The organism is Bradyrhizobium sp. 179 (genome assembly GCF_023073535.1).
Lineage (GTDB): Bacteria > Pseudomonadota > Alphaproteobacteria > Rhizobiales > Xanthobacteraceae > Bradyrhizobium.
The window spans coordinates 1-55,499 of record NZ_JADPJR010000020.1; the positions used below are offsets into that span (position 1 = coordinate 1).

The 55,499-nt window shown below is 64.1% G+C and carries 54 protein-coding genes and 2 pseudogenes (1 of these 56 running past the window's edge); 18 read left to right on the forward strand and 38 right to left on the reverse strand.

The window, feature by feature from the left end; genetic code table 11:
- Positions 1-171: 171 nt before the first annotated feature.
- The 8 genes from IVB12_RS03380 to IVB12_RS03415 form a co-directional block, all read right to left on the reverse strand.
- Positions 172-627 carry a MarR family transcriptional regulator gene (locus IVB12_RS03380; protein WP_247276851.1) on the reverse strand — a complete coding sequence of 152 codons (456 nt, stop codon included), beginning with the start codon at positions 625-627 and terminating at the stop codon, positions 172-174.
- 24 nt (positions 628-651) lie between these two features.
- A complete protein-coding gene (locus tag IVB12_RS03385; protein ID WP_247295638.1) occupies positions 652-1,356 on the reverse strand; it encodes an ABC transporter ATP-binding protein in 705 nt (234 codons plus the stop codon).
- Positions 1,353-2,144, reverse strand: coding sequence for an ABC transporter ATP-binding protein (locus IVB12_RS03390; protein ID WP_247295641.1), 792 nt, complete (start codon positions 2,142-2,144; stop codon positions 1,353-1,355). The genes IVB12_RS03385 and IVB12_RS03390 overlap by 4 nt, the downstream gene beginning before the upstream one ends.
- Positions 2,141-4,030 carry an ABC transporter permease gene (locus tag IVB12_RS03395; RefSeq protein WP_247295645.1) on the reverse strand — a complete coding sequence of 630 codons (1,890 nt, stop codon included), beginning with the start codon at positions 4,028-4,030 and terminating at the stop codon, positions 2,141-2,143. The genes IVB12_RS03390 and IVB12_RS03395 overlap by 4 nt, the downstream gene beginning before the upstream one ends.
- 68 nt (positions 4,031-4,098) lie before the next feature.
- The gene (locus IVB12_RS03400) at positions 4,099-5,301 is read right to left on the reverse strand and encodes an ABC transporter substrate-binding protein (protein WP_247295648.1); all 1,203 of its coding nucleotides are present in this window, start codon (positions 5,299-5,301) and stop codon (positions 4,099-4,101) included.
- Between the two features lie 78 nt (positions 5,302-5,379).
- Positions 5,380-5,964, reverse strand: coding sequence for an amino acid synthesis family protein (locus tag IVB12_RS03405; protein WP_247295650.1), 585 nt, complete (start codon positions 5,962-5,964; stop codon positions 5,380-5,382).
- A gap of 27 nt (positions 5,965-5,991) precedes the next feature.
- Positions 5,992-6,888 carry a UPF0280 family protein gene (locus IVB12_RS03410; protein WP_247295652.1) on the reverse strand — a complete coding sequence of 299 codons (897 nt, stop codon included), beginning with the start codon at positions 6,886-6,888 and terminating at the stop codon, positions 5,992-5,994.
- The gene (locus IVB12_RS03415; protein ID WP_247295809.1) at positions 6,885-8,342 is read right to left on the reverse strand and encodes a 6-hydroxynicotinate reductase; all 1,458 of its coding nucleotides are present in this window, start codon (positions 8,340-8,342) and stop codon (positions 6,885-6,887) included. Before IVB12_RS03415 ends, IVB12_RS03410 begins: the two co-directional genes overlap by 4 nt.
- A gap of 244 nt (positions 8,343-8,586) precedes the next feature.
- On the opposite strand from IVB12_RS03415, the gene IVB12_RS03420 reads away from it, so the two are divergent.
- Both IVB12_RS03420 and IVB12_RS03425 read left to right on the forward strand, forming a co-directional pair.
- Positions 8,587-9,069, forward strand: a complete 483-nt coding sequence (locus IVB12_RS03420) for a (2Fe-2S)-binding protein (protein ID WP_247276844.1) — start codon at positions 8,587-8,589, stop codon at positions 9,067-9,069.
- A complete protein-coding gene (locus IVB12_RS03425; RefSeq protein WP_247295811.1) occupies positions 9,069-12,599 on the forward strand; it encodes a molybdopterin cofactor-binding domain-containing protein in 3,531 nt (1,176 codons plus the stop codon). The genes IVB12_RS03420 and IVB12_RS03425 overlap by 1 nt, the downstream gene beginning before the upstream one ends.
- On the opposite strand, the gene IVB12_RS03430 is transcribed toward IVB12_RS03425, so the two are convergent.
- Positions 12,596-13,564, reverse strand: a complete 969-nt coding sequence (locus IVB12_RS03430) for a catechol 2,3-dioxygenase (protein WP_247276843.1) — start codon at positions 13,562-13,564, stop codon at positions 12,596-12,598. The two genes, IVB12_RS03425 and IVB12_RS03430, sit on opposite strands and share 4 nt — an antisense overlap.
- A gap of 427 nt (positions 13,565-13,991) precedes the next feature.
- On the opposite strand from IVB12_RS03430, the gene IVB12_RS03435 reads away from it, so the two are divergent.
- The 3 genes from IVB12_RS03435 (at position 13,992) to IVB12_RS03445 (ending at position 17,040) form a co-directional block, all read left to right on the forward strand.
- Positions 13,992-15,731 carry a DUF87 domain-containing protein gene (locus IVB12_RS03435; RefSeq protein WP_247295654.1) on the forward strand — a complete coding sequence of 580 codons (1,740 nt, stop codon included), beginning with the start codon at positions 13,992-13,994 and terminating at the stop codon, positions 15,729-15,731.
- Between the two features lie 222 nt (positions 15,732-15,953).
- The gene (locus tag IVB12_RS03440) at positions 15,954-16,532 is read left to right on the forward strand and encodes a peroxidase-related enzyme (RefSeq protein ID WP_247295656.1); all 579 of its coding nucleotides are present in this window, start codon (positions 15,954-15,956) and stop codon (positions 16,530-16,532) included.
- 10 nt (positions 16,533-16,542) lie between these two features.
- Complete coding sequence (locus IVB12_RS03445; protein ID WP_247295659.1) at positions 16,543-17,040, forward strand: MgtC/SapB family protein; 498 nt, start codon at positions 16,543-16,545, stop codon at positions 17,038-17,040.
- Between the two features lie 116 nt (positions 17,041-17,156).
- Here IVB12_RS03445 and IVB12_RS03450 read toward each other — a convergent pair whose 3' ends face one another.
- Positions 17,157-17,300, reverse strand: a complete 144-nt coding sequence (locus IVB12_RS03450) for a hypothetical protein (RefSeq protein ID WP_247295660.1) — start codon at positions 17,298-17,300, stop codon at positions 17,157-17,159.
- Positions 17,301-17,436: 136 nt separating this feature from the next.
- Positions 17,437-18,060 (reverse strand): ParB-like protein, encoded by a 624-nt coding sequence (locus tag IVB12_RS03455; protein ID WP_247295663.1) that lies wholly within the window; start codon positions 18,058-18,060, stop codon positions 17,437-17,439.
- Between the two features lie 320 nt (positions 18,061-18,380).
- Here IVB12_RS03455 and IVB12_RS03460 point away from each other — a divergent pair, with 320 nt between their 5' ends.
- The 6 genes from IVB12_RS03460 to IVB12_RS03485 all read left to right on the forward strand — a co-directional run bounded on the left by IVB12_RS03460 (position 18,381) and on the right by IVB12_RS03485 (position 23,150).
- Positions 18,381-18,722, forward strand: a complete 342-nt coding sequence (locus IVB12_RS03460) for a hypothetical protein (RefSeq protein ID WP_247295665.1) — start codon at positions 18,381-18,383, stop codon at positions 18,720-18,722.
- Between the two features lie 221 nt (positions 18,723-18,943).
- A complete protein-coding gene (locus tag IVB12_RS03465; RefSeq protein ID WP_094974763.1) occupies positions 18,944-19,231 on the forward strand; it encodes an acyl carrier protein in 288 nt (95 codons plus the stop codon).
- Between the two features lie 10 nt (positions 19,232-19,241).
- A complete protein-coding gene (locus tag IVB12_RS03470) occupies positions 19,242-19,712 on the forward strand; it encodes a 3-hydroxyacyl-ACP dehydratase FabZ family protein (RefSeq protein WP_247276836.1) in 471 nt (156 codons plus the stop codon).
- Positions 19,709-20,917, forward strand: a complete 1,209-nt coding sequence (locus IVB12_RS03475) for a beta-ketoacyl-ACP synthase (RefSeq protein WP_247295667.1) — start codon at positions 19,709-19,711, stop codon at positions 20,915-20,917. Before IVB12_RS03470 ends, IVB12_RS03475 begins: the two co-directional genes overlap by 4 nt.
- 14 nt (positions 20,918-20,931) lie before the next feature.
- Positions 20,932-22,209, forward strand: coding sequence for a beta-ketoacyl-ACP synthase (locus tag IVB12_RS03480; RefSeq protein WP_247295669.1), 1,278 nt, complete (start codon positions 20,932-20,934; stop codon positions 22,207-22,209).
- 8 nt (positions 22,210-22,217) lie between these two features.
- Positions 22,218-23,150 carry a lipid A biosynthesis lauroyl acyltransferase gene (locus IVB12_RS03485; RefSeq protein ID WP_247295671.1) on the forward strand — a complete coding sequence of 311 codons (933 nt, stop codon included), beginning with the start codon at positions 22,218-22,220 and terminating at the stop codon, positions 23,148-23,150.
- A 102-nt stretch (positions 23,151-23,252) separates the two neighbouring features.
- Here the strand turns inward: IVB12_RS03485 and IVB12_RS03490 are convergent, their stop codons facing one another.
- From IVB12_RS03490 to IVB12_RS03525, 8 genes are all read right to left on the reverse strand, one after another.
- Positions 23,253-24,365, reverse strand: coding sequence for a polyamine ABC transporter substrate-binding protein (locus tag IVB12_RS03490; protein WP_247295673.1), 1,113 nt, complete (start codon positions 24,363-24,365; stop codon positions 23,253-23,255).
- A gap of 5 nt (positions 24,366-24,370) precedes the next feature.
- Positions 24,371-25,552 carry an aminotransferase gene (locus tag IVB12_RS03495; protein ID WP_247295675.1) on the reverse strand — a complete coding sequence of 394 codons (1,182 nt, stop codon included), beginning with the start codon at positions 25,550-25,552 and terminating at the stop codon, positions 24,371-24,373.
- A 7-nt stretch (positions 25,553-25,559) separates the two neighbouring features.
- Positions 25,560-25,886, reverse strand: a complete 327-nt coding sequence (locus tag IVB12_RS03500; RefSeq protein WP_247295677.1) for a rhodanese-like domain-containing protein — start codon at positions 25,884-25,886, stop codon at positions 25,560-25,562.
- Positions 25,887-26,041: 155 nt separating this feature from the next.
- On the reverse strand, positions 26,042-27,964 hold the full coding sequence (locus IVB12_RS03505; RefSeq protein ID WP_247295679.1) for a potassium transporter Kup: 1,923 nt from the start codon (positions 27,962-27,964) through the stop codon (positions 26,042-26,044).
- 138 nt (positions 27,965-28,102) lie between these two features.
- Positions 28,103-30,001 carry a potassium transporter Kup gene (locus IVB12_RS03510; RefSeq protein WP_247295681.1) on the reverse strand — a complete coding sequence of 633 codons (1,899 nt, stop codon included), beginning with the start codon at positions 29,999-30,001 and terminating at the stop codon, positions 28,103-28,105.
- A gap of 172 nt (positions 30,002-30,173) precedes the next feature.
- Entirely contained in the window at positions 30,174-31,004 is an 831-nt protein-coding gene (locus tag IVB12_RS03515; RefSeq protein WP_247295683.1) for a flagellar motor protein MotB, read from the reverse strand.
- Positions 31,005-31,027: 23 nt separating this feature from the next.
- Entirely contained in the window at positions 31,028-31,801 is a 774-nt protein-coding gene (locus tag IVB12_RS03520) for a MotA/TolQ/ExbB proton channel family protein (RefSeq protein WP_247295686.1), read from the reverse strand.
- A 198-nt stretch (positions 31,802-31,999) separates the two neighbouring features.
- A complete protein-coding gene (locus IVB12_RS03525; RefSeq protein ID WP_247295688.1) occupies positions 32,000-32,824 on the reverse strand; it encodes an SDR family NAD(P)-dependent oxidoreductase in 825 nt (274 codons plus the stop codon).
- A gap of 100 nt (positions 32,825-32,924) precedes the next feature.
- On the opposite strand from IVB12_RS03525, the gene IVB12_RS03530 reads away from it, so the two are divergent.
- Positions 32,925-33,218: a hypothetical protein gene (locus tag IVB12_RS03530; RefSeq protein ID WP_247295690.1), complete on the forward strand. Its 294-nt coding sequence runs from the start codon at positions 32,925-32,927 to the stop codon at positions 33,216-33,218.
- A gap of 17 nt (positions 33,219-33,235) precedes the next feature.
- Here the strand turns inward: IVB12_RS03530 and IVB12_RS03535 are convergent, their stop codons facing one another.
- The 4 genes and pseudogenes from IVB12_RS03535 to IVB12_RS03550 all read right to left on the reverse strand — a co-directional run bounded on the left by IVB12_RS03535 (position 33,236) and on the right by IVB12_RS03550 (position 37,787).
- Entirely contained in the window at positions 33,236-33,955 is a 720-nt protein-coding gene (locus IVB12_RS03535; RefSeq protein ID WP_247295692.1) for an RraA family protein, read from the reverse strand.
- Positions 33,956-34,071: 116 nt separating this feature from the next.
- The gene (locus IVB12_RS03540) at positions 34,072-34,956 is read right to left on the reverse strand and encodes a phosphatidylcholine/phosphatidylserine synthase (protein WP_247295693.1); all 885 of its coding nucleotides are present in this window, start codon (positions 34,954-34,956) and stop codon (positions 34,072-34,074) included.
- Between the two features lie 86 nt (positions 34,957-35,042).
- A pseudogene (locus tag IVB12_RS03545) lies at positions 35,043-35,756 on the reverse strand (phosphatidylserine decarboxylase); the annotation flags it as partial.
- A 72-nt stretch (positions 35,757-35,828) separates the two neighbouring features.
- Complete coding sequence (locus IVB12_RS03550; RefSeq protein ID WP_247295698.1) at positions 35,829-37,787, reverse strand: ABC transporter ATP-binding protein/permease; 1,959 nt, start codon at positions 37,785-37,787, stop codon at positions 35,829-35,831.
- 201 nt (positions 37,788-37,988) lie between these two features.
- Here IVB12_RS03550 and IVB12_RS03555 point away from each other — a divergent pair, with 201 nt between their 5' ends.
- On the forward strand, positions 37,989-38,594 hold the full coding sequence (locus IVB12_RS03555; protein WP_247276820.1) for a TIGR00730 family Rossman fold protein: 606 nt from the start codon (positions 37,989-37,991) through the stop codon (positions 38,592-38,594).
- 3 nt (positions 38,595-38,597) lie between these two features.
- On the opposite strand, the gene IVB12_RS03560 is transcribed toward IVB12_RS03555, so the two are convergent.
- The 4 genes from IVB12_RS03560 to cysS form a co-directional block, all read right to left on the reverse strand.
- Positions 38,598-38,975, reverse strand: a complete 378-nt coding sequence (locus IVB12_RS03560) for a VOC family protein (RefSeq protein WP_247295701.1) — start codon at positions 38,973-38,975, stop codon at positions 38,598-38,600.
- Positions 38,976-39,104: 129 nt separating this feature from the next.
- Complete coding sequence (gene cimA, locus IVB12_RS03565; RefSeq protein ID WP_247295704.1) at positions 39,105-40,703, reverse strand: citramalate synthase; 1,599 nt, start codon at positions 40,701-40,703, stop codon at positions 39,105-39,107.
- The gene (locus IVB12_RS03570; RefSeq protein WP_247295707.1) at positions 40,700-41,191 is read right to left on the reverse strand and encodes a GNAT family N-acetyltransferase; all 492 of its coding nucleotides are present in this window, start codon (positions 41,189-41,191) and stop codon (positions 40,700-40,702) included. Before IVB12_RS03570 ends, cimA begins: the two co-directional genes overlap by 4 nt.
- Positions 41,192-41,306: 115 nt before the next feature.
- Positions 41,307-42,692, reverse strand: coding sequence for a cysteine--tRNA ligase (gene cysS / locus IVB12_RS03575; protein ID WP_247295709.1), 1,386 nt, complete (start codon positions 42,690-42,692; stop codon positions 41,307-41,309).
- A 289-nt stretch (positions 42,693-42,981) separates the two neighbouring features.
- Between cysS and IVB12_RS03580 the strand changes: the two are divergent.
- Both IVB12_RS03580 and IVB12_RS03585 read left to right on the forward strand, forming a co-directional pair.
- A pseudogene (locus IVB12_RS03580) lies at positions 42,982-43,244 on the forward strand (hypothetical protein).
- Between the two features lie 147 nt (positions 43,245-43,391).
- Positions 43,392-44,579, forward strand: coding sequence for a DUF2865 domain-containing protein (locus IVB12_RS03585; protein WP_247295711.1), 1,188 nt, complete (start codon positions 43,392-43,394; stop codon positions 44,577-44,579).
- A gap of 91 nt (positions 44,580-44,670) precedes the next feature.
- On the opposite strand, the gene IVB12_RS03590 is transcribed toward IVB12_RS03585, so the two are convergent.
- The 9 genes from IVB12_RS03590 to IVB12_RS03630 form a co-directional block, all read right to left on the reverse strand.
- Positions 44,671-46,428, reverse strand: a complete 1,758-nt coding sequence (locus IVB12_RS03590) for an NAD+ synthase (protein WP_247295712.1) — start codon at positions 46,426-46,428, stop codon at positions 44,671-44,673.
- A gap of 23 nt (positions 46,429-46,451) precedes the next feature.
- The gene (locus tag IVB12_RS03595) at positions 46,452-46,805 is read right to left on the reverse strand and encodes a diacylglycerol kinase (RefSeq protein WP_247276807.1); all 354 of its coding nucleotides are present in this window, start codon (positions 46,803-46,805) and stop codon (positions 46,452-46,454) included.
- A gap of 4 nt (positions 46,806-46,809) precedes the next feature.
- Positions 46,810-48,198 carry a 3-deoxy-7-phosphoheptulonate synthase class II gene (locus IVB12_RS03600; RefSeq protein WP_247276806.1) on the reverse strand — a complete coding sequence of 463 codons (1,389 nt, stop codon included), beginning with the start codon at positions 48,196-48,198 and terminating at the stop codon, positions 46,810-46,812.
- A gap of 273 nt (positions 48,199-48,471) precedes the next feature.
- Entirely contained in the window at positions 48,472-48,735 is a 264-nt protein-coding gene (locus tag IVB12_RS03605) for a hypothetical protein (RefSeq protein WP_247295715.1), read from the reverse strand.
- A gap of 204 nt (positions 48,736-48,939) precedes the next feature.
- Positions 48,940-49,524: a TIGR00645 family protein gene (locus IVB12_RS03610; protein WP_247295717.1), complete on the reverse strand. Its 585-nt coding sequence runs from the start codon at positions 49,522-49,524 to the stop codon at positions 48,940-48,942.
- Positions 49,525-49,556: 32 nt separating this feature from the next.
- The gene (locus IVB12_RS03615) at positions 49,557-50,192 is read right to left on the reverse strand and encodes a TerC family protein (RefSeq protein ID WP_247295719.1); all 636 of its coding nucleotides are present in this window, start codon (positions 50,190-50,192) and stop codon (positions 49,557-49,559) included.
- On the reverse strand, positions 50,189-50,551 hold the full coding sequence (locus IVB12_RS03620; RefSeq protein ID WP_247295721.1) for a hypothetical protein: 363 nt from the start codon (positions 50,549-50,551) through the stop codon (positions 50,189-50,191). The genes IVB12_RS03615 and IVB12_RS03620 overlap by 4 nt, the downstream gene beginning before the upstream one ends.
- Positions 50,552-50,553: 2 nt before the next feature.
- Positions 50,554-51,021 carry a TerB family tellurite resistance protein gene (locus IVB12_RS03625; protein WP_247295723.1) on the reverse strand — a complete coding sequence of 156 codons (468 nt, stop codon included), beginning with the start codon at positions 51,019-51,021 and terminating at the stop codon, positions 50,554-50,556.
- A 404-nt stretch (positions 51,022-51,425) separates the two neighbouring features.
- Positions 51,426-51,806, reverse strand: coding sequence for a nuclear transport factor 2 family protein (locus IVB12_RS03630; protein WP_247295813.1), 381 nt, complete (start codon positions 51,804-51,806; stop codon positions 51,426-51,428).
- A gap of 131 nt (positions 51,807-51,937) precedes the next feature.
- On the opposite strand from IVB12_RS03630, the gene IVB12_RS03635 reads away from it, so the two are divergent.
- The 3 genes from IVB12_RS03635 to IVB12_RS03645 all read left to right on the forward strand — a co-directional run bounded on the left by IVB12_RS03635 (position 51,938) and on the right by IVB12_RS03645 (position 54,259).
- Entirely contained in the window at positions 51,938-52,765 is an 828-nt protein-coding gene (locus tag IVB12_RS03635) for a class II glutamine amidotransferase (protein WP_247295725.1), read from the forward strand.
- Positions 52,766-52,785: 20 nt separating this feature from the next.
- Positions 52,786-54,012: a carboxylate-amine ligase gene (locus IVB12_RS03640; protein WP_247295728.1), complete on the forward strand. Its 1,227-nt coding sequence runs from the start codon at positions 52,786-52,788 to the stop codon at positions 54,010-54,012.
- A 61-nt stretch (positions 54,013-54,073) separates the two neighbouring features.
- Positions 54,074-54,259 carry a hypothetical protein gene (locus IVB12_RS03645; protein ID WP_247295729.1) on the forward strand — a complete coding sequence of 62 codons (186 nt, stop codon included), beginning with the start codon at positions 54,074-54,076 and terminating at the stop codon, positions 54,257-54,259.
- Here the strand turns inward: IVB12_RS03645 and IVB12_RS03650 are convergent.
- Positions 54,244-54,585 carry a hypothetical protein gene (locus tag IVB12_RS03650; protein WP_247295731.1) on the reverse strand — a complete coding sequence of 114 codons (342 nt, stop codon included), beginning with the start codon at positions 54,583-54,585 and terminating at the stop codon, positions 54,244-54,246. The genes IVB12_RS03645 and IVB12_RS03650 overlap by 16 nt on opposite strands.
- A gap of 86 nt (positions 54,586-54,671) precedes the next feature.
- Positions 54,672-55,499: the 3' portion of a glutathione-disulfide reductase gene (gene gor / locus IVB12_RS03655; RefSeq protein ID WP_247295733.1), read on the reverse strand. Its footprint extends 561 nt past the window's final position; the window shows 828 of its 1,389 coding nt (coding positions 562-1,389); the start codon falls outside the window, past its right edge; its stop codon occupies positions 54,672-54,674.

Below are 55,499 nucleotides of genomic sequence, written 5' to 3' on the forward strand. Positions count from 1 at the left end.
TCATGACGTCGCGCGCAGCGTCCGTCAAGGATGGCCGTCGCTCGCTCGAACCTCACGTGGTCTGTTGCCAGGCCACGCCTTGACGGACGCGAGCACGGCGTCATCATGGCAGGCGCAGACGATCCGGGCGGAGCAAAAAACTGCCGTCACTTAATGGTTGCTACGGCACCTTCACCTGAGCTTGTTCAATAGCGCCATCAGCGTTTCGCGCTCTTTTGCATCCAGCGGCGCGAGCGTCTCGCGGGTGATCGCGAGCGCGTTTGGCGCCAGCCTCTCCGCAAGCTGCTGACCCGCGCGCGTCAGGCTGACCAGCAAGCGCCGTCCGTCTTCCGGATCCTGGCTCGTCTCGGTCAAGCCGCGCGCCGTGAGGCGGTCGATCACGCCCTTGATGGTCGCGACGTCCATCGCCGTGAGACGTCCGAGCTGGTTCTGCGAGCACGGCCCGGTCTCGGCGAGCTTCGACAGCGCCGCCCATTGCGTCGGCGTCAAATTGGTGCCGATATCGCGCGAGAAGATTGAGCTGTGGCGTTGCCAGACCTGGCGCAGGATGAAGCCGACTTGCTCGTCGAGCACGTAAGGCGGTTTTGCCGGTTTGACGCTCTTCTTCGCCGTAACGCTTCTCGCCATCCGTTCGCAGCCCTTCCCCTTGCCTCACAACGACAGATGCGCGTCGCGGATGTCCGGACGCGCGTCGAGTTCGGCCATGCTGCCGCCGAAGCAGATGCGGCCGCGCTCGATGATGTAGGCGCGATCGGAAATCAGCCGCGCGAAATGCAGATTCTGCTCGGAGACGACGATGCTGACGCCCTCCTTCTTCATGGTCAGCATGGCATCGACCATCTGCTCCACGATCTTCGGCGACAGTCCCTCCGAAGGCTCGTCCAGCAGCACCAACGACGGATTGCCCATCAGCGTGCGCGCAATGGTGAGCATCTGCTGCTCGCCGCCGCTCATGCGCCCGCCGGGGCGATTCTTCATCTCGCCCAGGTTTGGAAACAGCGCGAACAGTTTTTCGCGCGTCCAGTGCGGCGCGTTCGGACGCTTGGGCTGGCGGCCGACCTCGAGATTTTCCTCAACGGTCAGATCTGTGAAGATGCGCCGCTCCTCCGGCACATAGCCGAGGCCCTCGCGGACGATCTCGTGCGTCGGACGCACCGAGACATCCTTGCCCTCGAACATGATGCGGCCGGTTCGCTGCGCGACGAGGCCGACGATGGAGCGGAACGTCGTCGACTTGCCCGCGCCGTTGCGCCCGAGCAGCGCAACGACCTCGCCCTCACCGACCTCGAAGCCGATGTCGAACAGGATATGCGCCGGGCCATAATGGCTGTTGAGCGCTTCGACCGTCAGCTTCATGTCGAGGCTCCCTCGCGATGGCGGGCATCATAGACGAGGCCTTCGCCGAGATAGACCGCCTGCACCTGCGGATTGCCGCGCACTTCGGCCGGCGAGCCTTCGGCGATCAGCGCGCCGCGGTTGAGCACGATGATGCGGTCGGCATGTTCGAATACGACATCCATGTCGTGCTCGGTGAAGAGCACGCCGATCGACTTTTCGCGCGCTATCTGCGCTGTGAGCCGCATCAGGTCGACGCGCTCGCGCGGCGCCATGCCCGCGGTCGGCTCGTCCATCAAGAGCAGCTTTGGCTGGTTGGCGAGCGCCACCGCAAGCTCGAGACGCTTGAGGTCGCCATAGGCGAGCTCGCCGCAGGGGCGATCGGCGTAGCCGCCCATGCCGACCAGCTCGAGCAGCCGACCGGCTTCGCCGCGGTCGAACTTCGGCGCCGAGCCGAACAGATTGAACAACTGCTTTCCGTGCGATATCAACGCGACCTGCACGTTCTCGCGCACGCTCATGGTGGCGAAGGTCGCGGTGATCTGGAACGTGCGCCCGACGCCGAGCCGCCAAACCTCGCGCGGCTTCCTGCCGGTGATCTCTTCACCTAGCAGGCGGACATGCCCGGAGTCCGGCTTGTTCTGGCCGTTGAGCATGTCGAAGCAGGTGCTCTTGCCGGCGCCGTTCGGGCCGATCAGCGCCAGAATCTCGCCTGCACGCAACGAGAACGACACGGCGCGCACGGCATGAATGCCGCCATAGGATTTGGTCAGGCCTTCGACCGCGAGAAGTGGGGGTGCGACGCTCATTCGGCGGACTCGATCGGCTTGGCAAGCAAGGGAGATCCCGGCGGCGATGCTTTCTTACGACGCTGCGCCAGCATCTCGAGCACGCCAACGATGCCCTTGGGGAAGACGACGACGATCAGCATGATGAAGCCGCCGAGCACAAGCTTCGACAAGTCGGTCTGGCTGATCAGCCAGATATTCAAAGCCTTGTAGACGATGGCGCCGATCACCGCGCCCGACACCGTCTCGACGCCGCCGAGCAGCACCATGACCAGCGCATCGACCGACAGCGAAATGCCGAGATTGTCGGGGAAGACGCTGCCCTTGAGGTAGGCGAACAGCGCGCCGCCGATGCCAGCGGTGGTCCCTGCGATGACGAAGGCCGTCCACCGGATGCGCTTCGCGTCGATGCCGATCGCTTCGCTGCGCAGCGCCGAGTCACGCGTTGCCCGGAGCGCATAGCCGAACGGTGAGAACACCATGGCTCGAAGCGCGATCGTGACGAGCGCCGCGACGCCGAGCGCGAGCCAGTAGAAATGCGGTGGGCTCGCGGCCCAGCTCGACGGCCAGAGGCCGAGAATGCCGTTGTCACCGCCTGTCACGTCCACCCACTGGAATGCGATCGACCACACGATCTGCGCGAAGGCGAGCGTCAGCATCGCGAAATAAACGCCGGAGAGCTGCACCGCGAAGAAGCCGAACACGGCCGCGCCCAGGCAGCCGAGCAGCGGGCCGAGCAACAGGCACACGATCATCGGCAGCCCCGCCATCTTGGCGAGGAAGGCAATGCCATAGGCGCCAAGCCCGAAATAGGCGGCATGGCCGAACGATGCGAGCCCGCCGACCGACATCAGGAAATGCAGGCTGACGGCAAAGATGACGAAGATCGCGATCTCCGAGCCGACCGTCAGCGCGTAATTGCCGGCGAACAGCGGCAGCGTCGCTGCGATGACGAGCGCGGCAAGCGCAGCCAGCCGCTCATTCGGCGTCAGCGGGCGCCAAGGACTGACGGTGAGGCCCGGCGTCTTGCGCGCAGCCGCCTCGGGCCTGCCGAACAGGCCCCAGGGCCGCACGATCAGCACCACTGCCATCACCAGGAAAACCAGGATGATGGAGATCTTCGGAAAGATCAGGATGCCGAAGGCGTTGAGCTCGGACACCAGCACCGCCGCCACGAACGCGCCGACGATACTGCCAAGGCCGCCGATCACAACCACGACGAAGACCTCGACGATGATCCGGAGATCCATGGCGTGATGCACGGCATCGCGCGGAATCTGAAGCGCGCCGCCGAGAGCGGCGAGGAAGACGCCGACCGCGAACACGGAGGTGAACAGCCACTTTTGATTGACGCCGAGCGCGGCGACCATGTCGCGGTCCTGCGTTGCGGCGCGCACCAGCACGCCCCAGCGCGTGCGCTGAAACAGCAGCCAGAGAATGCCGAGCACGACGGGTCCGAGCACGATCAGGAATAGGTCATAGCTCGGAACGTTCTGGCCGAAGAAATCGATGGCCCCCTTGAAGCCCGGCGCGCGGCGGCCGACGAGGTCGTCAGCTCCCCAGATCAGCACCACGAGGTCTTCGACCATCAAGGTCAGGCCAAAGGTCGCGAGCAGTTGGAACAATTCGGGCGCATGATAGATGCGCCGGAGCAGCACCATCTCGACAAGGACGCCGATCAGCGCCACCGCGAGCGCGGCCAGCACGATGCTGCCCCAGAAGCCGAAGGCGCCGGAGAGGCGCTCGGTCAAAGTGAAGGCGATATAGGCGCCGATCATGTAGAAGGCGCCATGCGCGAAATTCACGATCCGCGTCACGCCGAAGATGATCGACAGGCCCGAGGCCACAAGGAACAGCGACGCTGCGCTGGCAAGACCGGTCAGAAACTGTACGACGTAAAAGGCCATCGGCGGTCCGGGTTGAGGTTGAAGTCACCTCTCCCCACGAAGAGTGGGGAGAGGGAGGGGAAAGATAATCAATCCTTCGGCCGCAGCTTCTCGACCTCCGCATCGCTGGGCAGATAGTCCGCGCCCTTCTTGTAGGACGAATCCACCATCACACCCTTCCCATCCTTCAGCGCGGTCTTGCCGACATAGGCACCGAGCGTCGACTGATGGTCGATCTTGCGGAAGGTGATTTCGCCGAAAGGCGATGGCATCGACAGGCCTTCGGCCGCGGCGATCAGCTTCTCCGGATCGGTCGAGCCCGCCTTCGCCAGGATTGCCGCTGCCGACTTGATGGTCTGATAGCCGACGATCGAGCCGAGGCGCGGATAGTCGTTGTACTTGGCCTGGTAGGCCTTCAGGAAGGCGTCGTGCTCCGGCGTCTTGATCGAGTACCAGGGATAGCCGGTGACGATCCAACCCTCCGGGGTCTCGTCCTTGAGCGGATCGAGATATTCCGGTTCGCCGGTCAGGAAGGAGACGACCTCACGCCCCTTGAACAGGCCGCGGGTGTTGCCTTCGCGCACGAGCTTGACGAGGTCGGCGCCGAAGGTGACGTTGAGGATGGCTTCCGGGTTGGCGGCGGCAACCGCCTGCACCACCGGACCTGCGTCGATCTTGCCCTGCGGCGGCCACTGCTCGTCGACCCACTGGATGTCCGGGCGCTTCTCCGACATCAGCTTCTTGAACACCGCGACCGCCGATTGGCCGTATTCGTAGTTCGGCGCGATCGTCGCCCAGCGTTTCGCCGGCAGCTTGCTGGCTGCCTCCACTAGCATCGCCGCCTGCATGTAGTTGGAGGGACGCAGGCGGAAGGTGTATTTGTTACCCTTCGACCAGGTGATCGCGTCGGTCAGCGGCTCGGCCGCGAGGAAGAACACCTTCTTCTGGTTGGCGAAGTCGCTGACGGCGAGGCCGATGTTCGACAGGAACGTGCCCGCGAGCATCGCAACGCCCTCGCTGGAGACGAGCTCATTGGCAGCGGTCTGCGCATCCGCCGGCTTGCCGCCATCGTCCTTCGAGATGACGACGAGCTTCTTGCCGTTGATGCCACCGGCCGCGTTGATCTCCTCGGTGGCGAGCTGCCATCCCTTGCGATAGGGCTCGGTGAAGGCCGGCAACAGCGAATAGCTGTTGATCTCGCCGATCTTGATGTCCTGCGCCAGGGCCGAATGGGCCATGCCGTCGGCCAGAAGCGCGAAGGCCGCGCCGACAAAAACGTTTCTTGCTCGCATCCCAACCTCCAGTTTTGAACTTCTCTGTCTTTCGCAAACGATCTGATCGGAGAACCCGTGCCCGGTTCTCCGGACGCGCTATCTCAAACCGTCTTCGCCCTTGATCTCCGCAACCGTCAGCCCGCCGACGCGCGGCAGCGGACGGCCGCTGTCGGTGACGGCAACTGCGACCATGATTTCGTTGGCGCGCGGTGCATCGTTGATTTGTACCTCCATGCCGTCGAAATGGCTGCGTACGAAGGCCGCGTCCTTGTGCCCCAGAGGAATATCGAGCGTCGTGCCCGGGCCGCTGCGTTTCTTCGACGACGGGATCAGCGCCGCGCCCTTGCCCAGCACTTTTCGCACCGGCGCACCCATCTTCGGATGAAGGATAGCGGCGGCGTGCTCCAGCTCGCCGTTCTCGCCGACCGCGGCGGCCTTGCCGTAGCTCTGCACCTTTGCGCCATCGATCCCGAGCGCCGCCACCGCGCGCTTCGACAGCAGCTCGCCCAGCTCCTCGCCAATCGCGATGAGCGGCGAAAGGTCTTCAACATATTTCCCCGCAAAGGGATTCTCGATCACGGCGATCGCCGCGGCGCGCCGCGTCGGCGGCGACACCTGACGTCCCATCTCCATCTGGGTCTCTTCGAGGACGGTGACGATCTTGCGGATGATCGCGTTCATGATTGTTTCCTCAAATCGCTTCCCTGTTCAGGCATGAACCGCAGTCTCCAGCATAGGCGGGCGCGATCGTTGCCGTTCGATATCTTTTGGTCCGATGACAAGCATATCACCACAAAGCTGCAATACGGCACCCTCGATCAATTCGCGATCGAATAAATGCCGTGCACATTCCGCGCCAGATTCCAGCGCGGCCGCGATCTCATTGTGCGACAACTTGCCGACCTCGCGGGTGACAAGACGGGCCCCGAGATCGCTGTCAGGCTGAAGCTCGTTGGCGGGCTTGCGGATGATGGCCGGATGTCCCGGCAGATCCACCGCGTTGGCGATGATCGTGGCCGCCGCATCGGCCTGCGATGCCGTTGCAGCCAACACCGTCACCGCGTCGGCGATACCGAGCGAAAAACTACGACCGTGGCGTCCACTGGTCGCGATTCCGCGTACAGGGTCGGTCGAATCGACCCTCATGGTCCGCATTACGCCGGAGCCATCAGGCCGATCAATCAGACCGACAGAGAAATGCTCGCCTTCGCCCAGATGAAGCGCGAGGTCGCCGCCATTGTTGACGTAGGCTTGATTGAGTGTCGCGGCTCCGAGCATTGCGCCAAGGATCTCCTCCGCCCCGCTGCCAGCAACGGCGGCCATCGGCGTGATGAAGCAATCAGCCGCATAGGGCGAGACAGCGGCATGCATCCGCCGCGCGACCACGCCCTTCAGCGAAGTGCGCTCCTCAGCGGCCGTCCGCAGCTCCGGCAGTTCCGCGCAGAGCTCATCCAACAATCCGGTGAACCGCCGCGCTGCAGCCTCATAGGCCGCGCGCACCTCGTCCGCAGGCCCTCTCGCCTCCACGATCAAATCAATCGGTCCATCCTGCAAATGCAGCCGTCGGCCGTCAGACAGCAATGCGATTTGCGCGCGCCGTGTCATGCCCGCCGTCCCGGGATCGGGTTCTGCCAGGGCAATTGACGGACGTCGTCACCGCTCTGCACTTCGGAAAGCGGCTTCACATGATCCATGTGACCGCCGAGCGCGGCATAGTCCGACAGCCTCATGGTGAACTCGATTGGCGCGACCAGCGCCGGCGTCGGCACGTAGCCAAATGCGCCCGCGGGCATCTGCGTCACGTCGACCATATAGGTGATGCCTCCGCCGGGCCAGACATAGACCGGCGCGCCGCCGCTGGTGACGCGCGTCAGTGCGTCCTTAACCGAGCGCGTCAGCCGCACCGGATTGTCGGTGACGCCGGCGCGCAACGAGCCGCCGGCACCCGCCATGAACAGCACCGTGCAGAGCGCCGGCTCGCAATTCTCCTGGATGCGCTCGACCGAAAACTTCAGGTCATCAGGCATCTCGGTCTCGACCGGCTTCAAAGCCTCGTCGAGGACATAATAGGACGAATGCTCGCCCGTGGTGGAGACCATCAGCATGGTCAGACCGGGCTTGGCTTCCTTGGCATCAAAGGGCCCGAGAATCGAGAGCGGATCCGAGATGTTGGTGCCCCCCCAGCCGGTGCCGGGCTCGGCGACCTGGAAATAGCGGCCGGGCGTCGAACGCCGGCCCTTCATCTTGATGCCGGTATCGGCGATGTCGAGCAGCTTGCCGGCCTGATGTTCCGACAGCACGCCGGTGATGTGGTCATCGACCACGACGACCTCATCGACCTTGCCATGCCATTGCTTGGCGAACATGCCGATCGTCGCCGAGCCGCAGCCGACCCGCATGCGCTCTTCCTTCACGCCGTTGACGATCGGCGGCTGGCCGGCCTGCACCACCACGGTCGCGCCGCCGTCGATGGTGAGCTCGACCGCCTTGCAATTGGCGAGATCCATCAGCGTGTCGCAGGTGACGCGTCCCTCTTTCTTGGAGCCGCCAGTGAGATGATGCACGCCGCCGAGCGAGAGCATCTGCGAGCCGTATTCGCTGGTGGTGACGTGGCCCACCGCCTCGCCTTGCGCGCGAACGGTCGCGGTCTCCGGCCCGAGATAGCGATCGGTGTCGATCTTCACCTTGACGCCGCAATAGGAGAAGATGCCCTCGGTGACCACAGTCACCATGTCGACGCCATCGACCTCCGCGGAGACGATGAATGGCGCCGGCTTGTAGTCGGGATAGGTCGTGCCCGCGCCGATCGCCGTCACAAAAGTTGAAGGCTCGTGGACGATCTTGCCGTCCCAGTCTTCGGTCCGGCTGAACGGCACCAGCTTGCCGCCATGCGAGACGGTGCGCTCCAGGATCACGTGCGGATCGACGCGAACGAGCTTGCCGTCGTGGTTAGCGTAGCGGTCGCAAGCTCCCGCCGCACCCGGCTTGATGTAACACATCACCGGACAGGCATCGCAGCGTATCTTGTCGATGGCAGCGCTCGTCGTTTCCATCACCATGTCAGAGCCAGCAGACACCGCGGTTATCATTCGTATACGAACGATGTTGCGCGCGGTCCCGATGGCTGTCAAGCGGCGGTGCGGCGCAAAAGGTGCACCTGCCGCATAAAAGCTCATATGCCTATCCGCCCTGTCCACAAAGGAGGCATTCGCGCTGCAGTGCGGCATGACGGCTTGCACGTTTGTGTACAAACGGTATCGTCGCGACTTACAAATCGCGTGTTTACAGGGCTTGGGAACGAGGATGATGCAGACACCGATCCGCCTCACCGTGAACGGCAGGATCCACGAGGTCACTGCGGCTCGAGACACGCCGCTGCTCTACGTGCTGCGCAACGACCTCGCGCTCAATGGGCCGAAATATGGCTGCGGCCTCGGTGAATGCGGCACCTGTACTGTCCTGATCGACGGGGCCGCGGCACGCTCCTGCGTGATTCCCGTGAGTGGCTGCGATGGCCGCGACATCGTGACGCTCGAAGGCTTGGGCACGCGCGACAAGCCGGACATCGTGCAGCAGGCCTTCATCGACGAGCAGGCCGCGCAATGCGGCTACTGCCTCAACGGCATGATCATGACCACCAAGGCGCTGCTCGCGGTCAATCCGCGGCCGACCGAACAGCAAGCGCTGGCGGCACTGCGCTACAATCTCTGCCGCTGCGGCACGCATGTCGAAATCCTGCGCGCGGTGATGCGCGCCTCCGGCCAGCTCACCGAGGCCGCTGATTGATGGTCTCCTCCCATTCGAACGGAGCTGAGCGGCCATCCGGTTCGCTCGTCGTCTTGCGCACCGTGGACGAGGTCACAACCGAGACCTATGTCCGCATCACCGCGGACGGTTCGGTCACAGCCTATAACGGCCATGTCGATCTCGGCACCGGCATCCGCACGGCGCTCGGCCAGATCATCGCCGAAGAGTTGGACGTGTCCTTTGCGCGCGTCGTCATCGTGCTCGGCGATACCGCACTGGTGCCGAACCAGGGCGCGACGATCGCGAGCGAGACGATTCAGATCACGGCTGTGCCCTTGCGCAAGGCCGCGGCCCAGGCGCGGCACTTCTTGATCGCACGCGCAGCCGAGCGGCTCGAACTGCCGGCGGCCGAGCTTAAGATCGACGACGGTCTCGTTCGCGGGCCCGACAATCGCTGCGTCAGCTATGGCGAACTGATCGGCGGCGAGACGATCAGCCTGGAGCTTGCCGATGACGTCGTCGTGAAGGCGGTTGGCGATTATGCCATCGTCGGCCAGTCGGTACCGCGGGTCGACCTGCCGGCCAAGGCCACGGGCGAGCTAACTTTCGTGCACGACATCCGCGTGCCCGGCATGCTGCACGGCCGCGTGGTGCGTCCGCCCTATGCCGGCGTCGATGCCGGTCCGTTCGTCGGCACCAGCCTGATCGCCGTCGACGAGGCGTCGGTGCGCGACATTCCCGGATTGGTTGCCGTCGTGCGCATCGGCGATTTCGTCGGCGTGGTCGCCGAGCGCGAGGAGAATGCGATCCGAGCGGCAGAGCAGCTCAAGGTGACCTGGAAGCCGACACCCGCGCTGACCGATCTCGCTGATGTCGAGAGCGCGCTGCGCGCCAATCCATCGACGCCGCGCACGCTGATCGACAAGGGCGACGTCGACGCGGCGATATCGGGCGCGGCCAAGCCGATGCAGCGCACTTATGTCTGGCCCTATCAGATGCACGCCTCGATCGGCCCGTCCTGCGCGGTCGCCGACTTCCAGGACGGCAACATCCGCGTCTGGTCCGGCACGCAGAACCCGCACGTGCTGCGCAGCGATCTGGCGCTGCTGATCGAGCGTCCGGAGAGCGAGATCGAGGTGATCCGGCTGGAAGCCGCCGGCTGCTATGGCCGCAACTGCGCCGATGACGTCACGGCGGACGCCCTACTGCTGTCGCGCGCGGTCGGCCGGCCCGTGCGCGTGCAGTTGACGCGCGAGCAGGAGCACGCCTGGGAACCAAAGGGCACCGCGCAGCTCATCGACGTCAATGGCGGCCTCGACGCCGGCGGCGGCATCGCTGCCTACGACCTCGCCACGCGCTACCCCTCGAACGCAGCGCCGACGCTGGCGCTGCTGCTGACCGGGCGGATCTCGCCCGAGCCCGCCGTGCTCCAGATGGGCGACCGCACTGCTATTCCGCCTTACGATTACGACCACATGCGCGTCATCGCCCATGACATGCCGCCGATCGTGCGCGCGTCCTGGTTTCGCGGCGTCTCGGCGCTGCCGAACACCTTTGCTCATGAGTCCTATATCGATGAGGCCGCAACAGAGGTCGGCGTCGATCCGATCGAGTACCGGCTGCGCTACCTGAAGGATCGGCGCGCCGTTGACCTCGTCAATGCGGTCGCCGAGCGCGCAGGCTGGATGCCGCGACCGGTGCGCGAGGAGAAACACGGTGAGATCGTGCACGGGCGCGGCTTTGCTTATGCGCTCTATATCCACAGCAAGTTCCCCGGCTATGGCGCGGCGTGGTCGGCCTGGATCGCCGACGTCGCGGTGAACAAGACGACCGGCGATGTCAGCGTCACGCGCGTCGTCGCCGGACAGGATTCCGGGCTGATGATCAATCCGGACGGCGTGCGCCACCAGATCCACGGCAACGTCATCCAGTCCACCAGCCGCGCGCTGATGGAGGAGGTTTCATTCGAGCGCGGCGCGGTGGCGGCGCGCGAGTGGGGCGCCTATCCGATCATTCTCTTCCCCGAGGTGCCCAAGATCGACGTTTTGATGCTGCCGCGTCAGGACCAGCCGCCCCTCGGCGTCGGCGAGTCCGCTTCGGTACCGAGCGCGGCGGCGATCGCCAACGCGATTTTCGATGCCACCGGCGTGCGCTTTCGCGAGCCGCCATTCACGCCCGAACGCATTCTCAGGGGATTACACGGCGATGCGGCGGCCACGCCGCAGGCCCTGGCCGCTCCCGCCACCCCGCCGCCATCCCGCATCTGGGAGAATCCGTTCGCCAAACGCGCCGGTATCTTTGCGACGATCGCGGCCGTCTGCACCGCCGCAATCGGAGTCGGCGCAGCGCTACTCCCGGCGCGCGCGATCGCGCCCATCGCGCGGCCCGACGCGTCGGTCTATTCCGCAGCAACGATTGCCCGCGGCCAGCAGCTCGCGGCGCTCGGCAATTGCGCGGAGTGCCATACCACGGTTCGAGGCGCGCTCAATGCCGGCGGCCGAGCGCTGGAAACGCCGTTCGGCACGATCTACTCGACCAACATCACGCCCGATGTCGAGACCGGCATCGGCGCCTGGTCCTACCGCGCCTTCGAGCGCGCGATGCGCGACGGGGTGCATCGCGACGGACGGCAGCTCTATCCTGCCTTCCCCTACACGCATTTTTCGAAGACCAGCGAGGCCGACCTTCAGGCTCTCTATGCCTACCTGATGGCACAGCCCGCGGTACGCGCGACGCAGCCTGCGAACGCGCTCGCCTTCCCCTTCAATCTTCGGCCACTGCTTGCGGGATGGAACGCGCTGTTTCATCAGGCGGATGAATTCAAGCCCGATCGCGCAAAGTCGGAGCTTTGGAATCGCGGCGCCTATCTCGTCGAGAGTCTCGGCCATTGCAGCGCCTGCCATTCGCCGCGCAATGCACTCGGTGCCGAGCAGCGCCAGGCCTATCTCGCCGGAGGCTTTGCCGAGGGCTGGGAGGCGCCGGCCCTGACCTCGCTCTCCCGCGCACCTATTCCGTGGAGCGAGGACGAACTCTTCGCGTACTTGCGCACCGGTCATTCGCGCTATCATGGCGTCGCGGCCGGCCCGATGGCGCCGATCGTCCGGGACCTCAAGGTCCTGTCCGATCAGGACATCCGCGCAATGGCGGTCTATCTCAACTCGTTCAATGACACGGCGAGCGACGGACAAATGCAAGACGCGCTCGCAACGAAACTCGAGAACGCGACGCAAGTCACCGTCGCTGCGTCCAACGGCGCGCGGCTCTATCTCGGCGCCTGCGCGGTCTGCCACGAGATCGGCGGCCTGCCTCTGTTCGGCACTAGGCCCTCGCTCGCGCTCAACAGCAATCTGCACAGCGCGACCTCGGACAATCTCGTGCAGGTGATCCTGCACGGCATTGCCGAGCCGGTGTCGAGCGATCTCGGTTACATGCCCGCCTTCAAGGGCAGCATGAGCGACGCGCAGGTCGAGGAGCTCGTCACTTTCCTGCGCAAGCAGTTCGCACCGGACAAGCCGGCCTGGACCGGCGTGCGCGAGACGATCGCGCGCGCACGCGCATCCGCAAACTAAGCGTGCTTCTTGATCTCCACTGGCGGCGTGCCATGCGTGTGGAACGACTCGATCGTCTTCAGGCCCCAGGCCTGGCCCTTCTTGCGCTCCTCCTCGGTCCACACGATCGGCTTCCAGTCCGGCGCGAGGATGAGACGCGCGCCGGCGTTGGCGACCTCGACGCGGTTGCCGCCGGGCTCATAGACGTAGAGAAAGAAGGTCTGCTGGATCGCGTGCTTGTGCGGGCCGGTCTCGATGTGCACGCCGTTCTCCAGGAAAATGTCTGCAGCGCGCAAAATCTCCTCGCGGCTGTCGAGCGCGTAGGTGACGTGATGGAAGCGGCCGGGCGTGCCTGAATGGTCGAGCGAATAGGCGAAGTCGTAGCTCTTGTTCGACATCGTCAGCCACATCGCGGCTTCACGTCCGTCGTTCAGCACGATCTGCTCGGTGAGACGGCAGCCGAGATAGTTCTCGAAGAACTCGCGGTTGGCCTTGATGTCGACGGCGAGGCAGTTGAGATGGTCGAGCCGGCGCACGTTGACGCCGCGCGCCGGAAAGCGCTGGGCCTGGTTCTTCAGCGCGGGCTTCAGCTCCGGCGGCGCCTGATACCATTCGGTCTCGTAATAGAGTTCGACGATGTGTCCATCAGGGTCACGGCAGCGGAAGGTCGGCCCCTGCCCCATATCGCCGTCGATCCAGCCGATATCAAAGCCGGAGCCTTTCAGCGCGGCGACGCGGCGTTCCAAGGCCTGCTGACTGCGCGCGCGCAACGCCATGTGCTCCATGCCCGAGGTCTTCGAGGCCGTGAGCTTAAGCGAATAGCGCTCGTAATCGTCCCAGCCGCGTAAGTAGACCGACTCGCCGTTCTGCCCGCTCACGGTCATGCCCATGACATCGACGAAGAACTTCAGGCTTTCATCTGGCTTGGGCGTCAAGAGCTCCATGTGGCCGAGATGGGCGAGATCGAGGATCGGTTCGGGCTGCATGCTTTCCTCCAAACCTGGCGGTCAAGCGTTGGCTACGATCCGCAGGACCGAGTCCTGCAATCCGGCGTGAGACTGCGATGCGCCCACGCCACGGCCGAACACTGACGCCGCCAGTTCATTTGTACCAATGTACAAATCATTAGGTCTCGTCAACAAATCAAGCGCCCGAATGGAAGGGCGCCGCTCCCGGGAACAATTATTCCCGAACGACGGAACCTTGCCTGCCTCGAATGGTAAAATCTTCCTTAACTGGCTTCGGCTCTCCCTTTTTTCTGCCATTTCTGCTCTCAGTACGGATTAGGAACCACCTTCCGGCCAGATTGCCGCGGATTTAACGGAGCAGCCGCGCCTGCGGCTTAACCGTTTGTGCAGCGACGGCTGCGCATAGTCCGGACCAAACCCGTTGCTCTTGCCAGGTTCATTCATCGTGACATCCTTTGGACGCGTGATTTCGGTTCGCGGATCGCTCGCCCGGGTCGGGCTTTTGGCGGAAAGCCGGATGCCGGTCTCGGAGGTTCGGGCGACCGTCGGCCGCTTCGTCAGTATCCGCTGCGCAAACTCGGTTATCGTCGCAATGATTACCGAGGTCTCCTGCGAAAACCTGTCGGCTAGCGACAATTACATTGCGATTGCCTCGGTCGACCTGCTTGGTGAGATCCTCAACGCCACCGACAAGCCGAAATTCCAGCGAGGCGTGACCAATTATCCGACCATCGGCGATGCCGTCGACCTGATCACGAGCCAGGAGTTGCGCACGATCTACGCGCCGACCGGGTCGGACCAGATCAACGTCGGCTTCCTCCAGCAGGACCGCTCGGTCGTCGCCTATGTCGACGTCGAGGAAATGCTATCCAAGCACTTCGCGGTGCTGGGATCGACCGGCGTCGGCAAATCGACCGGCGTCTCGCTCCTGCTGAACGAGATCCTGAAGGCGCGTCCGAACCTGCGCATCTTCCTGCTCGACGTGCACAACGAATATGGCCGCTGCTTCGGCGATCGCGCGCTGGTGCTCAATCCGCGAAATCTAAAGCTGCCGTTCTGGCTGTTCAACTTCGAGGAAATCGTCGACGTGCTGTTCGGCGGCCGCGCGGGCGTGCCCGAGGAGCTCGACATTCTCGCTGAGGTGATCCCGATCGCCAAGGGCGTCTATACCCAGTACCAGAACGCCGACCGCATCGGTCTCAAACGCATCGATCCCAAGCAGGTCGGCTACACCGCGGACACGCCGGTGCCGTATCGCCTGGTCGACTTGATATCGCTGATCGACGAGCGCATGGGCAAGCTCGAGAACCGCTCGTCGCGCATCATCTATCACAAACTGATCTCGCGCATCGAGGCCGTCCGCAACGACCCGCGCTACGCCTTCATGTTCGACAACGCCAATGTCGGCGGCGACACCATGGCCGAGGTGATCAGCCATTTGTTCCGCCTGCCGGCCAACGGCAAACCGATGACGGTGATGCAACTCGCCGGCTTCCCGGCCGAGGTCATTGATTCCGTCGTCTCGGTGCTCTGCCGCATGGCTTTCGACTTCGGCCTGTGGAGCGACGGCGTCTCGCCGCTGCTGTTCGTGTGCGAGGAGGCGCATCGCTACGCCTCCGCCGACCGCAACATCGGCTTCGGGCCAACTCGCAAGGCGGTGTCGCGCATCGCCAAAGAGGGCCGCAAATACGGCGTCTATCTTGGCCTTATCACCCAGCGCCCGGCCGAGCTCGACGCCACCATCATCTCCCAGTGCAACACGCTGTTCACGATGCGTCTCGCCAACGAGCGCGACCAGGCGCTGCTCCGCGCCGCCGTGTCGGACGCGGCCGCCAACCTGTTGTCCTTCGTGCCCTCGCTCGGCACCCGCGAGGTGCTGGCGTTCGGGGAGGGCGTCGCCCTGCCGACGCGGCTGCGCTTCAAGGAGGTGCCGCCGCATCAATTGCCCCGCGGCGAAGCCACCATCAGCAGCGTGCCCTCGGTCACCTCCGGTCACGACATGCATTTCGTCAGCGCCGTGCTCGAACGCTGGCGCGGCGCCACCTCGCAGCGCGACGTGCCAAACGATCCACTGTTCTCGGCCCCTCCCGCCAAGACGATGTCCAGCCTCGAAGCGCCGATGCTGCAACCGTCGATGGGCCTCGATCCCGACCGCTTCTCGCTGCTGAAGAAGCCGTTGAGGTAAGGCCGCGCGTGTCCCGGACGCGCTACGGCGTGCAACGCTGCTGCGCAAGGCCGAGACCCACGCCACACGCACCGCACTCTCGGAAAGATGGGCCCCGGCTCTGCAGGACACCGCTGGACAAGCGCTGCGCTGCGTTAGGGCACGCCCTACGGAGTATGCAGCACGTTGAGACGGCCGCCCGCATCGACTATGTTTGCCGGCCCTGAGCCGGAGTCCATGCAAATGACAAAGCCCGCGCAACGCTTCCCCGCCCCCGCCTTCGACACGCTGCCGGACGACATCCGCACGCGGCTCCTCGCCGTGCAGGAGAAGAGCGGCTTCGTGCCGAACGTGTTCTTGACGCTGGCGTATCGTCCCGACGAGTTTCGCGCCTTCTTCGCCTATCATGATGCACTGATGGAGAAGGACGGCGGCCTCACCACGGCCGAGCGCGAGATGATCGTGGTCGCGACCTCGGCGGCCAACCAGTGCCAATATTGCGTGATCGCGCATGGCGCGATCCTGCGCATTCGGGCCAAGAATCCGCTCATCGCCGACCAGATCGCGATTAATTACCGCAAGGCCGATATCACGCCGCGGCAGAAGGCGATGCTCGACTTCGCGATGAAGGTCTCGGCCGAGGCGCAGCGGATTTCAGAGGACGATTTCGCAGCACTCGCGCCGCACGGCTTCAGCGACGACGACATCTGGGACATCGCCGCGATCTCCGCCTTCTTCGCACTTTCGAATCGGCTGGCGAATTTCACGGGCATGCGGCCAAACGAGGAGTTCTATCTGATGGGACGGCTGCCGAAGAAGTGATCGACAGGCAATGACCGAGCTCGACTGGCCCGAAATCGTGCTGCGTCTCGGCAGCGCCACGCTTGCAGGCGGAGCAATCGGCCTGAACCGCGATCTGCAAGGTAAGCCGATCGGACTGAAGACGCTCGGCATCGTCGGGCTCTCCACCGCGGCCGTCGTGCTGCTTGCGGTCGAGTTCGCCGAGCCCGGCAGAATCACCGATGCGGCGAGCCGGGTGATCCAGGGCATCCTGACCGGAATCGGTTTCCTCGGTGCCGGCGTCATTGTCCACGAGAGCAAAGGTTTTCGCGTGAGCGGTCTGACCAGCGCGGCCTGCACGTTCCTCGCCGCCTGTCTCGGCATCGTCTGCGGCACCGGACAATGGAAGATCGTCGCAGCCGCGCTGGCGTTCGCCTTCGTTCTGCTGACGGTCGGCCGCCGCGTCGAGCGCTGGCTGCACCGGATGCTCGGTGGCCAGGAGGAGCTGCATGAAACGGCCTCCGAGCAGAAGCCTGAACGCAGCGTTTAGGCGCTTTCGGCTCGCCTTGCGCTCGCCGCGCTCACCTCTTCCGCCGCAGGGTCCAGCGGTTCCGTGCGAGCAGGGTCGCGGTCATGCATTGCGTGCGGCTACGAAGCGCTATGCCGCTAGCGCTTTGTCATCAACTCGAGTGCCGGAGCAAAGCGCTCGGCAAACGTCAATGTCTTGGCATGGTGAACCGCCGCAAACGAGGCCGAAACCCCTGCTGACGCAAGGGCAAGCAGGGCAACAGCGAAAACCAGACGGCGCATTCTTGCCTCCCGTGTGAGCCCGATTGCCCCAAAGGATGGGACGGCTCTGTTTCAGGGCCGCTTCATGCGGGGCGGAAAATGATTTCGCTCAAGAGGCTGTGATGAGGTCGGATTGCGGTGCCGTATCCATGCGCCCCTAATCATCGTCCGCCGGCCCGCACCAGCCGGGCAGATAGATCGCATCCTTACTTCTAGCCGAGGACATCGCCTTCTCGAGCGCCATGTCGAAATCGGCATCGACCAGCTTGCGCGAGAGTTTTCGGCGCAGATAGTCGGCCCACAGGAATTCGGAGAATGGCGTCGTATCCTTGGCGAAGCCGCCGATGCGGCGGAGCTCGCCGGCGAGGCTGCGGAACGGGTCGTCCTTGAGGTCGGCCACCGATTTCGGCAGGTCCCGGAACGGCCGCCTTTCGCCCTTGGCGTCGTAGGGATAGACCCAGCGCTTGTTGTCCAGGACGCCCCAGAAGGCCTCGCGCTCGACCATTCTGAGGTCGCCGACGATGGTGACCAGCACCTCCTTGATGCCCTCGTCGTGCAATGCGCGGCCGAGATGATGATGATCGATCACGTAATAGCGCTGGTCCGGGCCGTAGACGACGGGAATCATGTGCTTGCCGAGTAGGTCGGCCTGCTTCTTCTTGTCGTGCTCGCGCCAGCGCTTGCGCTTCTCCTTGACCTCGCGCATGCCGACCGTCATCTGCGTCGGCCGCAGCGACAGGATGGGAACCGGGTGCACTCTCGGCTCACGCGTATTCGTCATTTCGAACGGTCCCTCATTGGTTGCAATTGGCGGAAACAAGTTCCCTGGACTATGCCATGACCCCAGTGACGGCAAAATGCGTCGGGCTGCACGCGCAGATGACAAGCCCATGTGGACGGAACGCAGGCGTGAGTTCCCCGCCAATATGGCAACGCAACCGCATATTCCTGACCGCGTCGCAGCCGGTTGGTGACGATTGACGGCACGCGATGCAAAATAGTGCGAATAGGAAATGCAGCTCCGAGTTGAGAAGATTTTCTGCAACGCGGTCATCACGTATGCTATCTAAAAATCGCTGCTTCGGAGTGATCCCCTGCCCTATGAAAAGCCAGCGGCCCATAAGCTCTGATGACGAGCACCGGGTGCTCCAATTCAGGCCGCGCACCTCGCCTTCCGCCATGGTTCGCCGGGGCAACGGCACCGTGCAATCATTGCGCGCGGCGCCGGAGCCGCTCGACCTGTCGCGCTACGAGCAGCCCCGCACCGGACCGGACGATTTCCGCCACCGCATGCTCGCCAATATCGCGGCGCTCGCCTTCACCATCGCGCTGACCGCGATCGGGATTTGGCTCGCCGTGAGTATTGCCGACCTGCGCCGGACTCAGGATTGCGTCCTGATGGGTCGCCGCGACTGCGTCAAGATCACGACGCCGCACATCTAGGCTCGCCCTGCCGGCGGTCCCTCGCTGGACGACCCGTGGCGGGCATCCCCAGCCCTGTCTCCGCGCCTGGCAGGCTCCATTGAACTCAGGGCGGCGCTCCGATATACGGGCTTTCGACCCGGCCAGAGGGGGGTTTGAGGGCGTCATCAGGGGCGCGATGCCCGCCCACCGTGCCACTCTGGAAATCTGACAAATACCTGCAATATATCAAAGGCTTAGTGATGTCTTCCACATTCGATCAGGTCGCCACGATCATCGCTGAAACCTGCGACATCCCGCGCGACACGATCACGCCGGATAGCCATGCCATCGATGATCTCGGCATCGACAGCCTCGATTTTCTTGATATCGCGTTCGCGATCGACAAGCAGTTCGGCATCAAGCTGCCACTTGAAAAGTGGACCCAGGAGGTCAACGACGGCAAGGCGACCACGGAGCAGTATTTCGTGCTGAAGAACCTGTGCGCGCGCATCGACGAGCTCGTCGCGGCCAAGGGCGCGGGCGCCTAAGCGCGCGGCCATGCAACTCGAATACTTCCACATGATCGATCGGATCGTCGACCTGAACGTCGACGAGAAGACGATTGTCGTCGAGGCCCAGGTTCCGAACGCAAGCACCATTTTCGAGGGACACTTCCCGGGCTATCCGCTGATGCCCGGCGTGCTCCTGATCGAATCGATGGCGCAGGCTTCGGGCTGGCTTCAGCTCGGTGTGCTGAAGTTCGAGCGCATGCCGATCCTCGCTGCCGTGAAGGAGGCCAAGGTCCGCGGCTCGGTCTACCCCGGTGACGTCATGAGCATCGAGGCGACCCTGTCCCATCAGGGCTCGGGTTACGCGGTCACCGAAGCCAAGATCCGGGTCGGCGGCAAGCTGCGCGCGAATTCGACGCTCACCTTCACGCAGATTCCCTTTCCCAATGCGGATATGCGCGGACACATGGACGCAATCGCCAAACGCGTCGGCTTTCCGCAACAGGCCGTTTCGCCATGATCGACACTTTCGCGACGAAGCCCGCCCAGACGGAAGTCTGGATCACCGGCATTGGACTTGCCACCTCGCTCGGCGAGGGGCTCGACGCCAACTGGGCCGCGCTCCAGGAGAAGCGCATCAATGTCGACGAGAAGGGCTTTGCGCCCTACATCGTGCATCCCTTGATGCCGGTCTCTTTCGACAGCCAGATTCCGAAGAAGGGCGACCAGCGCCAGATGGAAGCCTGGCAGCGTATTGGCACCTATGCCGCGGGCCTGGCGCTCGATTCCGCCGGGATCAAGGGCAACAAGGACATCCTGTCGAAGATTGACATGGTGGTGGCCGCAGGCGGCGGCGAGCGCGATCTCAACGTCGACACCGGCGTGCTCACGGCCGAGGCCAAGGGTGCCAACGCCCCCGGCTTCCTCAACGAACGGCTGATGAGCGACCTGCGGCCGACGTTGTTCCTGGCCCAGCTCTCCAACCTGCTCGCCGGCAACATCGCCATCGTCCATGGTCTCGGCGGCACCTCGCGCACCTTCATGGGCGAAGAGGTCGCGGGCGCGGACGCGGCCCGCATTGCGCTCGCGCGCATCGCCTCGGGTGAGAGCGACATTGCGCTGGTCGGTGGCTCGCACAATGGCGAACGCAAGGACCTGATGGTCCTCTACGAATTCGGTGACTTCAACCTGAAGGACAAGTTCGCTCCGGTGTGGGCGCGCAAGGACCATCCCGGCTTCGCGCTCGGTTCGGCGGGCGCCTTCCTGGTGCTGGAGTCGAAGGCGCATGCAGAGGCGCGCGGCGCAAAGCCGTTCGCCAAGCTCACCAGCGTCGTCGCCGACCTTGCCCGCCGCAAGCAGCCTGGCGACATGGCCTCGACGCTGGAGAAGCTTTGGGAAAAGCTGCCCAAGCGCGAGGGCAAGGCCGCGATCATATCAGGCGCGACCGGCGCCGAGCCCGCGACCTCGGAAGAGCGCAGCTTCCTGAGGAGCCACGCGGATCTGCCGGTGCGCTCGACCGGCACCATGTTCGGCCACACCATGGAAACGCAATTCCCGCTCGGAATTGCCCTCGCCGCACTGTCGATCTCGCGCGGTGCATTGTTCCCGCCGAATGATTCCACGGGGACTGAGATTGAAATGCAGGGCGCGCCCACCCAGATCGTGGTGGTAGGGGCTGGGCACTGGCGCGGCGAAGGCATGGCGCTGGTCGAGGCAGTGAGCTAGCTCAGGGGGTCGAGATGACTGCACCACGCGACAAATTCGGCCGTCCCGTCGTCGTCGTCACCGGCATGGGCATCATGACCTCGCTCGGCGCCGGCAAGGCCGACAATTGGGCGAAGCTGGTCGCCGGCGAATCCGGCATCCGCACCATCACGCGTTTTCCGGTCGACGGCCTGAAGACCACGATGGCTGGTACGGTGGATTTCGTCAGTGTCGATCCGTTCTCCTCCACCGGCCTCTCCGAGCGGATGGCGGAGCTGGTGACGGAGGAAGCGCTCGAGCAGGCCGGCATCGGCGCCAAGGCGGATTTCCCTGGCCCCCTCTTCCTCGCGGTCGCGCCAGTCGAGGTCGAATGGCCGCAGCGGCGCGAGCTTGGCCGCGCCGTCGGCAAGACCGAGTTCAACTACGACGACCTCCTGCGCATCTCCGGCGGCGGCAAGTACAGCGACTATCATCACCGCTTCATGTTCGGCTCGGTCGCCGCGCATCTCGCCGAGACTTTCGGCACCAAGGGCTCGCCGATCTCGCTGTCGACGGCCTGCGCCTCGGGCGCGACCTCGATCCAGCTGGGCGTCGAGGCGATGCGGCGTGGCGAGACCGACGCTGCGCTGTGCGTCGCGACCGACGGTACCGTCAATCCGGAGGCGCTGGTGCGCTTCTCGCTACTCTCGGCGCTCTCGACCCAGAACGAACCGCCGCGGGCGGCCTCCCGCCCCTTCTCCAAGAACCGCGATGGCTTCGTCATGGCCGAAGGCGCTGGCGCGCTCGTGCTGGAAAGCTACGAGGCGGCGACCGCGCGCGGCGCAAAGATCCTCGGCGTGATCGCCGGCTGCGGCGAGCTCACCGATTCCTTCCATCGCACCCGCTCCTCGCCCGACGGCAAGCCGATTATCGGCTGCATGAACAAGACGCTGGCCGATGCCGGCATGACGCCGGACCAGATCGACCACATCAACGCGCACGGTACCGCGACGCCCGAAAACGACAAGATGGAGTTCAACACGACGTCGGCAGTGTTCGGCGAGCTCGCGCAGAAAATTCCGGTCACCTCCAATAAGTCGATGGTCGGCCACACCATCTCGGCCGCCGGTGCGGTCGAGGCGATCTTCTCGCTGCTCACGCTCGAGCATCAGCGCATCCCGCCGACGATCAACTACGAGACCCCGGATCCGACGATCCTGTTCGACGTCGTCGGCAACAAGGCGCGCGATGCCCGCGTCACCGCGGTAATGTCGAACTCGTTCGGCTTCGGTGGCCAGAACGCCTCGCTGATCCTGACCCGCGAACCGGCCTGACCGGACGCATGGCACTGCTGACTGCGAGCACGAAGGCCCGCGCGCGGGAGGCTGCCAAATCGCTCGGCGGCAGCTTGATCGGCGCCGCGACGGTCGGCTTGCTGCGCACCACGCGCTATTTCGATCCGGTCAAGACTTCGGACTTTTTCGCGCGCGTCGTGAAGCTGATCGGCCCGCGTCTGCGCGAGCATCGCATCGGCCGCGCCAACCTCACTGCGGCATTTCCGGAGAAGTCGCCGGAGGAGATCGAACAAATCCTGATGGGCGTCTGGGACAATCTCGGCCGCGTCGGCGCCGAGTTCGCCCATATCGACCATGTCTGGGACTACGACCGCGATGACCCCGAGAAGAGCCGGATCGAATTGTCGCCGCGCAGCATCGAGCTGTTCGACCAGATCCGCGACGACGGCAAGCCGGCGCTGATCTTCGCCGCGCATCTGGCCAATTGGGAATTGCCGGCGCTCGCCGCCGTCGCGCATGGGCTGGATACCGCGATCCTCTATCGCCGACCGAACATCGCCTCCGCCGACCGCATCATCCAGGAGATGCGCCAGGTCAACATGGGCACGTTGATCCCGGCGGGCCGGGACGCGCCGCTGCGGCTCGCACAGGCGCTCAAGGACGGCAAGCACGTCGCGATGCTGATCGATCAGTATCTGACGGCCGGCGTCGAGGTCACCTTCTTCGGCCGCAAGACCCGCGCCAACCCGATGCTGGCGCGCCTCTTGCGCCAGGTCGAGTGCCCGATCCACGGTGTGCGCATCATCCGCCTGCCCGACGGCCGCTTTCGCGGCGAGCTCACCGAAGAGATCAAGCCGGTGCGCGATGCTGACGGCAAGATCGACATCCAGGGCACGACCCAGGCGATCACGAGCGTGGTGGAAAGCTGGGTGCGCGAGCATCCGGAGCAATGGCTGTGGCTGCATAGAAGGTGGCGGTAGTTACGCCGTCGTTGCGAGGAGCGAAGCGACGAAGCAATCCAGATTGCTTCCGCGGAGAGATTCTGGATTGCTTCGCTTCGCTCGCAATGATGGGCGTGCTCCTCACCGCCCCGTCTTCACCTTGGTCCAGAGTCTATTGATGATGCGCTGCGTCGCCGGCTCGCGCGCGGTGATGACGAAGAGCTTCGAAAGCGTCGCCTCGTCCGGATAGATGTTCTTGTCGTTCAAAATCTTTGGGTTGACCAGTTTCTGGCTGGCGAGGTTGCCGTTGGCGTAGGACAGGAAGTCCGAGTTCTTGGCGGCAACATCGGGGCGGTAGAGATAGTTGATCAGCTCGTAAGCCTCCTTGACGTTCTTGGCGTCCGCGGGGATCGCGAGATTGTCGAAGAACATCTGTGCACCCTCTTTCGGAATGGCATAGCCGATCTCGATGCCACTCTTGGCCTCCGCAGCGCGGGCGCGGGCCTGCATGATGTCGCCGGACCAGCCGACCACGAAGCAGATCTCGCCGGTGGCGAGCGCGCTTAAGTATTCGGAGGAGTGAAACTTGCGCACGGACGGGCGGACTTTTGCCACGACGTCGGCAGCCTTCTCCAGGTCCGCCTGCTTGGTCGAGTTCGGATCGAGCCCGAGATAGTTCAGCGCTGCCGGAAAGATATCGTCGGCGGAGTCGAGCATGTGCACCCCGCAATCTTTGAACTTGGTCAAATTCTCGGGCTTGAAGACGATGTCCCAGCTGTCGATCTTCGCATCCGGCCCCAGGATCTGCTTCACCTTGGCGACATTGTAGCCGATGCCCGTCGTACCCCACATGTAGTTGGCGGCGTAGACATTGCCGGGATCATAGATCGCGAGGCGTTCGGTCACCACAGGCCAGGCGTTGGCCAAGTTAGGCAGCATCGACTTGTCGAGCTTCTGGAAGATATTGGCCTTGATCTGGCGCTGCAGGAAATAGGCGGTGGGCACCACGACGTCGTAGCCCGACTTGCCGGCCATCAGGCGCGTCTCCAGCGTCTCGTTGGCATCGAAGGTGTCGTAGACCACTTTGATGCCGGTTTCCTTGGTGAAGTTCTCAAGGACCTCCGGCGCCATGTAGTTGGACCAGTTGTAGAAGTTGACGACCCGTTCCTCCGCACTTGCAGGGGCGGAGAGCAACGTCAGCGCTGCGGCGATTGCGAGAGCGAAGCAAAGCCTGAAGCGGCCGACATTCGTCATCTTCCTTACCTCTTGCGCCCGCGCACCGCATCCGACAGCCGCTCGAGTGCTGTGTCGAGCGTCTCATCCTTCTTGGCAAAGCAGAAGCGCACCACTGAGGTCACCGGGTCCTGCTCGTAAAAGGCCGACACCGGGATCGCCGCCACCTTGTAGTCCTTCACGATCCGCCAGCAGAACTCGGTATCGCTCTCGTTCAGCCCGAGCGGCGACAGATCGACCGTGAGGAAGTAGGTGCCTTGCGACCTCAGCACGGGAAAACCGAGGCTCTCCAGCCCTTTGGTGAGACGGTCGCGGCTCCGCGTCAGGTCCTTGCGCATCGACAGGAAGTAGTCGTCGGGCTTGCCGAGGCCGTAGGCGACGGCGGCCTGGAGGTTCGGCGCGGTGGTGAAGGTCAAGAACTGGTGCACCTTGGCGGCGACGCGCAAGAGCGGCGGCGCGGCGCAGACGAAGCCGATCTTCCACCCCGTCAGGGAGAAGATCTTGCCGGCCGAGCCGACCTTGATCGTGCGCTCGCGCATGCCGGGGATGGTGATCAGCGGGATGTGCTTGTGCTCGTCGAACGTGACGTGCTCCCAGACCTCGTCGCAGATCGCGATGACGTCGAATTTTTGGCAGTAGCGCGCCAGTAGCTCGAGGTCCTCGCGCGGATACACCACCGCGGAGGGATTCAAAGGGTTGTTGAACAGCACCGCCTTGGTCTTGGAATTGAAGACGCTTTTCAGCATGTCCTCATTCAGCCGCCAGTGCGGCGGCTCGAGCCGGACGAGGCGCGGAACGCCGCCCGCCTGTCGGATGATCGGCAGGTAGGAATCATAGACTGGCTGGAAGCAGACCACCTCGTCGCCGGGCTGAACCACCGCGAGAATTGCCGAGGTCAGCGCCTCGGTGCCCCCGGAGGTCACCATCACTTCGCTCATCGGATCGAGCTTGAGCCCGTGCCAGTGCCCGTAATGGGTTGCGATCGCCTGACGCAGCTCCGGCAGGCCCATCATCGAAGGGTACTGGTTGTAGCCGTGCAGAGAGGCATCGGCCGCGGCCCGGCGGATGTCCTCGGGGCCGGGATCGTCAGGAAAACCCTGGCCGAGATTGATTGCGGCATTGTCGCGCGCGGCCTGCGACATCGCCTCGAAGATAGTGACGGGAAGGTCGGCGAAGACCTTGTTCAGCGACGAGCTCTTGGTCGTCATCGCGAGCTCAGCCGCCCACCTTGCTGGGAAGACCGGCCGCTTTCCAGCCCAGCATGCCGCCGGCCAGATGCTTGTCGTAAGGCAGGCCCACCGCCTGCGCCGCGAGCGAGGCGGTCACCGAGCGCTTGCCCGATCGGCAGGCGAACACGACCTGCTTGCCTTGGGGATCGGGGATCGCCTTGGGATCGAAGGTCGAGAGCGGAACCACGAGGCCGTAAGGATAGGCCTCGGCTTCGACCTCGTTCGGCTCGCGGACATCGACCAGCAGATAGCGGCCTTCCGCGACACCCTTGGAGACCTCGTCCGGGGTCAGATCCTGTACCTGATTTGCCACATCATCCTCCAACGTCGCGCCTATTGGCCGGGGCACCCGGCCGGCGGCAACCTCGCCTCTCGGCCGACGAAAATCAAGCGCTACAATGGCTTGAGCTGAGCGGCGCAAGTTAAAGCTAAATCGCATCGACTTGAAGCGCAGCGTCGGTTGCCTGCCTAGATCGTGACCTGCGTTCCAACCTCGACCACGCGGCCGGAGGGGATCTGGAAATAGTCGGTGGCGTCGTTCGCCGAGCGGCTCAGCGAGATGAACAGTCGGTCCTGCCAGCGCGGCATACCGGAATGGGCCGCCGGCTTCAGCGCCCTCCGCGACAGGAAGAAAGAGGTCGACATGATGTCGAACTGCCAGCCGAGCTTGCGCGCGATCGCCAGCGCCTTGGGCACGTTGGGCGATTCCATGAAGCCGAATTTCAGCGTCACCTTTGAGAAGGTCGGTGAGATCTGCTCCAGTCGCACCCGGTCGGCCGGGTCGATGCGCGGGGTCTGCGCGGTGTCGATGGTGAGAATGACGTTCTTCTCGTGCAGCACCTTGTAGTGCTTCAGACTATGCATCAGCGCCGTCGGCGCGCTGAGTGGGTCCGAGGTCAGGAACACGGCTGTGCCGGGCACCCGCTGCGGCGGCCTTTTCTCCAGCATCGCCACGAGGTCGGCGAGCGGGAATTCGAGCTTGCGCGACTTCTCGAACAGCAGCCGGCTGCCCCGCCGCCACGTGTACATCAGGATGATCATGAGCGCGCCGAGCGCCAGCGGCACCCAACCGCCCTCGAACACCTTCAGCAGGTTCGCGGCGAGGAAGGTCAGGTCGAGGAACAGAAACGGCACAATGAGCGCGGCGGCGGCGAACGGCGACCATCGCCAGACCTTCCAGATCACGACGAAGCCCATCATCGCCGTGACCACCATAGTGCCGGTGACGGAGATGCCGTAGGCCGAGGCGAGCGCGCTGGAGGAGCGGAACAGGAGCACCAGCAGCACCACCGCAACCAGCAGCAGCTGGTTGATGCGCGGGATGAAGATCTGGCCGGAATGGGCCTCTGACGTATGGCGAATTTCGAAGCGCGGCAGCAGCCCGAGCTGGATCGCCTGGCGCGTCAGCGAATAGGCGCCGGTGATGACGGCTTGGCTCGCGATCACCGTGGCCATGGTGGCAAGCACCACCATGCTGCCGCGAACAAAACCTTGCGGGAAGAGCTGGAAGAACGGACTCACGATCGCCCCGGGATCGCTGAGGACCAGCGCCCCCTGCCCTAGATAGTTCAGCGCCAGCGATGGTAGCACGATAGACAGCCAGGCCGCTTGGATTGGCCGCTTGCCGAAATGGCCGAGGTCGGCATAGAGCGCCTCAGCACCGGTGACCGCCAGGAACACCGCGCCCAAAGTCACGAAGCCGATGACGCCATGCTGAAGCATGAATGACACGGCGTAGAGCGGGTTCAGCGCGTACAGCACCTGCGGCTGCGCGATGATCGGATGGACCGCCGCCGCGGCGATCACCGCAAACCAGACGCACATGATCGGGCCGAAGAAGGCGGCGACCCGGGCGGTGCCGCGCGACTGCACGGCGAACAGGCCGACCAGGATCGCCACAGTCAGCGGCACGATGTAGGGCTCGAACCGCAGCGTCACGTCTTTCATGCCTTCGATCGCTGACAGCACCGAAAGTGCGGGCGTGATCACGGCATCGCCGTAGAACAGGGCGCCGGAGATGATACCGAGCAGGACGACGGTCGCTCCGCCGGTTCCGACGGCGCGCTGGGCCAGCGCCATCAGCGCCAGCGTGCCGCCCTCGCCATTATTGTCGGCGCGGAGCAGGATCACGACGTATTTGAGCGTCACCACGACGATGAGCGCCCACACGATAAGCGACAGCACGCCGAGCACGGCCGCCGGTGTCGGTAGCCCCTCCGCCCCGGAAGCCGCCATCACGGCCTCGCGGAATGCGTAGAGCGGGCTGGTGCCGATGTCGCCATAGACGACGCCGATGCTGCCGAGCGCCAGCGCGCCGAAACGGGCAGTGGTATGGGCATCGCCATTGGCCGCCGCCGTTTCCGGGGCGGAAATCGCTACGTCGCTTGTCATGGGAGAGCCTGGTGGCCTCTAAATGCTTCACTGCACAATGGCGGAAGGGCGCGCGGCTTATAGTCCTGCGCTACCGGCATAGCATAGCCCGATTCCGGACCTTAGGCATGCAAATTTGCATGGCTCCGGCAGTTGCATTTAGATGGTGACCTGGGTCCCCACTTCAACCACGCGCCCCGTGGGAATTTGGAAATAGTCGGTGGCGTCGTTGGCCGACCGGCTCAGCGCGATAAAGAGGTGGTCCTGCCACAGCGGCATGCCCGACTGGGCCGAGGCCTTCAGCGATCGCCGCGACACGAAGAATGACGTGGACATGATGTCGAACTGCCAACCCTGCTTGCGCGCGATCGCGAGCGCCTTCGGCACGTTCGGCTGCTCCATGAAGCCGAAGCGCAGGCGGACCTTGAAGAACTTGTCGCTGATCTTTTCCATGCGGAATCGCTCGGACAGGTCGACCCGCGGCGTATGGGCGGTTTCGATGGTCAGGATCACGTTGTGCTCGTGCAGCACCTTATTGTGCTTGAGATTGTGCAGCAGCGCCGTCGGCACGAACGACGGATCGCTGGTCAGAAATACGGCCGTGCCCTTGACGATGTGCGGCGGCCGCTTCTCCAGGCTCCGGATCAGGTCGTCCAGCGGCACCTCGATCCGGCGCGTCTTCTGGATCAGGATCCCCGAGCCTTTTCGCCAGGTCCAAATCGTCCCCGCCATGGCGACGCCGAACAGCAGCGGCACCCAGGCGCCTTCGAGCAGCTTGAGCAGATTGGCGCTGAAGAAGCTTAGGTCGACGACGACGAAGGGCATGATCACGGCCGCAGCCGTGGCGGCGCGCCAGTTCCACAATTTCCAGATCACGATGAAGCCCATGATACCGTCGGCGACCATGGTGGTGGAGACTGCGATGCCATAGGCCGAAGCCAGATTGCTGGGGGTGTGGAACAGCAGCACCAGCAGCATCACACCGATCAGCAGCAGCCGGTTCACGCGCGGCAGATAGATCTGGCCAGCATGGGTCTCCGAGGTGTAGCGCACCTCGAAGCGAGGAAGCAGGCCGAGTTGCACCGCCTGATAGACCAGCGAATAGGCGCCCGTAATCACCGCCTGACTCGCGATCACCGTTGCGACAGTCGCAAGCCCGACCAGCGGCAGCACTAGATTTTCAGGCACCATGCGATAGAAGGAATGCTCGATCGCGCTGGGATCGGACAGCACCAGCGCGCCCTGCCCGAAATAGTTGATCAAGAGCGCGGGCAGCACGAAGAACATCCAGGCCGACTGGATCGGCTTGCGCCCGAAATGGCCGAGGTCGGCATAGAGCGCCTCGCCCCCGGTCACAGCCAGGAACACGGCGCCGAGTGTGACAAGGCCGATCGTGCCGTGCGACAGCACGAACTGCACCGCGTAATAGGGATTAATCGCCGCCAGCACCGAGGGGTCGTCGGCGATGTGGACAGCTCCCATCACCGCGATGACGGTGAACCAGACCACCATTACCGGCCCGAAGGCCGAGGCGACCAGCGCGGTGCCCTTGCTCTGCACGGCGAACAGCAGTGCGAGAATGAGCACCGTGAGCGGCACGACGTAGTGCTCGAACGCAGGGGTCGCGAGCTTGAGACCCTCGACCGCCGAGAGCACCGAGATCGCCGGCGTGATCATGGAATCGCCGATGAACATGGAGGCGCCGACTACGCCCAGCGCGAGCAGGAACCAGCTCCGCCGCCCGAGCGCACGCTGGCCGAGTGCCATCAGGGAGAGCGTGCCGCCCTCCCCGTTATTGTCGGCGCGCAGCAGCAGCAGGACGTATTTGGCGGTGACGACTATCAGAAGCGCCCATAGGATCAGCGAGAGCACGCCGAGCACGATAACCCGCGAGACCGGCTCGCCATGGGCCGCGCCTCTGACCGCCTCGTGGAAGGCGTAGAGCGGCGAGGTGCCAATATCGCCGAAGACGACGCCGATGCTCCCGAGCGTAAGGGCCCAAAAACCTGATGTGACCGGCCCTTCCTGGGTCTCGGTCGATGTGATGCTCGCCGTCATGAGGGTGGAGAACGCTTCGTCCCTGAATTTGATCCGGCGCCTTTTGACGCTTCCGGCGGGCCTGTCAACCGGCTCACCACCATAGCAGGCGCTGAGCCCGATGCTGTGACGGCGCGGTCACGCTCGCCCCAGCGCGACGAGATGCCTCAGGTAAGATGGTAGCGCAAGTCCTCTACGGCTTCAGATTCGGCGGCAGTGGCGGATCTTCGCGCATCAGGGTGATGGTCACCCGCCGATTGGCCGCGAGCGAGGGATCGTCCGGAAACAGCGGCTGGGTGTCCGCCTTGCCCGAGACAGCGAAGATGTGCGACGGCGGCAATCCTTCGCGTTCGAGGATCTGGCGCACGGCATTGGCGCGGTCGGCCGACAGGTCGAAGGCGCCGTAGTCGCTGCGGACCGGCACAAATCCCGCCGCGGTGTGGCCGGCGATGGAGACGCGGAGCGGCGTCGCCTTGAGCGGGATCGCGAGCTTCTCGACCAAGCGGCGGGTGCGGTCGTAAGGCACCTTGGAGCCGTCGGCGAACATCGAGCGGCCATCCTGGTCGACGATCTCGAGGTTGAGGCCCTGCTTGGTCTCTTCAAACATGATGTGCTTGGACATTTCCGTCAGTTCCGGCATGTCCTGCAACGCCTGGCGCAGCGAGGCCGCGGCGAGCGCGAAATTGCGGTCGACCTTGATCTTCGCCCCCGAGGTACGGTCGCGATCATCCTGGTCAGGCGTCGGCGTGTTGGAGGCGTCCTCGGGCTGGATGTGGTCGACGTTCTTCAGCCGCGGCCGCGTCGGCAGACCGTCGGATTCGACGATGCCGGCATAGCGCGCTTCGCTCTGCACGCCGAAGGCGTCGCGCATGGATCCGGCCACGATCTTCAACTTGTTGGCGTCCTGGGTCGAGAACGCGACGAGCATCACAAAGAAGCTCATCATCAGGCCCATCAGGTCGGCGAAGGTCACGAACCAGCCGTGACCGCCGCCGTGCGCATCGCCGCGTTTCTTCTTGGCCATGGTCTAGATCCCGGCGCGCGCGATCAGGCCGGCACCGGCTCGCCGTCGGCCTGACGGTGCTTCTCCGGCAGATAGGCCAGCAGCATTTCACGCACCAAGGTCGGGCTCTTGGAGTCGCGGATCATCAGGATGCCGTCGATGATCAGGGTGCGATTAGTCTCCTCATCCAGCAGCTTGCCGTGAAGTTTGTCGGCGATCGGCAGACAGAACAGGTTCGCGACGAGCGCGCCGTAGAGGGTCGCGAGCAACGCGGTCGCCATGAACGGGCCGAGCTTGGAAGGGTCGGTCATGTTGGCGAACATCTGCACCATGCCGATCAGTGTGCCGATCATGCCGAAGGCCGGGGCGCAATCGCCGATCGCACGGTAGATCTTGCTGCCCTCATCGAGGTGCATCAGGAAGTTGTCACGGTCGCGCTCGAGATTGTCGCGGATGAAGTCGAGGTCGTAACCGTCGGCAACGTAGCGGATGCCCTTAGCGAGGAAGGGTTCGTCGGTCTCGACCTTTTCCAGGCCGACCGGGCCCTGCTTGCGGGCGATCTCGGCGATGCGGGCGAGCTCGTCAACGAGGTCGTGGGCCGACAGGCGGCTCATGGTGAAAGCGAACTTGGCCCCGAGCGGAAGCCCATGCAGGAGCGCGCTGAGGGGAAAGCGGATCATGGTGGCGGAGATCGAGCCGCCGAAAATGATGATCATCGCATGTTCGGAGATGAACATGTGGAGATCGCCGCCCATGAAGATCATCGCAACGATGACGATGGTGCCCGCAATGAGCCCGACGCTCGTCATGATATCCATGGGAGACTCCAATGCGTACACGACAACGGCCGTCCTGGCCGCTGGCGCGGCCCAACCCCGAACCGCATCGGAACCCTAGAGCGCCGCCCTTAAAGCCGCGTAAAGGTTAAGTCTGGACAGCGAGGTACGGCGCGCCGCAGGCGCAGCGATTGCCGGTGGGCGGCGGGAATCTCAACACTTCGCTAACCATAACGGTCGCTAGGACGATAACCCCGTCAGCTCCAGGCTGAGCGCACGCAGGCGCTTGCGCGCGTCGGCGTCGTAGGCCTGCGGATTTGCGCGTGCCTCTTTCATACCGTTGAAGAACAATCCGCTTCTATCAGCGACGTCGTCGCCCGCGACAAGGTGCAGGATGGCTGCACCGCCTTGCTCGACCGTCGACATCGGAGTGATCCCGCCGGCGCGCACCATCGTGGTGTTCATGTAGGTCGCGGGATGCAGCGCGTTCACGGTGATGCCGGTGCTCTTTAATTCCTGCGCCAGATCGATCGTGAACATGATCTGAGCGAGCTTGCTCTGCGCATAGGCGCGCGAACCGCTGTAGCCCCTGGTGATCATGACGTCGTCGAACTCGATCGGGTGCTGGCCGAGCGAGGCGACGTTGACGATGCGCGACGGCGCGGCCGCCTTCAGCAATGGCAGCAACAGATGGACGAGCAGGAAACCGGCGAGATAGTTCACGGCAAATCGCAGCTCGTGCCCCTCGGCACTGACCTGCCGCTGCGGGCCGTCATTCTGCGAGCCGATGCCGGCATTGCTGACGAGGACATCGAGGCGCTGGTGGTCACGTTTCACGGCCTCCGCGAGCGCACGCGTGCCCGACATCGATGACAGGTCGGCTTGGTAGAAAGTCGGCGCGATACCGCCGGCCTTCACGATCTCGTCGCTCAAGGTCTTCGCACGCGCCGCGTCGCGGCCATGGATCAGGACCCTCGTACCTTCTTTGGCCAGCCGGCCTGCAACGTAGCGGCCGACGCCGTCGGTCGAGCCGGTGATCAGAACCGTCTTGCCCTTCATCCTCATTGCGCGTCCTCCAACTGCGGCCCTGCGTCACATCCGTGACGCGCCATCATGCGGTACTCTGTAGCTATGCGGCATGCTCCATCGCAGGAGCCGATTTGCCATGTTGACGTTGTTCAGTCTTCTCACTGCGCTGCCGGCGGTACTGGCGCTGCATCTGCTCGAGCCGGAGCTGGTGCTGCCGGCGTTCAGCGCCCTGCTTTTTGTCGAGGCCGGCTTCGCCATGATCGCGGCGCGGTTGATTCATCTCCCGGACAATGCGGAGGACATCACCCTGTGGGATCTTGCGGGCGGCTTCACCCTGATCGGATGCGCCGCCGCGGTGTTCGGCGAGCCGGATCAGGCCGCCCTGTTTCTGACGGAACAAGGCGGCCCACGGTCGGCGCCGCGACCGTAGGCCGCTCCGTCGCGCGTCTAGTGAATCTCCGCCGAGCGCTTCAGCGCCGCCTTCAGCTTCTCCAGCGAGAAGTCGGGACTGCGAGCGATCTCGAGGATCGGGGTCTCGCGGCGGCCGCAGAGCTCGGCTGCCTCGGGCAACTTTGCCGCGACGTCGATCGGGATCACGATGGCGCCGTGCTGGTCGGCATGGATCAGGTCGTCCGACTTGACGGTCATGCCGGCGACACGCACCTCGCCGCCGAAGCTCTCGGCATGCACCCAGGCATGCGACGGCCCGATCGAGCCTGCCAAGGCCTGGAAGCCCGGAGCCCATTGCGGGATGTCGCGGATCGAGCCGTCGGTGATGACGCCGAGACAGCCCAGCGCCTTGTGCACGTTGCTCTGCACCTCGCCCCAGAACGCGCCGTAGCCAACGTCGGGGCCGTCGATGTCCTGGATCACCGAGATGCGCGGACCGTGGCCGGTGCCGACATATTCGTAATAGTCGATGCGACGCTTGGACTGCTCCTCAGCAGGAAGCGAGGATTTCAGCACCGAGCGGATAGTGACCGTGCGGGCATAACCGACGATCGGCGGCAGATCGGGGAACGGACAAACAAGCTGCTTGGTGGTGTAGCCGATCAGCCGGCGCTCGGGCGCCACGATCTCCATGGCATTGCAGATCGTCGGCGTATCATAGCGGCCCAGCGCTTCGAGGACGGAAGCGGGCAGCGGCCCGGTCGCGGAATTGGTCACGGCGTTCTCTCCCAGATTGGCGGCCGCTGTTGGCGCGGTGCCGCAGGGCGATATAGCCGAGATCAGGCATCAACCCAACTCAGCGGGACTCATGGCAGATATCCGCGTGTGGCCGCTTAGTGCAGCCGTCCGGGCCGGTCGTCGTCGTCGTGCGGCGGCTCGGACAAATTCGCCAGCGTCGGCGCCGAAGGCGGTGACGCGACCTCACCTCCCGCCGGCGCGGTGGTTTCCATCGCCCGCGCCTGATCGCGGTAGGATTTGTAGCCGAGCGGCAGACAGAGCAGATAGAGCACCGTGCCGATCGACAGCACGTGCCAGGGATAGGCGATCAACAGCGCGATGAAGACGATGACGGCGACGAACGCCGGCAGCACCAGCTCGGGCGGCACGCGCATGCGCTTGGTCTTGCCGGAGAACACCGGCAGGCGCGACACCATCAGGAAGGCGATCAAGAGCGTGTAGGCTGCCGTTACCGCCGCGGGCCAGCGTCCGAAATCGAGGAACGCGACATAGATCGGCAGCAGCACGGTGATCGCGCCGGCCGGCGCCGGCACGCCGGTGAAGAAGTTGGCCGCAAACGCCGGCTTGTTCGGATCGTCCATGGTGGCGTTGAAGCGCGCCAGGCGCAGGCCGCCCGAGATCGCGAACACCATCGCGGCAATCCAGCCGGCATTGCCGAGCTCGTGCAATTGCCAGAAATACAACATCAGGCCGGGCGCAACGCCGAAATTGACGAAATCGGCGAGGCTGTCGAGCTCGGCGCCGAATTTGGACTGGCCTTTGATCATGCGCGCGATGCGGCCGTCGATGCCGTCGAGCGCGGCCGCGAACACGATGGCATAGACCGCGAGCGACATCCGCCCCTCAATCGACAGCCGGATCGAGGTCAGGCCGGCGCAGATCGCCAGCAGCGTGATGACGTTGGGCACCAGCATCCGCACCGGAATCGGACGGAACCGCCGCCGGCGCGCGTCAGGATCTTTGAAATCGTAGGGCGTCATGGCTCGTCCTCACCTCAAAGCGAGATATAGCAAGCCGCGCTCCCCTCCGCCATTGCGGCGGAACGTTCCCTGGAACGACTTATTGGTTAATTGGTGCGATAGGTGCGGCTGGGGTCGTCCCCGGCAAGATCGGCCAAAATCGTCTCGCCGGCGATCGCGGTCTGCCCTTCCGATACCAGCGCTTTGGTACCGACCGGCAGATAGACGTCGAGCCGCGAGCCGAAGCGGATAAGACCGAAGCGCTCACCGGCGCCAATCGCCTGCCCTTCCTTGACAAAGCAGACGATGCGCTTGGCCACGAGGCCGGCAATCTGGATCACGCCGATCCGCGCCGTGGGCGTCGTGATCACCAGCGAGTTGCGCTCATTGTCCTCGCTCGCCTTGTCGAGCTCGGCATTGATGAACAGGCCGGGCCGGTAGGCGATACGGTCCACCCTGCCCGCGATCGGGCTGCGGTTCACGTGGCAGTTGAACACGCTCATGAACACCGAGATGCGCGGCAACGGCCGGTCGCCGAGCCCGAGCTCGGCCGGGGGGAGCGCCATGGTGATCATCGAGACGCGGCCGTCAGCCGGCGACACCACGAGCCCCTCGCGCACCGGAGTGACCCTGACGGGATCGCGGAAGAACAGCGCGCACCACACGGTCAGGATCGTGCCGATCCACCCCAGAGGGGACCACAGCCAGAATAGGATCAGGCTTGCCAGCGCGAAACCGCCGATGAAGGGATAGCCCTCCTTGTGGATCGGCGGGATCTGACGCTGGATCGAATCGAGAATGGACATCGCTCTCTGCCGCTGAAGGGTTGACGGCGCACGGGGCCGTCCCGCGCGGTGGAGTTGTTTAGGCCAGAGTTGGCACCCGAGACAAGGTCACTCCGCCGCCGCAGGCGCCGTCAGGGAATCATTGACCGGCGGCGGCTCCCGGTTGGGCGCCTCGCTACTGTCGGCCATCTTGGCCAGTTTCTCCCGCGCCGCCTCGGCCTCGCGCTGCCTGTTCCACATGCTGGCATAGAGGCCGCCCTGTGCGAGCAGCTTTGCGTGGGTGCCGCGCTCGGCGATACGGCCCTGATCCAGCACGATGATCTCGTCGGCGCCGACGATAGTCGAGAGCCGGTGCGCGATCACCAGCGAAGTGCGGTTCTTGGCCACGCGGTCAAGCGCGCCCTGGATCTCGTGCTCGGTGTGGGTGTCGAGCGCCGAGGTAGCCTCGTCGAGCACCAGGATAGGCGGCGCCTTCAACACTGTGCGCGCGATCGCGACGCGCTGTTTCTCGCCGCCGGAGAGCTTCAGGCCACGCTCGCCGACCTGGGTCTCGTAGCCCATCGGCGCCAAGCGGATGAAATGGTCGATCTGTGCCAGCCGCGCCGCCTCCTCGACCTCGACATCGCTGGCGTCCCAGCGGCCGTAGCGGATGTTGTAGCGGATGGTGTCGTTGAACAGCACGGTGTCCTGCGGCACCATGCCGATGGACGCGCGCAGCGAAGCCTGCGTGACGTCGCGGAGATCCTGGCCGTCGATCAGGATCTTTCCGCCGGAGACGTCATAGAGACGGAATAGCAGCCGCGAGATCGTCGATTTGCCCGCACCCGAGGGGCCGACGATCGCGACCGTCTTGCCGGCCGGCACCTCGAAGCTGATGCCCTTCAGGATCGGCCGCGTCGGCTCATAGGCAAAGCGCACGTCGTCGAAGCGCACCGTGCCGGCAGAGACGACCAGCGGCTGCGCATCGGGCGCGTCCTTGATCTCGGCCTCGCGGCCCAGCACACCAAACATCTTCTCAATGTCGATGATCGCCTGCTTGATCTCACGATAGACCATGCCCATGAAGTTCAGGGGCTGGTAGAGCTGGATCATCATGGCGTTGACCAGCACGAAATCGCCGACCGTGTTGGTGCCGTTGCGCACGCCGATCGCACACATCAGCATGGTCGCGGTCAGGCCGAGCGTGAAGATCACGGCCTGGCCGGTATTGAGCACCGCGAGTGAAGTATACGTGCGGACGCTCGCCTCCTCGTAACGCGCCACCGACCTGTCATAGCGCTGGGCCTCGCGCGCCTCCGCGCTGAAATATTTGACGGTCTCGTAGTTGAGCAGCGAGTCGATTGCCTTGGTGTTCGCCTCGGTGTCGGAATCATTCATCTTGCGGCGGATGCCGATCCGCCACTCGGTCGCGATGTAGGTGTAATACATGTAGAGCGCGACCGTGATCAGAGTGGCGACCACGTATCGCCAATCGAACTGCCAGAGCAGCACGGCCATCAGCAGCGAGACCTCGACGATGGTCGGGATCAGCTGCAGGATCACCATGCGCACGATGACCTCGATGCCCTCGCGGCCGCGCTCGAGCACCCGCGTCAGGCCGCCGGTCTTGCGCTCGAGATGGAAGCGCAGCGACAACTCGTGCATGTGAATGAAGGTGATGGTCGCAAGCTTGCGCACCGCATGCATGGCGACGCGGGCGAAGATGCCGTCGCGCCATTGCGTCAGCACGGCCATCAGGATGCGCATCGCGCCGTAGCTCGCGGTCAGCAGTAGCGGCGGGGCGATCACCCAGAGCTGCCAATTGTCCGCCTGCACCGGCGCCGTGTTGGCGCCGGTCAGCGCGTCCGTCGCCCATTTGAAGCTGAACGGCACCGCAAGCGTGATCAGCTTCGCGGCGAGCAGCAGCACCAGCGACCAGACCACCCGCATCTTCAGGTCGAAGCGGTCGCCCGGCCAGATATAGGGCCACAGATGCGCCAGCGTGCCCATCAGCGTGGCCCGCTCCAGCCGTTCCCCCGCGGGAGGATCAGGAACGTCGGCTCCGTCGAACGATTGAGGTTGGTCCATCAAAAAGCCTGAAAGCCCGCCGGATGCGGGCGGCGTTACGATTTTCGATTTTCGCCCGTCATATAGAGCCTTCCCGATGCCAGCGCACCCCGCCAGATGGCGAATCTTCGATTGTTTGTCGCTATTTGCCGGTAGATTTGCGGGAGTCCCGAATCACCGATTGGACTTGACGCCTCTTCGCTGCAATGCATCATGGCACCAATGAGCACAATCAAAACCGTCTGTGTCTATTGCGGCTCCGGCCCCGGAACCAATCCCAACTTTACCGAAGGTGCCAAGGCATTCGGCAAGGCGCTCGCCGAGAACAACATCCGCCTGGTCTATGGCGGCGGCTCGCTTGGCCTGATGGGCGCGGTCGCGACCTCCGTGCTGGATCACGGCGGCACCGTCACCGGCATCATCCCCGACTTCCTGCGGCTGCGCGAGAACGCGCTGACGCGAGTGCAGGAGATGATCGTCACCCCCGACATGCATGAGCGCAAGCGGCTGATGTTCGAACGCTCCGATGCCTTCGTGGCGCTGCCGGGCGGCGTCGGCACGCTGGAGGAGCTGGTCGAGCAGATGACCTGGAAGCAGCTCGGTCGTCACGCCAAGCCGGTGCTGCTCGCCAACATCGACAATTTCTGGGAGCCGCTGTTCTCGCTCTTGTCGCATATGCGCCAGACCGAGTTCATCCGCGCCGGCCTGTCGATCGACATCCTCAAAGCCGATCGCGTCGAGGATATTCTACCGAAGCTGAAGGCAGCCGCCGCCCAGGTCGCCGAGGCGGAAAAGCAGATGGCTCCGGAAGTGGCACGCCGGCTGTAAGGATTACGCGCTCGGAAACGTCACCGCCTCGATGCGATTGCCGTCGGGATCGCTCACGAACGCCGCATAATAGCGCACGCGATCGTGGGGGCGAAAGCCCGGCGCGCCATCGGAGGCACCGCCGGCGGACAGCGCGGCGGCGTGAAACGCATCGACCTCATCAGTCGTCTTCGCCCGCAGGCAGATGTGCACGCCGCTCTCCGGCGGGACGTGCGGCATGCCCTCGCGCAAGTTGATCCAGAACTCCGGATAGGCCTTGCCGAAGCCGACCGTCCGCGGCCGCGTCACGAGGCGCGTGAGGCCGAGCGCGGATAGCGCGGCCTCGTAGAATTTTGCGGCGCGATCGAGATCGCTGACGCCGACGGAAATGTGGTCAATCATTGGTCGCTCCCCCTCTCCGCTATCATTCCGGGCACGCGAAGCGTGAACCCGGAATCTCGAGATTCTCAGGTGCGCAATTGCGCACCTTAGTTCGGCCCTGCGGACCGCCCCGGAATGACTCCCTGATAGCTACGCCGGCGCCCCCGACTTCACCAGCTTGTAGATCACCGAATCCATCAGCGCCTGGAACGAAGCGTCAATGATGTTCGGAGACACGCCGACCGTAGTCCAGCTATCGCCGTTCTCGTCCTCGCTTTCGATCAGGACGCGCGTGACCGCACCGGTGCCGCCGTTCAGGATACGCACGCGATAGTCGATCAGTTTCAAGCCCTCGATGTAGGTCTGGTACTTGCCGAGATCCTTTCGCAAGGCGACGTCGAGGGCGTTGACGGGACCGTTACCCTCGGCGGCTGAAATCAGGCGCTCGCCGGCGACGTCGACCTTGACCACAGCCAAAGCGACGGTGACGCGCTCGCCATGCGAATTGTAGCGCTGCTCGACATTGACGTCGAACTGCTCGACTTCGAAATAGTGCGGCACCTTCCCGAGCGTCCGGCGCGCCAGGAGCTCGAACGAGGCGTTTGCGGATTCGTAGGCGTAGCCCGCCGCCTCGCGCGCCTTCAATTCCTCGACCAGGCGCGTCAGCTTCGGATCGCTCTTCTCGTAAGGAATGCCGGCGCGGTCGAGCTCGGCAATGACGTTGGAGCGTCCGGCCTGGTCGGAGACCAGCACCTTGCGGTGGTTGCCGACCAATTCCGGCAGGACGTGCTCGTAAGTCTGTGGATCCTTCAGCACGGCGGAGGCGTGAATGCCGGTCTTGGTGACGAAGGCGCTCTCGCCGACATAGGCCGCATGCCGGTTCGGCACGCGATTGAGCATGTCGTCGAGCGTGCGCGAGACCTTGACCAGCGTTGCCAGCTTCTCGGCTGTGACGCCGATCTCGAAGGCGTCGGCAAAGCCCTTCTTCAACCTCAGCGTCGGGATTAGCGAGCAGAGATTGGCGTTGCCGCAGCGCTCGCCAAGGCCATTCAGCGTGCCCTGGATCTGCCGTGCGCCGGCGCGCACCGCAGCGAGCGAGTTGGCCACCGCCTGCTCGGTGTCGTTATGGGCATGGATGCCGACGTGATCGCCGGGGATGTGCTTCGTCACTTCGGTGACGATGTCCTCGACCTCGTCAGGCATGGTTCCGCCATTGGTGTCGCACAGCACCACCCAGCGCGCGCCGGCCTCATAGGCGGCCTTGGCGCAGGCGAGCGCGAACGCCGCGTCTTCCTTGTAGCCGTCGAAGAAGTGCTCGCAGTCGAGCATCACCTCGCGGCCGGCGGCATTCGCGGCCGCGACGCTGTCGCGAATCGAGGCGAGGTTTTCCTCCTTCGTCGTCTCCAGCGCAACGCGCACCTGATAGGCCGATGACTTCGCCACGAAGCAGATCGCGTCGGCCTTTGCTTCCAGCAGCCCGGCCACACCAGGGTCGTTGGAGATCGAGCGCCCGGCCCGCCGCGTCATGCCGAAGGCGGTAAAGCGCGCATGATTAAGCTTGGGCTTGGTCGCAAAGAATTCGCTATCGAGCGGATTGGCGCCGGGATAGCCGCCCTCGACATAATCGATGCCGAGATCATCGAGCATCGCCGCGATGACTTGCTTGTCGGCCAGCGTGAAATCGACGCCGTTGGTCTGCGCGCCGTCGCGCAGCGTGGTGTCGAACAGATAGAGACGCTCCTTGCTCATTGCGGCGCTCCGAGCGTCTTCTTCATGGTGGTGTTGGCGAGCCACTCGTCATTGATGGCGACGCTGTTGCGCTGCTGGGCGGTGTAGCCGCGCTTGGCGAAGAAGCCCTGTGCGGTGTCGCTGGCATCGACCGAGAGGCTCGTCGCACCGCGACCGCCGGCAAGCTTCTCCAGCGCATCGACCAGCATGGTCGCAACGCCCTGCCCGCTCACTCCGGGATGCACATAGAGCATGCGGATATGATCGTTGCCGCGCAGCGAGGCGAAACCGATGGGCGAGCCTTCCAGCGTCGCGACCAGGGTCAGGTCGGCGGCGAGCCCCTTGCCGAACTCTTCGCTTTCCGCCGTCTCCATCCAGGCCTGCTGCTGCGCCTCGCTATAATCGTCGCCGGTCAGCTCCTCGATGCTGGCGGTGAAGATCGCGGCGAGCACCGGCACATCATCAGGCAGGAAGGGCCTAAGTGCGGGCTTTGGCAAAGTCTGTCCCATCGTCCTCACCACATCCCATAGAGTTTCAGCACGATCGCCACGGCCGCGCCGAGCAGTGCGATCTTCAGCGCGATGTAGTAGAGCCAGTGCCGCGGAAAAGGCGTGTCGGGCCGCTTCATCGCTTAAGCTTCCAGGTAGTCGTGCCGTCTTTGTGATCCACGAGTTCGATTCCCATCGCGGCAAGCTCATTTCGAATACGATCGGACTCCCCAAAGTCCTTACGGCGACGGGCGGCCGTCCGTTCCGCGATGAGGCGTTCGACTTCCTTCGCATCGATGCCGCTCGCCTGTTGCTTGCGGCCTTCCCATTGCGCAGCGCTCTCGGAGAGAAAACCGAGCAGCCGCAACGATCCCGCCAAGCCGTTCACGTCGCTGCCGCGCAAGCCGTGCAGCGCCGCGATCGCAAGGGACGTGTTGAGGTCGTCCAGCAGCGGCTCGACCACGGATGCTGCCGGCCTGCCGGGTTCGACGTCGGCCGCAACGCGATACCAGTCGTCGAGCGTCTTGGCGCTCTCCTCCAGCGACTTCATGGTCCAGTCGATCGGCGAGCGGTAATGCGTCTTCAGCATGTTCAGACGCAGCACCTCACCCGGCCAATCCGCCAGCAGCTCATGGATGGTGATGAAGTTGCCGAGACTCTTCGACATCTTCTCACTCTCGACCTGCAGGAAGCCGTTATGCATCCAGTAGTTCGCCATGCGCTGCTGGTGGAAGGCGCAGCAGGTCTGCGCGACCTCGTTCTCGTGATGCGGGAACACGAGATCGATACCGCCGCCATGGATGTCGAAATGCTCGCCGAGATGCTTCCAGGCCATTGCCGAGCACTCGATGTGCCAGCCCGGGCGTCCCTGCGCGGCGATGCCCGCCGGCGATGGCCATGACGGCTCGCCCGGCTTTGACGGCTTCCACAGCACGAAGTCGGTGTTGCCCTTCTTGTAGGGCGCGACATCGACGCGGGCGCCGGCGACCATCTCGTCCAGCGAGCGATTGGACAGCGCGCCGTAGCGCGGCAGGCCGGCATTGGCCGCGTTCATTGCCTGCGGCGAGAACAGCACATGATCCTCAGCGACATAGGCAAAGCCGCCGGCGACGAGCTTTTCGATGATCTCGCGCATCTCGCCGATATGCTCGGTCGCGCGCGGCTCGACGCTCGGTCGAAGCGCGCCCAGCGCATCGACGTCGGCATGAAACTGCCGGCCCGTCTCCTCAGTGACCTTGCGGATCGCCTCGTTCAGCGGCAGGCCGGGAAAATCCCGCGCGGCGCGGTCGTTGATCTTGTCGTCGACGTCGGTGATGTTGCGGACATATTTGACATGCGCCTCGCCATAGAGATGGCGCAGCAGCCGAAACAGCACGTCGAACACGATCACGGGTCGCGCATTGCCGATATGGGCGAAGTCATAGACGGTCGGTCCGCAGACATACATGCGCACGTTGTTCGCATCGAGCGATACAAAGGTCCGCTTTTCCCGGCTCAGCGTATCGTAGAGGCGCAATTCCATATGGATACCCGTCGGCTGTTGGCCGGGCGTCCAAGGCTCTCAATGTTTTTGAGAAAAGACGGCTCCAGCCAGCGAATCGCTAGCTCGTAATCTCGCGGCAAATGGCGCAAATGGCGAGGAGACCGTTCATGCGGCCACATATGGGCTATGAGGCGGCTCCGCGTCAAGAGAGCCGCGAAAACGCCGCTTTATCTCCGCAAAGCGCGCGCCTCGCCCTGCTGGTTCATGATCCTTAACCACTTGAGCCCATTCTGGAACTGGCGGTTCCATTTTTCTCACGGGTATTTTCATGCGATCCTTGCTCGCGCTGATTTTGTGCGCCGCCACCCTTACGGCAGCCAGCGCTTACGCCGAGACGCGCGTCTTCATCATTGTCAACCAGGCGGACGGCTATGGGATCGCGCGCACCTATTGCCAGTCACGGGATTTTGCCCAGGCCTCGGCCTATCGCCGGGTCGATCCCGACGAAATTACCGGCTCCGTCCCAAATCCGGCGCAAACTGCTCCCATGGCCGTTGCGACGAATATGTCGCAATCACCTGCCAGCGCTGAATTCGCTCGGAACTGGCGGGCCTTAGGCCCAATCTTTGGCCCCTGAAACGACGTGACGATGCCGCAGGAAGCGGCTATGGGAGGGCGCGCTTCGGCCCTCAAGTCACTTCGGTTTCCCAAGTCACATTGGGCCGTGACCTCGCTAGAATGGCGGATATGCCTGAATTGTTGTCCCTGCCCCGTGCCCGCTTCCTCCTTGTCTGCACCGTGCTCTTGAGCACGGTCGTGCTCGCCACCGGCGCTTTCGCGCAGGTCGGCCCTCCGGGACCGCCGCCTCAGCCCGGCCAGAACGGGCTCGGCTCTAATCCGATGTGCGTGCGGCTGGAAGGCCAGCTCGCCGCACTCGACCGCGGCGGCGGTGGTGACCCCGCGCGCGAAGAGCAGATCCGCCGCTACCAGGATTCCCAGACCCGCCAGCAGGCCGAGCTCGATCGCGTCACCATGCAGGCCAAGCGCATGGGCTGCGATTCCTCCGGCTTCTTCTCCCTGTTCAGCGGCCAATCCGCGCAATGCGGCCCGGTCAACACCCAGATCCAGCAGATGCGCGCCAATCTGGATCAGATCACTGGCAATCTCGAGCGCCTGCGCGGCGGCGGCCCGGGAGGCTTCAGCCCCGAGCGCGACAATCAGCGCCGCTCGGTGCTGGCGGCGCTGGCGCAGAACAATTGCGGCCCGCAATATGCCAACGCGGCGCAGTCGCAAGGCGGCGGCAACTTCCTCAGCAATCTGTTTGGCGGCAATAACGCGGGCAATCCGCAAGCCGTTCCACCCGCCGATCTCGGCCCGCAATCCGGCACCTTTCGCACCGTGTGCGTGCGCACTTGCGACGGCGCCTATTTCCCGATCTCGTTTGCGACCGTGCCGGCGCGCTTTCCCGACGACGAGAAAACCTGCAAGGCGCTGTGCCCGGCCGCGGAAGCCGTGCTCTACACCCATCGCAATCCCGGCGAAGACATGAACTCGGCGGTCTCGATCGGCGGCCAGCCCTACACGGCGCTGCCGACAGCGTTCAAGTTCCGCAGCGAGTTCAACCCATCCTGCTCCTGCAAGGCCGCAGGCCAGACCTGGGCGGACGCGTTGAAATCGGCGGACGACAAGGCCGCAGTCGAGCAGCAGGGCGACATCATCGTCACCGAAGAGAGCGCCAGGAAGATGCAGCAGCAGCGGCTCAACAAGGGCACGCCCGCGAATGCCAAGAAGGGCGCAGCTTCGGCGCCGACGACGGCCAATACGCCGGCCACGACGCCGCCGGCAGATACCCCCACCACCGCTAACTCCGAGAACAAGCCGATCCGTTCAGTCGGCCCGACCTTCCTGCCGCAGCAGCAGAAGTAGTCACAAACTCAACTGTCATGCATCCGCCTTCGCGGATGATAACAGCGTGTTATGTGGGGAGAGCGTTCGTCCATCCGGCCGAGCTAGGTTCCTACCCCTCGAACGCGTCGATAGACGCCTTGCTGCCGCGCGTCACCAGCGCCTCATCTGCCGCCGGCAACGGCTCGCCCTTGTCGCGGAATCTGTTCGTGATGGGATAACGGCGATCGCGGCCGAAATACCGGGCCGTCACCTTCACGCCGGGCGCGGCCTGGCGGCGCTTGTATTCGGCGACGTTGAGAAGATGGTCGATGCGGGTGACCGTCTCGCGGTCAAAGCCGGCTGCGATGATGTGATCAAGTGGCTCCTCGCGTTCGACCAGACGTTCCAGGACGGCATCGAGCACATCGTAGGGCGGCAGCGAGTCCTCATCACGCTGGTTCTCGCGCAATTCCGCGGTCGGCGGGCGCGTGATGATATCCGGCGGAATGACCTCCCCGGCCGGTCCGAGCGCGCCCTCCGGCTTCCAGGAATTGCGCAGTGTCGCCAGCCGAAACACCTGCGTCTTATAGATGTCCTTGATCGGATTGAAGCCGCCGTTCATGTCGCCATAGAGCGTGGCGTAGCCGACCGACATTTCCGACTTGTTGCCTGTCGTCACCACCATCAAGCCGGTTTTGTTGGAGATCGCCATCAAGAGCGTGCCGCGGGTGCGGGCCTGAAGATTTTCCTCGGTGATATCTGGCGGCAGATTCTTGAAGAGGCCGGACAGGATGGTCTCGAACCCGTTCACCGCTTCGGCGATCGGCAAAACCTCGTAGCGGATGCCGAGATGGCCCGCGAGCTCGCCGGCATCCGCAATCGAGTGTGGTGCCGTGTAGCGATAAGGCAGCATCACGCCATGCACCTGATCGGCGCCGAGCGCATCGACCGCGATCGCCGCACACAGCGCGGAATCGATGCCGCCGGAAATGCCGAGCAGCACGCCCGGAAAGCCGTTCTTGGCGACGTAATCGCGGAGGCCCAGCACGCAGGCGGCATAATCGGCCTTGTCGCCCTCGGGCTGCTCGGCGATCGGCCCGGTGCAGCGCCAGTCGTCACCATTCCTGGTGAAGCGCAGCGTGACCATGCTCTCCTCGAACGCCGGTAATTGCGCCGCAAGCGAGAGGTCGCCATTGAGCGCGAAGGACGCTCCGTCGAACACGAGCTCGTCCTGCCCGCAGATCTGATTCAGATAGACCAGCGGCAGGCCGCTTTCGGTGACGCGCGCCACGGCGACCGACAGGCGAACGTCATTCTTGTCGCGGGCGTAAGGCGAGCCGTTCGGCACCAGGATGATCTCGGCGCCAGTCTCCGCCAGCGTCTCGACCAGGTTTTCGTAGTCCTCGGACTCTTCCAGCCAGATGTCCTCGCAGATCGGCACCCCGATGCGCACGCCACGCACGGTCACGGGTCCTGCTGCGGGTCCCCGCGCAAACAGTCGCTTCTCATCGAACACGCCGTAGTTCGGCAGATTGCACTTGAAGCGTAAGCCGGAGACACGGCCGCCATCGAGCAGCGCACAGGCATTGTAAAGCCTGCCCTCCTCGACCCAGGGCGTGCCGACCAGCATCGCCGGACCACCGTCCGCGGTCTCGCGCGCCAGGCTTTCGATCGCGGCGCGGCAGGCGGCCTGGAACGCCGGCTTCTGCACCAGGTCCTCCGGAGGATAGCCGGCGATGAACAATTCCGGAAACAGCACGAGGTCGGCACCGTCGGCGGCGGCTCGCGCGCGCGCCGAGCGTGCCTTCGCAGCATTGCCCTCGATGTCGCCCACGGTCGGATTGAGCTGGGCGAGCGTGACCGCGAATGCGTTGAGACGTTCGGTCATGGACCGCCCTTGTTCGATCGTCGCTAGACGAAACCCAATCGCTCGATGAGCGCAAAGATCCAGAACGCGCCGGCCATCAGCAGCGCAACGCCGACGGCGGCCGAGCCCATGTCCTTGACCCGGCCGATCTGCTTGTCGTGGTCCATGGTCAGGCGGTCGGCGAGTTTTTCGATTGCGGTGTTGAGCAGCTCGACGACCAGCACGAAGGCGACTGCACAGACCAGCTCGACCGCGCGCATCGCGGTCGCGCCGATGAACCAGGCCAGCGGCAGCGACAGGAGGAGCACAAAGATCTCCTCGCGGACGGCCTGCTCCGAGCGGAACGCAAAGGCCAGACCGTTCCGGGAATTGATCGTCGCCTTCCAAATTCGCAGCAAGGTTCTAGAGCCCCGCTGCGGCGGGCATCGGCCTGGCTTTGCCGGCGCGTTCCTGCTTCAGCAGCTCGGCAATCAGGAAAGCCATGTCGATGGATTGCTCAGCATTGAGACGTGGATCGCAGACCGTGTGGTAGCGGTCGTTGAGATCCTCGTCGGTGATGGCGCGGGCGCCGCCGAGGCATTCGGTGACGTCCTGGCCCGTCATCTCCAGGTGCACGCCGCCGGCATGGGTGCCTTCCGCGGCGTGGACCGCAAAGAACGACTTCACCTCGGATAGGATGCGGTCGAACGGGCGGGTCTTGTAGCCCGACGTCGAGGTGATGGTGTTGCCGTGCATGGGATCGCAGGACCAGACCACCACCCTGCCCTCGCGTTGCACGGCGCGGATCATGTTGGGCAGATGCTCGCCGATCTTGTCGGAGCCGAAGCGGCCGATCAGCGTCAGCCGGCCCGGCTCGTTGTCGGGGTTGAGCACGTCGATCAGCTTCAGCAGTTCGTCGGGCTTGAGTGACGGGCCGCATTTGAGCCCGATCGGGTTCTTGATGCCGCGGAAATACTCGATATGCCCGTGATCGAGCTGGCGGGTGCGGTCACCAATCCAGATCATGTGGCCCGAGGTCGCGTACCAGTCGCCGGTGGTGGAATCGACGCGGGTCAGGGCCTGCTCGTAGCCGAGCAGCAGCGCCTCGTGGCTGGTGTAGAAATCCGTGGCGCGCAGCTCGGGATGGCTTTCGAGATCGAGGCCGCAGGCGCGCATAAAGTTGAGCGCGTCCGAGATGCGGTCGGCCAATTCCTTGTAGCGGCGGGACTGCGGGCTATCCTTGAGGAAGCCGAGCATCCATTGATGCACGCTGCCGAGATTGGCGAATCCGCCGGTGGCGAAGGCGCGGAGCAGGTTCAGCGTCGCGGCCGACTGGCGGTAGGCCATCAGCTGGCGCTGCGGGTCCGGCACGCGCGCTTCCTTGGTGAAGGCGATGTCGTTGACGATGTCGCCGCGATAGCTCGGGAGCTCGACGCCGTTCACCTTTTCCGTCGGCGACGACCGCGGCTTGGCGAACTGGCCGGCGATGCGGCCGACCTTCACCACGGGGACGGCGCCGGCGTAAGTCAGCACCACCGCCATCTGGAGCAGCACGCGGAAAAAGTCGCGGATGTTGTTGGCGCCGTGCTCGGCAAAGCTCTCAGCGCAGTCGCCGCCCTGGAGCAGGAAGGCCTCGCCGGCCGCAACCCGTGCCAACGCCTTCTTCAGATTGCGCGCTTCGCCGGCAAATACCAGCGGCGGAAAGGTCGCAAGCTGCGCCTCGACGTCGGCCAAGGCCTTGGCGTCAGGATAGTCGGGCACCTGTAGCACCGGCTTGCTGCGCCAGGACTCGGGCGTCCACCGCTCGGACATCGCAATCTCTCCGTGAAGCAAAAAGCGCAACCTGATCTGTGGGTTGCGAGGGCCGCCTTATACACAGGCTGGTCTCGTCCCGCCAGTTGTAAATCCATTCCGCATTGCAAACCCTTGCGGGCAAAGTCGAATTCGCAATTGCTAGGAAACGGTCGGCGATCAAACCGGAGGTGTTGACGGTCAAGCCATTCGACGTCGGCGCCACCGCCCCGATCACCGCGATAAGGTGTGGGGCGGCGTCGCGGACTGGACCCAGACCCAGGGGGAATGACGTCAGCGAATGATCGTCGTCAGAGACGAGTAACGCCTGTTCAGCCTGGCTTCGCCCGGCGCGAATTGCGCAAATGCGTCGCTAACACGCACCGCCGGCGGCGTATCGCTAGAAAAGCGAAATTCCTTCGGCCGCGGCGCGTAGAAACTGGTGCGGAAATAGGCGTCGTCGAAGCGTGCCTCGCCGACCCCGAACAATGCGTCGCAGAGAAGCAGGAGCGCGTACACTCCTGCCGCTGCGGCGACGATCTCCCTGAGAATAGACATGCGGATGCCCTGCCCTTTTGCCGGGGAGGATGCACGCTGGTTCCAAAGTCGAGGTTTAAAGCCGCGCGCTTCTTGTTCGCAGGGTTTGCCGCTGCTGTGCGGATTGCAGGCAATTTTATCGATCCGGAAAAGGGAGCCCGCCCGGCCAAGCGACCAGGCGGGCCCAAGCTTGGCCGCTCGGGAGGTATCGGACGGCCGGATTCCTCAGCCGTGGCTTGCCTCCTTGCGATGGCCGCTCTCGCTGAGGCGATCGACCCAGGCGATGCCGATCGCCGAGATGATGAAAGTCAGGTGGATCAGCACCTGCCACATCACGCCGCTTTCGGTGAAATTGCTGCGCGTCGTGCCGAGATTGCCCGCCTCGATGAAGGTCCTGAGCAGAGAAATCGAGGAGATGCCGATGATCGCCATCGCCAGCTTGATCTTGAGCACGCTGGCATTGACGTGACTGAGCCATTCCGGCTCGTCGGGATGCCCAGTCAGGTTCAGGCGGGAGACGAAGGTCTCGTAGCCGCCGACGATCACCATCACCAGCAGATTCGAGATCATCACGACGTCGATCAGCCCGAGCACGACCAGCATGATCTGTTGCTCGCTGGCGTCGAACGAGTGCAGGACCAGGTGCCAGAGCTCTTTGAGGAACAGCAGCACATAAACGCCCTGCGCGATGATCAGGCCGACATAGAGCGGCACTTGCAACCAGCGCGAACCAAAGATGAGCTGCGCAAACGGGCCGATCTGCGGCCCCTCCGCGGCATGCGCCGAAGCTGCTTTCGGTTCAGACGTCATTGATCACTCCGGATTGCAAATGGGAACGCGCCTCACAGACTCGCGATGACAGGCGCGAGCTCGAGCGAGCCCCGATAGATCATCTCGAAGGCGACGTAAACGATGATGGCGAGACCGACATAGGCGATCCAGCGCTGCTTCTGCAGCACGCGGCCGAGCAGGTCGGCGGCAACGCCCATCATCGCCACCGACAATAATAGGCCGAAGGCAAGGATGTAGGGGTGCTCGCGCGCGGCGCCCGCAACCGCGAGCACGTTGTCGAGCGACATCGAGACGTCGGCGGCGACGATCTGCAAGGCCGCCTGGCCGAAGGTCTTATGCGGCGCAGGTGCTCCGGCGCCGCCGCCATGCTCGAACGCGAGCTGGCGCGAATGCGCGGACTGCTCGCGCAGCTCGCGCCACATCTTCCAGCAGACCCACAGCAACAGCACGCCGCCGGCGAGCAGGAGGCCGATCACCTGCAGGAGCTGGGTCGCAACGCCGGCGAAGACGATGCGGAGCGCCGTGGCGGCGACAATGCCGACGACGATGGCGCGCCGGCGCTGTTCGGCCGGCAGTCCCGCCGCGGCAAGACCGATGACGACGGCGTTGTCTCCGGCCAGCACGAGGTCGATCAGGATGACCTGAAACAGCGCGGTCAGAGCATCGGCGGTGATGAATTCTGTCATGATCGATCGTTTTTCGGTACAGACGGATCGAGCCAGTGCGGTTTCTTGCGTTCAACCCAATCCAGGACCTTGGCGCGCGAGGAGCGCAGCAGCGGCACGTCTTCCGCCAGCAATGCAAGACCGAGCGGCAGCATCCAGACGCCGAGCACCGGCAGAAAGGAGAGCACGCCGCCGACAATGAGCAGCAGGCCCGAGGGAATCCTGATCCAGCGGCTGGACGGCTTGAGCAGATAGGTGACGGCGTCGCCCATGCGCGGCGGCAAGCGATGGACGAGCTTGTCGAGGCGCGGGTCGCCGCCGGCCAACTGGCTGGCGGGGCCCGTGGCCCCATTCGTAGGCTCGTCCGAAGCTGCGCTCATGCTCACTCCTCTGCCGCCACGGGCTGTTGAGCGCGCGCAGCACCCGATGCGACCTGCTTTGCACGCGGCAGGGCCAGCGTCAGCAGGCGCAACAGTTTGATCGCCTGCACCTCATGCGGATGCACGTCCTCGTCGGCAGCGGCGACCCGCTCCGACAACTCCATCAGATGCGACGACAGCGGCATGTCCGAGACCGGCCGCAGCGTATCGATCACGACGTTTGCAAAATCCGGCTCCTCGAGTCGCCCCGCGAGTGTGTCGAACATCGCAAATAGCCTTTCATCCTCGATATGAGGTGCCAATCCGCGATCGCGAATGAAGCGAATCACCTCGTCGCGCTCGACCGGCGAAACGCGCCGGTCGGCCACGGCGACGAGCGCGCCGGCAATGACCAGCGCCGCCGCAGCCTGCTCGTTCAGGCTGGACGGATCGGCGATCTCGATCGGATTTGAATGCTTGGCGTCAGACATCGTTGCTCCCTAAGCTTGCGAAATGGCCGCACGGAGCTGCGATGGAACGACTGGTCGGAGAGAACCGAAGAAGGCCCGACGATCGGCCGATCCATCGCATTCGCGCGGGACAGGTCATCCGACATCACGAGGTTTGCCGACATGGTCGGCGTCCTCGCCAGAGGGGCCCGGATTCTTGTTCCTCTCAGACATAAAGACGGGGCTGTCGGAATCAAGGCGATACGGCTGCGACCAGCCGCCGCATTGGGTTCCATATGGCCATGGAAGCGGGCTGGAGTCGATCTTTCGTGGCTCGCCAAGTGATGCAATGCGCTACGCGGTCACACACCTCAGGGCGACGGTGTCGGGTTGGCGCTCGTTGCATAGCGAGCCAGCATGAATGGATGCACCTGGCGAAGTGCTCTTCATCCTACCCGCTCGACGAGATGCGCACGCGAGGGCGACGGCTCGAACCTGTCACCAAAATACTGCGTTTCGTGCGCCACCAGGCCTTCGCGGAATTCCATGATACTCACGACGTAGGATGGCACCCCATCATAGCTCAGGACGAATTCGCTCACCCAGAAATCGCCTCCACCGGCAATCCGCCGGACCGTGAATCGCTTCCTGTTCGGCTGCGCGAATCGACTCTCCTGAATGTTCCTACGACCGCGGATGCGCTCGCCGGACTGCGGATAGTCGAGCACGGCATCCTCGCAGTAAATGTCATGCTCCGCCTCGAAATCGCTCGCGTCCGAAGCATCCCAATGGCGCTTGAGCGCGGCTAGCTTGGCTCGATCATTCATCTCGATCTCCATCGATTTTCTCGCATCCTAGCAACGAAGCCGGCCTTCGTCGCGCTCCCGACATCACCGGGAACCATGAGGGAGTCAGAGCTGTTGGTGCAGCTCAAGACATATCCCCGAGAGGATCCCTCATGTGCCGCTGGATCGCATACCGGGGCGAGACCACGTCCTTCGAGCCCTACGTCACCGAGCCCGAGCATTCGCTGGTCGCGCAGAGCATCCGCTCACTTCAGTCGACGGCGGGCTCGAACGGTGACGGCTTTGGCCTCGGCTGGTACGGCGAGCATCCGGAGCCAGGTCTTTATCGCGAGACGCGCCCGGCCTGGTCGGACGAGAACCTGCGCTATCTCTGCCGCCATCTGCGCTCGCATTTGTTCTTCGCGCATGTGCGCGCGGCCACCGGCACGGCCGTGACGCGGCAGAATTGCCATCCCTTCGCCTGCGGCCAATGGATGTTCATACACAATGGATTCGTCGGGAGCTGGAATCGGCTGCGGCGCAAGGTCGAGGCATTGATTCCCGATGCATATTACCCATCGCGGCTGGGCACGACCGACTCGGAAGCCGTATTCCTCGCCATGATGGGCGCGGGTCTGGATAGCGATCCGCTCGGCGCAACTCACCGCGTGCTGCAAGCTCTCGTCAGTCTCGTCAACGAAGGCCACCTGCGCGAACGGCTGCGCTTCACCAGCGCGATCGCCAACGGCCACGATCTCTACGCGTTCCGGGTTGCGGTCAACGACGCCGCGAACACGCTGTATTTCCGCGAGGCCGGCGGCCAGGTCGTCGTCGCGTCGGAGCCGTTCGACAAGGATGAGGATTGGGCCGAAGTGCCGCCGAATCACACGCTGATCGCGCGCGCGTCCGAAAGCGTGAAGATTGTTCCGTTCACTCTTGCAATTACGGGTGAGTGCGAGGCGGAACCCGTCCCGTCCAGAAGGATTGTTGCCGGCAGGTAATACCTCGGCCGGGTGGGATGATGACATTTGCTTCAGACGTTTTGAAACTGCTGCGGCTCGATCCGTCCGACGACAGGCAGCACTTCGTCATTCGCTCCGCCGGCGGAGGCGGCAAGGCGGCGGAATATTCGTTCGGCATCGAGGAGGAATATTTCCTCGCCGATCGTCGCAGCCTGGAGGTCGCGATCGAGACTCCCAACGAGCTGTTCGAATCGGCGAATTGGTCGACCGGCGGCCAGGCGATGCGGGAAATGCTGCAATCCCAACTCGAGGTCGCGACCAACATTCACGTCGAGGTCAATGACGCGCGCGAAGAGCTCCGCTTCCTGCGCCGCGAGGTCGCAAACGTCGCCGCGCAATACGGCTTCGTGATCATGGCCTGCGGCACGCATCCGACCGCGGTCTGGCGCATGTCGCAGCCAAGTCCGAAGCCACGCTACGAGGAGATGATCGAGGATTTGCGCAGCATCGGCCACCGCAACATGATGTGCGGCATGCATGTGCACGTCCAGCTGCCAGATCCCGAGAAGCGCATGGCGGTGATGCGGGCGATGCTGCCGCATCTGCCGCTGTTCATCGCGCTCTCCGCCTCGTCGCCATTCTGGAATTCGCACAAGACTGGACTAAAGGGCTACCGGCTCGCCGCCTACTCCGAGCTGCCGCGCACCGGCCTGCCCGAACTGTTCGAAAGCAAGCAGGACTTCGACGACTATGTCGGCGCGTTGCAGCGCTCTGGCGTGATTCCCGACGAGAGCCACATCTGGTGGGCGATGCGACCCGCGATGCGGCACCCGACCCTCGAGCTGCGCGCGCCCGACACCTGCACCTTCATCGACGACGCCGTCGCAATCGCCTCGCTCTATCGCTGCCTGACGCGGCACCTCTACCTGCGGCCCCACCTGTCGAAGGAGGTCACCGCGGTCGAACGCGCGATTGCGGTCGAAAACAAATGGCGCGCCCAGCGCTACGGCACCGATTGCATCTTCGCCTCCAAGGACGGGCCCGTTACGATCTCGGAGCTGCTCTCCCGCGTGATCGACGACATCGCCGGGGACGCAGCGGCACTGAACTGCGCCGCGGAGGTCGAGCACTGTCGGACCATCGTTGCGCGCGGCAGCTCCGCAGAATTCCAGCTTCGCGCCTATCGCGAACATGCCGAGGACATCGGGGCAGTCTCGCGCTGGATCGCAGCCTCGACCATCTCAGGTACGAGCGCTCCGATTGGCAGCGTTCCTGCTCCGTCATAACGCCCGCGCAAGCTTCGGCAACGAAATGTCGTCCTGAATTCGGGCATCGTGGAGGAACCTCATGAAACGCATCACGTCTTGCTCCGGCTGCGGCCATGGACTTGTCCCGATGCTTTCGGCCAAGGGCCGCGCGGAATTCAGCTGCCTCTGGTGCGAAGGCATCGACGTGCGAACGATGGACATGGCGAAGTGGGCGGACAGCCCGTCCGGCAAGCCTGAGCGGGCTGCCCGTCAGTCGCTCGAATGAGCGGTCGCCCCGTTCCGGTCAGATCCTCGCCGCCACGCGTTGCGGCGGAATATTGCCGGCTCCGGGAGGCGATCAGCCGATGATTTTCGCGGCTGCCGGCGCCGCCGGAGATAGAGGCAGTTGACGAGGATCGGCTCGTCATCGCCGAGCGTTGCACGCTCCTTGACGAGCAGGCTCATGACCGAACGCATCTTGAGGATTTCCTGCGCGATGAAGCTGCAGTCCTCGTCCCGATCGACCTGCTCACGCATGATGGACTCGGCCTCGAGCATGCTGACCCGCAGCGCTCGAATGGTTCTGCGGATTTCGTTGACACGGTTGTCCATCGCTGCCTCCCTGACGGTCGCAGCATAAGAACAAAACGTGAACAGACCGTCAAGGCCTCACAGGCCGAGACCTCACAGTCGAAAGGCTACTCCGCCGCCTGGCGCACGTGGCGTGCGGTCGGCGTGCGCATGGTAACGAGCTCTTCGGCCGCGGTCGGGTGCAGCGCGATCGTCGCATCGAAATCGGCCTTGGTCGCCTTCATCTTCACAGCGATCGCGACCGCCTGGATGATCTCGGCGGCGGCATCGCCGACGATGTGGCAGCCCAGCACGCGCTCGGTCGCCCCGTCGACGACGAGCTTCATCAGCACGCGGGTGTCGCGGCCCGACATCGTCGCCTTGATGGGGCGGAACGTCGTCTTGTAGATGTCGACGTGGCTGTACTGCGCCCGTGCCTCCGTCTCGGTGAGGCCGACGGTGCCGACCTCTGGCTGCGAGAACACGGCGGTCGGGATATTGGCATGATCGACCCTGACCTCGCGCTTGCCGAACACGGTGTCGGCAAAGGCGTGGCCCTCGCGGATCGCTACCGGCGTCAGGTTGAAGCGGTGGGTAACGTCGCCGATCGCATAGATGCTGTTGACCGAGCTCTTCGAGAAACCATCCACCGCTATGCCGCCATTGTTCGGATTGATGGCGACGCCGGCGTTCTCAAGACCGAGATTGGCCACCGCAGGATGGCGGCCGATCGCGAACATGACCTGATCGGAGGCGAGACTCGACCCGTTCGACAGATGCGTGGTGAACTCCTCGCCGTGCCGATCGACCTTGGCCACGGTGCAGCCGGTGAGGATGGTGATGCCCTGCTTCTCCATCTCGGCGCGAACGTGGGTCCGAACATCCTCGTCAAAACCGCGAAGGATGTTGTCGCCGCGATAGATCACCGTGACGTCCGAGCCGAAGCCGGCGAAGAT

What these genes read in the sequence shown, in the direction of transcription:
- IVB12_RS03380 (WP_247276851.1), bottom strand. Translation starts at nt 627, where the DNA reads ATGGCGAGAAGCGTTACGGCGAAGAAGAGCGTCAAACCGGCAAAACCG.
- IVB12_RS03385 (WP_247295638.1), bottom strand. Translation starts at nt 1,356, where the DNA reads ATGAAGCTGACGGTCGAAGCGCTCAACAGCCATTATGGCCCGGCGCAT.
- IVB12_RS03390 (WP_247295641.1), bottom strand. Translation starts at nt 2,144, where the DNA reads ATGAGCGTCGCACCCCCACTTCTCGCGGTCGAAGGCCTGACCAAATCC.
- IVB12_RS03395 (WP_247295645.1), bottom strand. Translation starts at nt 4,030, where the DNA reads ATGGCCTTTTACGTCGTACAGTTTCTGACCGGTCTTGCCAGCGCAGCG.
- IVB12_RS03400 (WP_247295648.1), bottom strand. Translation starts at nt 5,301, where the DNA reads ATGCGAGCAAGAAACGTTTTTGTCGGCGCGGCCTTCGCGCTTCTGGCC.
- IVB12_RS03405 (WP_247295650.1), bottom strand. Translation starts at nt 5,964, where the DNA reads ATGAACGCGATCATCCGCAAGATCGTCACCGTCCTCGAAGAGACCCAG.
- IVB12_RS03410 (WP_247295652.1), bottom strand. Translation starts at nt 6,888, where the DNA reads ATGACACGGCGCGCGCAAATCGCATTGCTGTCTGACGGCCGACGGCTG.
- IVB12_RS03415 (WP_247295809.1), bottom strand. Translation starts at nt 8,342, where the DNA reads ATGGTGATGGAAACGACGAGCGCTGCCATCGACAAGATACGCTGCGAT.
- IVB12_RS03420 (WP_247276844.1), top strand. Translation starts at nt 8,587, where the DNA reads ATGATGCAGACACCGATCCGCCTCACCGTGAACGGCAGGATCCACGAG.
- IVB12_RS03425 (WP_247295811.1), top strand. Translation starts at nt 9,069, where the DNA reads ATGGTCTCCTCCCATTCGAACGGAGCTGAGCGGCCATCCGGTTCGCTC.
- IVB12_RS03430 (WP_247276843.1), bottom strand. Translation starts at nt 13,564, where the DNA reads ATGCAGCCCGAACCGATCCTCGATCTCGCCCATCTCGGCCACATGGAG.
- IVB12_RS03440 (WP_247295656.1), top strand. Translation starts at nt 15,954, where the DNA reads ATGACAAAGCCCGCGCAACGCTTCCCCGCCCCCGCCTTCGACACGCTG.
- IVB12_RS03445 (WP_247295659.1), top strand. Translation starts at nt 16,543, where the DNA reads ATGACCGAGCTCGACTGGCCCGAAATCGTGCTGCGTCTCGGCAGCGCC.
- IVB12_RS03450 (WP_247295660.1), bottom strand. Translation starts at nt 17,300, where the DNA reads ATGCGCCGTCTGGTTTTCGCTGTTGCCCTGCTTGCCCTTGCGTCAGCA.
- IVB12_RS03455 (WP_247295663.1), bottom strand. Translation starts at nt 18,060, where the DNA reads ATGACGAATACGCGTGAGCCGAGAGTGCACCCGGTTCCCATCCTGTCG.
- IVB12_RS03460 (WP_247295665.1), top strand. Translation starts at nt 18,381, where the DNA reads ATGAAAAGCCAGCGGCCCATAAGCTCTGATGACGAGCACCGGGTGCTC.
- IVB12_RS03465 (WP_094974763.1), top strand. Translation starts at nt 18,944, where the DNA reads ATGTCTTCCACATTCGATCAGGTCGCCACGATCATCGCTGAAACCTGC.
- IVB12_RS03470 (WP_247276836.1), top strand. Translation starts at nt 19,242, where the DNA reads ATGCAACTCGAATACTTCCACATGATCGATCGGATCGTCGACCTGAAC.
- IVB12_RS03475 (WP_247295667.1), top strand. Translation starts at nt 19,709, where the DNA reads ATGATCGACACTTTCGCGACGAAGCCCGCCCAGACGGAAGTCTGGATC.
- IVB12_RS03480 (WP_247295669.1), top strand. Translation starts at nt 20,932, where the DNA reads ATGACTGCACCACGCGACAAATTCGGCCGTCCCGTCGTCGTCGTCACC.
- IVB12_RS03485 (WP_247295671.1), top strand. Translation starts at nt 22,218, where the DNA reads ATGGCACTGCTGACTGCGAGCACGAAGGCCCGCGCGCGGGAGGCTGCC.
- IVB12_RS03490 (WP_247295673.1), bottom strand. Translation starts at nt 24,365, where the DNA reads ATGACGAATGTCGGCCGCTTCAGGCTTTGCTTCGCTCTCGCAATCGCC.
- IVB12_RS03495 (WP_247295675.1), bottom strand. Translation starts at nt 25,552, where the DNA reads ATGACGACCAAGAGCTCGTCGCTGAACAAGGTCTTCGCCGACCTTCCC.
- IVB12_RS03505 (WP_247295679.1), bottom strand. Translation starts at nt 27,964, where the DNA reads ATGACAAGCGACGTAGCGATTTCCGCCCCGGAAACGGCGGCGGCCAAT.
- IVB12_RS03510 (WP_247295681.1), bottom strand. Translation starts at nt 30,001, where the DNA reads ATGACGGCGAGCATCACATCGACCGAGACCCAGGAAGGGCCGGTCACA.
- IVB12_RS03515 (WP_247295683.1), bottom strand. Translation starts at nt 31,004, where the DNA reads ATGGCCAAGAAGAAACGCGGCGATGCGCACGGCGGCGGTCACGGCTGG.
- IVB12_RS03520 (WP_247295686.1), bottom strand. Translation starts at nt 31,801, where the DNA reads ATGGATATCATGACGAGCGTCGGGCTCATTGCGGGCACCATCGTCATC.
- IVB12_RS03525 (WP_247295688.1), bottom strand. Translation starts at nt 32,824, where the DNA reads ATGAGGATGAAGGGCAAGACGGTTCTGATCACCGGCTCGACCGACGGC.
- IVB12_RS03530 (WP_247295690.1), top strand. Translation starts at nt 32,925, where the DNA reads ATGTTGACGTTGTTCAGTCTTCTCACTGCGCTGCCGGCGGTACTGGCG.
- IVB12_RS03540 (WP_247295693.1), bottom strand. Translation starts at nt 34,956, where the DNA reads ATGACGCCCTACGATTTCAAAGATCCTGACGCGCGCCGGCGGCGGTTC.
- IVB12_RS03550 (WP_247295698.1), bottom strand. Translation starts at nt 37,787, where the DNA reads ATGGACCAACCTCAATCGTTCGACGGAGCCGACGTTCCTGATCCTCCC.
- IVB12_RS03555 (WP_247276820.1), top strand. Translation starts at nt 37,989, where the DNA reads ATGAGCACAATCAAAACCGTCTGTGTCTATTGCGGCTCCGGCCCCGGA.
- IVB12_RS03560 (WP_247295701.1), bottom strand. Translation starts at nt 38,975, where the DNA reads ATGATTGACCACATTTCCGTCGGCGTCAGCGATCTCGATCGCGCCGCA.
- cimA (WP_247295704.1), bottom strand. Translation starts at nt 40,703, where the DNA reads ATGAGCAAGGAGCGTCTCTATCTGTTCGACACCACGCTGCGCGACGGC.
- IVB12_RS03570 (WP_247295707.1), bottom strand. Translation starts at nt 41,191, where the DNA reads ATGGGACAGACTTTGCCAAAGCCCGCACTTAGGCCCTTCCTGCCTGAT.
- cysS (WP_247295709.1), bottom strand. Translation starts at nt 42,692, where the DNA reads ATGGAATTGCGCCTCTACGATACGCTGAGCCGGGAAAAGCGGACCTTT.
- IVB12_RS03585 (WP_247295711.1), top strand. Translation starts at nt 43,392, where the DNA reads ATGGCGGATATGCCTGAATTGTTGTCCCTGCCCCGTGCCCGCTTCCTC.
- IVB12_RS03590 (WP_247295712.1), bottom strand. Translation starts at nt 46,428, where the DNA reads ATGACCGAACGTCTCAACGCATTCGCGGTCACGCTCGCCCAGCTCAAT.
- IVB12_RS03600 (WP_247276806.1), bottom strand. Translation starts at nt 48,198, where the DNA reads ATGTCCGAGCGGTGGACGCCCGAGTCCTGGCGCAGCAAGCCGGTGCTA.
- IVB12_RS03605 (WP_247295715.1), bottom strand. Translation starts at nt 48,735, where the DNA reads ATGTCTATTCTCAGGGAGATCGTCGCCGCAGCGGCAGGAGTGTACGCG.
- IVB12_RS03610 (WP_247295717.1), bottom strand. Translation starts at nt 49,524, where the DNA reads ATGACGTCTGAACCGAAAGCAGCTTCGGCGCATGCCGCGGAGGGGCCG.
- IVB12_RS03615 (WP_247295719.1), bottom strand. Translation starts at nt 50,192, where the DNA reads ATGACAGAATTCATCACCGCCGATGCTCTGACCGCGCTGTTTCAGGTC.
- IVB12_RS03620 (WP_247295721.1), bottom strand. Translation starts at nt 50,551, where the DNA reads ATGAGCGCAGCTTCGGACGAGCCTACGAATGGGGCCACGGGCCCCGCC.
- IVB12_RS03625 (WP_247295723.1), bottom strand. Translation starts at nt 51,021, where the DNA reads ATGTCTGACGCCAAGCATTCAAATCCGATCGAGATCGCCGATCCGTCC.
- IVB12_RS03630 (WP_247295813.1), bottom strand. Translation starts at nt 51,806, where the DNA reads ATGAATGATCGAGCCAAGCTAGCCGCGCTCAAGCGCCATTGGGATGCT.
- IVB12_RS03635 (WP_247295725.1), top strand. Translation starts at nt 51,938, where the DNA reads ATGTGCCGCTGGATCGCATACCGGGGCGAGACCACGTCCTTCGAGCCC.
- IVB12_RS03640 (WP_247295728.1), top strand. Translation starts at nt 52,786, where the DNA reads ATGACATTTGCTTCAGACGTTTTGAAACTGCTGCGGCTCGATCCGTCC.
- IVB12_RS03645 (WP_247295729.1), top strand. Translation starts at nt 54,074, where the DNA reads ATGAAACGCATCACGTCTTGCTCCGGCTGCGGCCATGGACTTGTCCCG.
- IVB12_RS03650 (WP_247295731.1), bottom strand. Translation starts at nt 54,585, where the DNA reads ATGGACAACCGTGTCAACGAAATCCGCAGAACCATTCGAGCGCTGCGG.